Raw genomic sequence first — 57,671 nt, forward strand, 5'->3', positions numbered from 1 at the left:
GCGAATATGTTCAGTTAACGAAATTTCTTGTGCTGAAACGACCTCTACTATTTCTTGCCTCGCAACATGTGTTGTGCCTTCAGGAATTTTGCCACCAGTAAATATACGAATTGCCTGTCCTTCATTCAGAATGTCATGACTTTCGCTTCCGGCACGAATCTCGCCAGTAACCTGAAACTTTTGATTATTTAAATCTTCTGCATGGCTACAAAGTGCGTAACCATCTACAGCACTTTGAGAGAAACTTGGTAAATTAATTTCTGAATAAATTTCTTTAGCAAGATATCTACTTAGGCTATTTTGTAGAACTTGCTGAATTGAGTCTAATTTTTTAGGTCGGTTACTAATCAGCTCAATTGCTTCATCCACGCTAATCAACCCACGTTCTGCACCACAACCAGTCATTATTCATAGCCTCCCGGATGTGGTAGATCACGGCAAACATCAAAAATATGCACTAAGGCAGGTAAAATAGCAGCCATTGATTCGCTTGCTCCACCACGGCTTCCCGGTAAAGTCACCACTAAAGAGCGATCAATAAAACCAGCTACTCCACGCGACATTGCAGCATATGGCGTGCGTTTTTGTCCAAATGAACGAGCAGCTTCCATTAAGCCATCTAGCTTACGCTCAAGAAGTGGCTCTAGCGTATCAACCGTAATATCACGCTTACCAATTCCAGTACCGCCGACGGTCATAATGCAAGCATATGATTTGCTCAACTCAAGCACTAAGTTTTTTAAAGTATCCGCTTCATCTGGCAAAATTTGGTAATGGATTGGATCGAATCCTGCTTCAGTTAAAGTTTCAACCACAGATTTTCCGGCAGTATCGGGCTTTCTACCCGCTGCTACGGTGTCTGACAACACAATAACCGCAGCCGAAACAGGTTGACGAAGAACTCGCTTAAAGTGTGATTTACCACCTTTTTTCTTAAGCAATTTACATTGGTCCATCCAGAGTTCTTCTGGTTCACAATGTGGTTTTAACATGTCATAAATAGTTAAGCCTGCAAGACTTGCAGCCGTTAAGGCTTCCATTTCTACGCCAGTTGGACCAATGGTTTCAACTACGGCAATGATCTTTACAAAATCATGTTCTAATTCATATTCAACATCTGCACGATAAATCGGCAGTGGATGACATAAAGGAATCAGCTCATCAGTACGTTTTGCTGCCAAAATTCCTGCAACACGTGCGGTTTTTAATGCATCACCTTTTTCCGTATTCCCTTGTCTTAATAACTCAATACAGTGCGGTGGTGCATATAAAATAGCTTGTGCTTCAGCAACACGATAACTTTCCGGCTTCATTCCTACGTTTTTCATTATTTATCCTAGTATTACATATTTCAGTGTGAGTGCTCATGGCCGGTATGATGGTGATGTTTGTGTTCGTGCGGTGCATCCTTACGAATACAGCAGCCCTCTACATAGTGACTTGTACCATCTGTAAAGAACTCTTCTTTAAACACAGGCACTTCATGCTTTACCCGCTCAACCGCTTCTTCGCACGCTTGAAAAGCTTCACTGCGATGGGCTGCATAAGCAATTGCAATGATTGCTGTTTCACCCACATCTAGATGCCCAATCCGATGAACCACTCGCACATAAGATACCTGATACTTTTTCTCAATTTCCAGTTCAATTTCACGTATCATTTTTTCAGAAAGCGGTTTATACGAGGTATATTTCAAAGCCTTAACCGCTTTACCTTCATGGTGATTACGAACTGTACCCATAAAAATATCAATTCCACCGCATTCTGGAAAAGATTCAATAGGATCAAAAGTATCTAGGCTTAAAACCTGCTCTTGAATACGTGCAAAATCTCGCATGACTTACCCTCCTGCAACTGGTGATAATAAAACCAGAGTACACGGCTCACTTAAGGCAGATTGTCTGGTTATAACGTTATCCTCTATCGCACATGCACATTTTTCCATGGCCTGTGTACATTCCGGATGCAACGAAACAATTTCATTTAAGACATCTTTAACTAAAATATCGGTGGGGAAAACTAACGAAAGATTTTGTGGAAGCAATTTTTCAATTGCACCAAATGATTCGATTTTAATTTGGATAGATTGCTGCATTTATCCCCCAAGCATATGCATACTGATTTTACGGGTTTGTTGATGTTGTAAGGCATGAAAGCCTTTAGCTTTATGCCAAATATAAGGATGGACCAAATTCTTTAAATTTTGGATATACATATCGTATTCTGGTGTACGTTGTTTACTTACCAGCGTTTGAAGTTGTGGTTTAATATTTAAACCCTGCGGTGCAAATAAACAGTTATAGAGTTCACCTTGTGCCGTTAGTCGTATACGGTCACATTGATGGCAAAATGAATGAGTAATGGTAGAAATGATGCCTAGCGCGTAACTATTGTTAAGTAAATATTGACGTGCTGGCTCATGTTGCTGCTCAATCACTTGTACTGAATAATGTGGTTGTAATGCTTGTAAAATTTCAGCTTCGCTCACCACATCTTTATTTGACCAAAGTGCATCACCATCAAGTGGCATGAATTCAATAAAACGTAAAGCAATATGATTAGCGATTGACCATTTCACCATCGGTAGGATTTGATCGTCATTTTTATTTTTCATTAATACACAGTTAATTTTAAAAGGTAGACCTGCATCTTTTGCAGCTTGAATACCTTCAAGAACTGGTTCTAATTTTTTCTTGGTGAGTTCTTTAAATTGAATTGGATCAAGACTATCTAAACTAATATTTAAATCATCTAAACCAGCATCTTTTAATTGCTGAGCGTACTTTGCAAGGTAATGTCCATTAGTGGTCATTGAAATACGTTTTAAACCTAATGCTTTTAAGGCTTGTAAATCACGAACGAAATGGACAATTCCTTGACGCATTAATGGTTCGCCACCCGTAATACGGATGCTTTCAATACCTTGTTGCACCATAAAACTGCAAAACTGAAATAGCGCCTCAAAACTAAGCAAATCTTGTTTATTTAGCCATTCAGGATGTTCAGGCATGCAATACACACACTTAAAATTACAGCGATCAGTTACTGAAATACGTAATTTTCGCTTGATGCGCCCATATTGATCTTGCAAAAGCATTGGCGCAGTTTCAGAGTGATATTGTTTCATTATTTGCACTCATATCGAGAACAGTTCAAATATTGCAAGCACTCATTAAGAGCAATTAAACTTTTAAAATTGCGCCTTAGTAGTGCTTTGATCTTTATTGCAAAATTTGTTCCAATTCTATTTATCATCCATAACTTTTTGGGTTGTATTTGAAATTTCGGCCGTATCGTTTTAGTTTAAACTTTAAAGCTTTACAAAATCAGTGCGGCGTCAACCTTTTATATGCCCTACTTTATTTCTAGCACTTTTCTAAACGGATGGGTACATATTTATGGTACGGTGTTTTAGATAAAGGGTCACAATGCTCACCAGAAATAAGCATGTTTAATTGTGGTCCAATTGGTTCCCCACCTTGAAAGCGCATGCCATAACCATGTGGAAGCGAAACAACTCCTTTTCGCATTCCCTCATCAAAATCTACAGTAACCTGAATTTCTCCATGTTGTGAGATACATTTGATTTGATCACCCATAGCTACATTTAAGGCCTCTGCATCTTCAGGATGAATTCGTAAAGCTCCTTCAGCATCTACTTTTCGCCATGCTGGGTCACGATAAATTTGGTTGGCGTTATAACTACGTCGCTCACCCGACAAAAGTATGAAAGGAAATTCTTCAACGTTAACCTGATGATTTTTTAAATTTGCGAGCTCAATTAACATCTCGGGAATAGCTAAACGTATTTTCTTATCTTTATAAGCTACCAGTTTCCAGACTTCGTCATATTCATGTTGCGATAAAATCATACCTGAACGTTGCTTTAATATTTGCTCAAATAGTTTGACACCTTGTGTTAACGGATTACCCTTATAACCTGCACGGCGTACCGCTTTGGTGTGTAACACAGCATATTGAATCGATAATGGCAATAAAAAAGCAACTGAATCTGCAGAATTGCCAAGTCGCTTGCCAAGAGTGCGATAAATGATAGAGGCAGCAAAAGGGATATATTTTTTATGTCGTGCTAAGGTAAGTCCTAACGCCGACAAGTATGGTAAGTAGGCTGTTTTTTTCGAGTCGACTAAAGCGATTTTTTCTAAAACTGGAAAGCGTTTTGGAATCACCTGCATAGCTTCAAGTAATCGAGTATAAATTTCGCCTTCCGGTAAAGTGTTTGCTTGAGCAGCCAATACGGGATGTCTTAGGTGAAAGCCATTCTTAGGGAACTCAAGATTAAAGCCCGTAAATTCCCATTTTTCAAACTGGGTGTGTGCAGGCAAAATATAGTCCGCTAGTCTCGCGGTTTCCGTCATGGCGACATCGACCACAACCAACAAATCTAATGCTTTAAAGGCTTCCTCATAGGCTGGTGTATCAGGATAGGTTAATAGTGGATTACAACTATCTACAAACACAGCACGAATTCGCTTTTCCCCTGCTTTTAGGATTTCATCGGGTAAAATATTAGGCGGGAAAAACCCGGAAATCGGGAACATTTTATGGTAAACGCTACGTCGATATTTTGGTTTTCTTTCATCCGTATCGGTCAAAATTGGAATAAACATGGTATGCAAATTATTGGCACCTTGTTTTCCAAAGTTTCCAGTCAGTAAGTACAGTAGTTTTTCTAAATAACCATTTAAAGTCGTATTCAAAGTATGTTGAATACCTAAATCGATACGTACACAGCCTCTTTTTGCCTTGGCAAAATCTCGAACTACCTGGTAAATCAAATCGACTGGAACATCTGCTTTGGCAATATAGTCTTCAATTGGAACTCGACTAAATGCTGTTTTTACGTCTTCAAAACCGTGCGTATGCTGCCCAATAAACGCTGCATCATAAAGCTTTTCTTTAATAATAATCGCAATCATGGCTGACATTAAAAAAGCATCAGTCCCTGGTTTTAGCTGCACATGAATGTCTGCTTGTTTGGCCGTTTCGGTAACACGCGGGTCAAACACGACCATGGTTCGATTCGGATCTTTCTTAATATGTTTTAGTGTGTCTCGTGCATTAGGAATGCCATGGGCCTGAAAAGGATTTGTCCCAATGAAAAGTACATAATCTGCGTGTTCAACATCTTCTGTGATATGGCAAGCCTGACTACCGAACAAACGTCCATTGAGCCAGAAATCACCCGTTTTTTCTTGAGCAAGAGAGTTATAAGCATAATAACTTTTCATGGCCAGCAAGAGCTGTCGGCCATACGCTGCGCCGAGGTGGTTACCCTGACCGCCGCCCCCAACAGAAGCAAAAGCAGTGCCGCCAAAAGTATCTCTAATCTGTACTAAACGATCAGCAATTTCTTGTATGGCTACATCCCAACTCACTTCTTGAAATGATCCATCTGGTTGACGTTTTAAAGGTGTGGTCAAACGGTCTGCATGTTGCTGGTAATGCTGTAATCTGGCAGCTTTTTGGCAAATGTAACCTTGAGAAAAAGGATGTTCGGGATCACCTTTAATTTTGACAAACTGGTTATCTTTAATTTCGACACTTAAACCGCAGTTTCTAGAACATAAGATACATGCGGTCACATCTGTTTTACTTTGCTGAGCTGCGTCCATCATTTTTCTGGCTCCGTTTATTTTTATACATCTAGCTAGAATTAAAATAACAAGTTCCAAAATAGAACTTATATATTAGATAGTCAAGAACGCATCATTCTAAAATTTGTTTATAACATCAATTTAGTTTGTAAATTGATAAAATCTAATGTTTAACTTGCTGTAAATATCTCTTTAAAAGCATTGATTTGTTTATATTGTTGAAGCTCATCCAAAGAGTTAATGCTATGAAAAAATAAGTTTTGTTTTTGAAATACGGCGACTTGTGCATGTAAAAGCTTAAAGCACTCTTTTAAACTTAATCGTTGTTTGTCAATTTGCGCTGTTATCGTAAGCAGGCTTTCACGCTTTAATAAGCAAAATGGGTATAAAGCATCTCCATTAATTGAAACATAGGCTACCTGAGCTTGTTTATTTTTGCGTAGTGCGCTGTGTAATTTCGCAACAACTTGCGTAGGTATATACGTCACATCACAGGGAATACACAAAACATAATCTGCTTTTACATGTGACCATGCGCTTTTCATACCCATAAGTGGGCCGAAAAAACCGGAAGCATCATCTTGAAAACATTTAATATCAGGCACAATACTTTGATAAATTGAATAATCACGATGACTATTTACCCAAATTTCAGATACAGATGACTTTAGTTTTTGATGAATTTTGAGTAGTTGCGTATCGCCATCAAATTGCTGCAATAGCTTATTTAAACCATTCATACGGCGGGCTTGTCCACCCGCCAAAATGACTAAATCAGTTACGGGATATCCCTTATTCACACTTCCACCTCTTGTTGGCAAGCTTTAATCAAGCCACGAATCTCAGGTAAACATGAACCACAGTTCCCACCTGCTTTTAAACATGCAGTAACCTGTTTTTCATGGGTAATGTTTTGTGTTTTTATCACGTCGATAATTTTATTCTTACCTACTTTAAAACAACTACACACTAAAGGCCCATCATTATTAGTAGCCGACATTGGCATACCCGCTAGTAAAGCTTTTCGGTGCAAGGCGCTCAAACGTTCTCGTTTAAACAGACTCGCTACCCAATCACGGTCTGGCAATAAATCTGGCGGTGCAATATATAGACTTGCAATTACAATGCCATCTTTCAAAATAACGCTATGGCTCAGTTGTGAAGAGATATCTTCTATGCTTAACCATTCAAAGGTTTCATCGGCAAATGGTAAAAAGCTTTTCAGATTCTTTTGAGTATCGTGAAAAGTTTGACGGTCTGCAAGTTCATAACGATTGGTTTTCACCATTTTGACTTTGGTCCACCATGCACAGTGATGCAGCGATTCTTGGATATACGAATCGTATCCTTCACGAATATAGAGCACGCCTTGCCAAGTGGTATAGAACGGCTGAATGGTTACAGGCGTATGTTTGAACTCGGGCTCACCCGAAATTGCATCAACTTCTGGATTAACGACTTTACCAATGCGGGCGTCGGATGCAACCTGTTCAGTCCAGTGAATCGGTGCAAAAATTTGCCCACGACGTACCCCCGATGAGAAGGTCACACGTAGTACACAACTGCCCCATTTCGAACGAACTTCTACTAAGCCTTGATCACGTACACCAAATTTCAAGGCATCACTTGGATGAATCTCACAGAATGGTTCAGCGCGGTGACTGGTCAAATTTGGTGACAAACCAGTACGAGTCATGGTGTGCCATTGATCACGAATACGTCCCGTGTTCAAAATGAGCGGATAATCTTCTGAAACTGCATGTACGGGATCAATTGCAACCGTCGGAATCAATTTTGCCTTGGCATTTTTATGACTAAACTGGCCCTTGCCAAACAGTTGTTGAACGGCTTTAGCGTCTTGGTTTTTATCCCATACTGGCCATTGCACTGGTTGTAGAGCATCGTACTCAGCATTACTTAGGTTCATTAAACCTTTCAGATTGAAATAACGAAAATTATTACTCTCTTCTCGCAGATCCATGTCTGTATTGTCTTGTGCAGATAACGCTGCATGCTCATTAAAGATGTCATTTGCACTCGCAAAGTCAAAACCATTAAAGCCTAATTTTTTCGCGACTTGGCTAACAGACCACCAATCTGCTTTTGCTTCACCTGGCGCAGGTAAGAATGCGCGCTGACGTGAAATACGGCGCTCAGAATTAGTAACAGTTCCATCTTTTTCACCCCAACCTAAAGCTGGAAGCAAAATATCGGCGTAAGCCGTAGTATCGGTATCGGCACAGATATCTGACACAACGACCAATTCGCATTTCTCTAAAGCACGTTTAACTTGATCGGCATCGGGCAAACTCACGACTGGATTGGTTGCCATAATCCAGATGGCTTTAATTTTTCCAGCTTCAACGGCACGAAACAAATCAACCGCTTTTAAGCCAGCTTGAGTCGCAATAAATGGGCTATCCCAAAAGGTTTGCACTACTTTTTGATGTAATGGATTATCTAAGTCCATGTGCGCAGCCAACATATTGGCTAAGCCACCCACTTCTCGGCCACCCATCGCATTGGGCTGACCTGTCATAGAAAATGGTGCAGCACCAAGCTTACCAATTTTGCCTGTTAATAAATGACAGTTAATAATGCTGTTGGCCTTATTTACGCCCTGACTTGATTGATTCACACCCATTGAAAATAGGGTAATTACTTTTTCAGTCTGCGCAAATTTCTCAAAGAACTGCTGTAATTTATCGAGTGCAATTCCCGTACGCTTTGCCACATATTCAATATCGGCTTCTGGGTGGCTGCTTGCCAAAACATCTTGCAGACCTTCTGTATAAGCCTCTACAAATGCCTGATCGGCATGACCATTTTGATATAGATATTGGAATAGACCGTTAAACAATGCGACATCTTGTCCCGGTAAAATCGGTAAATGTAAATCCGCTTGTTCACAGGTACTGGTAAAACGTGGGTCAATTACCACCACAAACATATCCGGATTTTGGCTTTTAGCCTGCATAATCCGCTGATACAGCACAGGATGGCACCATGCGGTATTAGAACCGACCAATACCACCATGTCTGCATGTTCAAAATCTTCATAACTTGCAGGCACAATATCCTCACCGAAACTACGTTTGTGACCTGCCACCGCAGATGACATGCAAAGGCGTGAGTTGGTATCAATATTTGCAGTACCCAAATAGCCTTTTACAAACTTATTCACCACATAATAGTCTTCAGTCAAAAGCTGACCTGAAACATAAAATGCAATACTGTCACGACCATATTTGTCGATACAAGACTGGAATTTATCGGCAATTTTATTGATTGCTGCATCCCATGTGGTTACAGTCCGATGTGGCTTACGACCAAACATTGGTTGTAAAACACGTGTTTCTAACCCTAAAGTATCCGCAAGACGGCTTCCTTTAATACATAAGCGTCCAAAGTTGGAAGGATGCTCAGCATCCCCCTCTACTTGCACCACAGGTCCTTGAGGTTTTTGTTGGACGTTTACACTAACACCACAACCTACACCGCAATATGGACATGTTGTTTTAGTGATTTTTGCAACATGGTCGGAGCTATCGATTTCAACGCTTGGAATACTATTCATAACTGCTCCTTTCCCTATTTAGCCTGCATTTTTTAATGCAAAATCTCGACCAAATAGCAGTTTATTTCTAAATGAAGAAACAGGTGTTTGGTCTGCAATTAACTCTGCATACCACATGCCATCTTCAGTATCACCGAACAGTACTGCACCGATTACCCGATCGCTTTGAATGATAATACGCTTATAAATCTGGCGTTTTTCATCGTTCAGTATAATGTCTTCATAATCATCTTTCGGCTCAAAATTGCCCGCAGAGAATACATCGACACCACTGACTTTTAACTGAGTCGGCACAGTGGGTGCTTTAAAAGTTAAGCTGCCGTGTTCAGCCAGATGGGTCGCGCAAATAAAAGCTTGCCCCCACAGTGGTTCAACCAAACCGAAAGTTTGACCACGGTGTTCGATACATTCACCCACCGCGTAAATACTTGGGTCAAATGTTTGCATGGTGTCATTCACCAATACACCGCGATTGCAACGTAAACTAGCACTTTGTGCCAAAGCAATATTTGGACGAATGCCCACAGCAAATACCACAAGGTCAGCATCTAAGACCGTGCCATCTTTCAAACGGATTTGTTTGACATGACCATTTTCATCACCAATTAACGCCTCTGTATTGGCTTCGGTAATGATTTGAATGCCTTTTTGCTCAATACTATGACGAAGTAATTGACTCGCACGACCATCAAGTTGACGTTCCATAATACGGTCCATCAAATGCAATACTGTGACATTCATACCGCGTTGTTTTAAACCATACGCAGCTTCTAAACCGAGTAAACCACCACCAATCACGACTGCATTGGTTTTTGAACCGCAGTACTCAATCATAGTGTTAACGTCATAGATATCACGGAAAGTTAAAACGCCTTTTAGGTCGACACCTTGAACTGGTGGAATAAACGGAGCCGAACCTGTCGCCAAAATTAAACGGTCATAATCAACTGTCTGGCCTTTTTCGGTGTAAACCACTTTACGTGGGCGATCAATTTTTACGGCTTTATCACCGGCAATAAATTTAATGCCTTTATCGTCATACCACTTTGGTGGATGCAACATAATGTCTTCAATGGTTTTTTCACCCGATAAAACCGGAGATAACATAATGCGGTTATAGTTACCCCAAGGTTCTTCACCAATCACCGTGACTTCATAACGGTCTGGGGCCATATCAAGTAAATCTTCTAGACAACGCATCCCTGCCAAACCATTCCCGATCAGCACCAGTTTAAGTTTGTCTTGTGATACACCTGTATTGGTAATATAAGTTTTTTGCGGCACCGCATTGACCCAAACACGGCCATCAACAATTTTGCTCGGATAAACTGCCAATTTTTGGTCTTTATCTTCTAAACAACGGCCCGTTGCCAAACTAAAATGTTGTTTATAGATTGGCGATGCAATGACACGCTCACCTTGTAAATCTCCAATAATGCCGCGGCTCATCACATTCGCTTGGCTAAACGGATCTTTATTACTCAGCACGTAAACACGTTTTTCATGTCCTACACGAAAAATTGCTACCGCTTGTCCACCCACTAGCGCACCCGCGCCAGTGTTTGGGGTTAAATCATCGAGTGCACACACATCAATCCATTGATCATCAGGAAGCATATTTTTGTCTTGTACAATATTCATAGAAACTCTCCTTTATGCTTCAACCATTGGAATACGGTCTTCTGAACGTTCAGCTTCAGTTAATGGGCGAATTTGACCACGTTCAGTTGTAAATTGAATGTGTGGATCGGCCTGTTCATTTGCTCCTGCATTGATATACGTTTGGAAGCGTTTACGAACTTCAGGATTTTCCACCGCAGTACGCCATTCGTCTTGATATGTGCCAATGATGTGTTCCATACGGCGTTCAAGCTCGGCAGCCAAACCAAGTGAATCATCCACCACTACAGATTTAAGGTAATCTAAACCGCCTTCCATGTTGTCGCGCCATACACTGGTACGTTGTAAACGGTCTGCGGTTTGGATGTAGAACATATAGAAACGGTCGATGTAACGGATGAGCGTTGCTTTATCAAGGTCAGATGCAAGTAACTCTGCATGACGTGGTTTCATACCACCGTTACCACAGACATAAAGGTTCCAACCTTTTTCGGTAGCGATAATACCCACGTCTTTACCTTGCGCTTCTGCACACTCACGAGTACAGCCAGACACTGCCATTTTTAATTTATGTGGTGAACGTAAACCTTTGTAGCGGTTTTCAAGCTCAATCGCTAAACCAACCGAGTTGTCTACCCCGTAACGGCACCAAGTACTTCCCACACATGATTTCACGGTACGCAATGATTTACCGTAAGCATGACCAGACTCGAAACCAGCAGCATTTAACTCTTCCCAAATGAATGGAAGCTCGTGAACTTGCGCACCGAACATGTCAACACGTTGACCGCCAGTAATTTTGGTGTACAAGTTATATTTCTTCGCAATTTGACCAATCGCGATTAAACCATCTGGAGTTACTTCACCGCCAGCCATACGTGGTACAACCGAGTAAGAACCGTCTTTTTGGATATTACCCAAATAGTAGTCATTACTGTCTTGTAAGCCTGCATGGCTTGGCTCAAGTACGAAATCGTTCCAGCAAGATGCCAAAATATTTGCGGCAGCAGGTTTACAAATATCACACCCTAGACCATGACCATGTTGATGAATCAAATCATCAAAAGTTTTGATTTCATTGACACGAACCAAGTGATACAACTCTTGACGCGAGTACGGGAAGTGTTCGCAAATGTGGTTATTTACAGTCACACCTTGACGTTGCAACTCTGACTTCAACACTTGCGTCACTAATGGTGCACAGCCACCACATGCTGTTGCTGCTTTGGTGCATTTCTTTAATGCACCTAAAGAAGTCGAACCATCGCTAATTGCTTGGCAGATGTCCGCTTTTGATACGTTGTTACATGAACAAATGGTCGCGCTGTCTGGAAGTAAATCTACACCGCTACCACCAGACTTACCTGCTGATTGTTCAAAGCCGGGCATAATCAAGCTTTCAGGAACTTCAGGTAAAGCCAGACCGTTTAACATCATTTGTAAAAGGTCATTGTACTCTTTCGCATCGCCCACCAAAACCGCGCCCAGCAATTTGGTTTTATCTGCATTTACAACAATCTTTTTATAAACTAGTGCATGCTCATCTGCATAGAAATAGCTTAATGCACCTGGAGTCATGGCATGCGCATCACCTACAGAAGCAACATCAACACCCATCAACTTCAACTTGGTGCTCATGTCTGCGCCAGCGAAGCAATGACACTCTTCATCTAAAATGTGTTTTGCTGCAATACGCGCCATGTCATAGCCCGGTGCAACCAAGCCATAAATTTTATTTTGCCAAAGCGCACATTCACCAATGGCATAAATGTTTTGATCTGATGTTTGGCAATAATCATTAATTACAATACCGCCACGCTCACCAATCGCAAGTCCGCTATTACGCGCTAATTCATCCCGTGGGCGGATCCCCGCAGAGAATAAGATCACATCAGTTTCGAGTTCACTACCGTCGGCAAACTTCATCACATGAGTGGTATTTACCCCAGACTCAATAGACTGAGTCGCTTTTTGTGTATGGACTTTTACACCTAAATCTTCAATTTTACGGCGTAAAATCTTGCCCCCTAAGTCATCAATTTGAACTGCCATCAAACGTGGTGCAAACTCAACAACGTGTGTTTCTAAATCTAAATCACGTAATGCTTTGGCTGCCTCAAGTCCAAGTAAACCACCGCCAATTACTACGCCTGTTTTAGCCTTTAAACTTGCTGCACGAATGGCATCTAGGTCTTCAATGGTACGGTAAACAAAACAGTTCTCGCGGTCATTACCCGGAATTGGCGGAACAAATGCATATGAACCGGTCGCCAGCACCAACTTGTCATAGCTAATCACATCACCATGATTGGTTGTTACGGTTTGTGCAGCTGTATCAATCGCCACTGCTTTAGTATTTAAACGCAGGTCAATGCCATACGCATCAGCAAAATCAAAGCGTGCTAAAGATAAATCTTTTGCCGATTTCCCTGAGAAGTATTCAGTCAAATGTACGCGGTCATATGCGATACGAGGTTCTTCCGCGAGAATCGTGATTTCCAGTTCATCATCTGCTTTTTCTAAAATGGCTTCGATGAATTTGTGGCCCACCATACCATGACCAATCATTACCAATTTCATAGTGTTTCTCCTCAAATCACGTTGCTTTTAAGCTGCGTTATTGCGTTCTCAAATAGACGTTGTTTTTTTGCCTTGTGTTCTACCGAGAAGCGAATCAATCTCACAAAGCATGTAGCTGCTTGGAATCCATTTTTCCCACTCGTTAATGACACCCCATGCACAGCAAAGTCATAAAAAGAAATAAAAAAAGCGAGCCCCCCCATAGAGAAGGCTCGCATCGCTGGAACTGAAAAATTAGATAATTCAGATGTAACTTTTTTATGCAATAAAAATAAAGACATGGCCTTCACTCCGACTGAACGTAAATTCTTTGTGTGCACAGTTGTACTCACAAATTCGATCAGAACGGACATCGTTGGCCGTCTTTAAAACTTATGGTCGTCTTCGACCTGTAATTAAGTAAGCATTTTGCATGCCAATCCTTATATAAATTTAATTTAAAATTTTTTTATTTTTAATTTCATATAGATATAATTTCGCCAGCTATCTTATAAAAATAATGTCTTATTCTATTTGCCCCATCGCGGTACACTTAAATGGTTAAGATAAAAATATGTCTTGCCACAAAATGAATCGTATTTTTGCACCAAGACTGACCACATTCATTGTTTAGCTCGCTGAAATGCCACTTAAACTGGATTTTTTGTTTAGTTTTGGATGGCACTAATCTTGCTTAAAACCTGATAACAAAAAACGCGTCGAATTGGCGCATTTTCTTAGCCTGATTTTCTGAACTTATGCCAAAACTCAAAATAGCCCTTATTGATGATGATCATGCGCGAGCAGACTATATAAGAAAAAGTCTGCTTGAAAATGATTTTGAAGTGGTCGCTTGCCTTACTTTGGACCATTTAAATATTTTTCGTCTCGAGCATTTACAAGCCGATGTGATCTTACTCGATATGGATCATCCTCATCGTGACATTATTGAAAGTTGTGTGAGTAGCTATGATCTACCGACTGTCCTGTTCACTAAAAATTCAGATAAAGACACCATCAAACAAGCCATCGATGCGGGAGTAACGGCTTATATTGTAGATGGCATAGATCCTGCCCGCTTACATACCATTTTAGAAATCTCGATTGAGCAATATAAAAAACACAAAAAACTCGAAGGTGATTTAAAAGAGGCTCAAACAAAACTGGCTGATCGTAAAGATGTTGAAAAGGCCAAAGTGTTACTCATGCAACTCCACGGTCTGCCTGAAGATACAGCTTTCCAACTTCTCAGAAAAAATGCCATGAGTCACCGTATAACGATTGGAGAAATGGCACGGCGGTTACTTGATGCCCAAAAATTACTCAACAATCAACTAAAGGATGAATAAATGAGCACATTAGAAAAGACTCAATTACAACTCGGCTATATTCCTTTGCTTGATTGTCTTGCATTGCTTTGGGCAAAACAAAGAGGCTTCTTTGAAGAGGTGGGTTTAGATGTCACTTTAGTTAAAGAAGCATCATGGGCAAGTCTTCGAGACCGTCTTGCTTTTGGTCTATTAGATGCAGCACACTGCTTATCTGCAATGTTACCTGCGGCGGCTGTAGGCACGGATCAAATTGGCACGCCACTACAAACATCACTCGTTTTAAGTGAAAACCGTGCTTTCATTAGCTTAAGTCAAAAACTTACTCATCAACTTGCAATTCAAAAAAATGATATGGCTCAAGTAACAGCGCAAAAAGTGGCAGATTATCTCGAACAAGGTCACTCCATTTCTTTAGCGCATGTATTTAAGCATTCTATTCATCATTATTGTTTAAGAGAGTGGATCGCCTTAGCAAACCCTGAACTTGCACAATCTATCCAGCTTAAAACATTACCGCCACCTTATATGGTTGAAGCATTAGACAAACATGTGATTGATGGTTTTTGCGTCGGAGAACCATGGAATACTCAAGGCGAGCTTTTAGGCTTAAGTAAAATGATTTGCTCAAGTCAAAACATTATTCCACCTGTGGCTGATAAGGTTTTAGCAGTAACTCAAGAATGGGCTGAACAGCATCCACAAACACTGGTCGCACTCACCACGGCAATTATGAAAGCCCAGCAAGAATTGAGTGAGTTAGACGATTTTGCTCCAATTTTAAAATTATTGGTCGAGTTTGGAATTGTGCGCTTCCACTGTTCAGAAGAAGTACATGTCGACAAATACTATATGATTCAGGATATTGTCCGTCATTTAGTAAAAGAAAGTGCACTTCCAAAAGTAGAAGACTTTTATTGGCTGCTCGAGCAAATGCAAAAATGGGATGAACTTCAACTCGACCAAGCACAAATCACAAGCTTGGGTGCTCAATGCATTAATCTTGAGGCTTATGAACAAGCTAAACATCGCTATCGTTCATAACTTTTCTACTCATCAAATCGCCATAAAAAAAAGCTGTCTTTTATGACAAAGACAGCTTGAAAGACCCATAAGACAAAATGCGAAACACGCATTCCTATATTTTCTAGGCTCAACTGATCCATTGAAAATATAGCGCTTATGGAAATGATCATATCTATCTAAGCGTATCATTTTCAGACATTTTCATATCAATAACTGCCACTTGATCAATTTCAGTTCATTATTCAAAACATCTTAAGTCAGTCTTTAAATATTTATCTCTTCTTTAAGCCTTAAATCTACCCATGTCTCACTACAGAATAGCGATGCATCAATTACGCGGGTGAGGTCATAAATTTCATTTTATTTCTTCAAAATAATTTCTCGCATCTGTCTTAATTAAATTAATTTTTTTAGCTCTAAAGTAATTTATTGCCTATGTCATTATATTTAAAAAGATTTATTTATTAATCCTTTTGTAAAACTTAAATATTACGATTCAAATAATTAGATAAAAAAAATTAGTGAAAAATCCTCTAAGTCCCTCCTGTTTTGAGTTACAAACCGCAACAATCATGGCACAAATGGTAATAATAATTAAATTAATAATCATTATCATTCACACCACATAAAAACCTGAGAAGATCTACCATGATCCATGAAAATATTCTCGACTGCATAGGTAAAACGCCACTACTACAATTATCAAGGCTATTCACGCATCAATCGATCTCAGTGATTGCGAAAATGGAATTGTTAAACCCAGGAGGAAGTATTAAAGACCGTCCAGCATTATTCATGCTACAGGAAGGCCTGAAATCTGGAGTGATTAATAAAGATAGTCATATTGTTGAAAGCTCATCAGGGAACTTAGCGATTGCGCTTGCAATGGCTTGCAAAATATATGGATTAAAATTTACTGCCGTTATTGACCCGAAAATTGCCTCAGCAAACTTACAAATGTTGAAGCTCTACAAGGCCAATATCGAAATGGTCTCTGAAAAAGACCAAAACGGCGGTTATTTAAAAACCAGAATTGACACTGTAAAACGACTCTGCCAACAGCTTCCAAATGCTGTTTGGATTAATCAGTATGCAAACCCAAATAACTGGAAAAGCCATTATTTTGGAGAAGCAGAAGAAATCCTAAATCAAATTGATCGCAAGATTGATTACCTCGTGATTGGGGCAAGTACCTCTGGCACGATTATGGGCGTATCTCGTCGCCTTAAAGAAAGATTTCCAGAATTAAAAGTGATCGCAGTCGATATCGTCGGCTCTGTGTTGTTTGGTGGCACATCTGGTCCACGCGAAATTCCCGGGATTGGTGCAAGTACAGTCCCACCGCTACTCTCCCCCGATGAAATTGATGATGTCATTTATGTAGATGACTATGAGTCAGCACTCGGTTGCAGAGAGCTTCTTGAACATGAAGGAATTTTTGCAGGTGGTTCAAGTGGCTCATCAATTTCAGCCATCAAGAAACTGATTCCAACCATTCCTGATGGATCGTGCGTCTTAACACTGTTGCCCGATCGCGGCGATCGTTATCTCGATCTTGTTTATGAAGATGAATGGTTCGAAATGATCAAGAAGCGTCACTTCAATCGAAACGTACGACGCCAAGAAAACCTTACTTTACAAAATGCTGTTTAACCTTCTCCTTAGGAAATATTCATGAGCAATTTGGCTACCCTTCGCTACTTAAGTCAATCAGATTTATTAAATCTTGGCGCAAATCATAGTAATTCATTTATTGAAGCGATTACTGAAGGTTTAACTCTGCATGCAAATAAACAGTTTGTTCAACCTTTAAAACCTTATCTTCGCTGGCAAGGTGCAGACCATATTGCCGACCGTATTATCGCAATGCCTTGTTATTTAGGCGGCAACGACCCGATTGCCGGAATCAAATGGATTGGTTCAAGACAACATAACCCTAAAAAATTCAATATTCCGCGTGCCAGCGCACTGATTGTTTTAAATGACTCAGAAACAAATTATCCAGTTGCAGTGATGGAAGGCAGCTTAATCAGTGCCATGCGAACTGCGGCAATTACTGGTGTTTCAATTAAATATCTAGCAAAAAAAGACTTTTCAGACATTACTGTAATTGGCTGCGGACCAATTGCTCAAATGCAGATTAAGACTGTGCTTGAACAATATGCTCAAGTGAAAAAAATCCATTTATTTGATGTGAACCCTGAAGCAGCTGAAAAACTCAAAGCATTGTTTTTATCAGAATATCCGAATCTAGAAATTGAAATTCATGACAGTGCTAAGTCTGCAATTCAACAAGCTGATGTCCTCATTACCTGCACAGTCTCAGATAAACCTTACATTCCATTTGAGTGGCTTAAAAAAGGCTGCTTTGTTTCAAATATTTCAATTATGGATATTGAGCCTGAAGTCTTCTTAAAAGTCGACAAAGTGATTGTAGATGACTGGGACCAATCAAACCGAGAAAAGAAAGTCATCAATGTGTTGGTTGAGGATGGCTTATTCAGCCGTGAAAAACTGCATGCTGAACTTGGCGACATCATTATTGGTCATAAAAACGGCCGTGAACACGAAGATGAAATCATTTTGCTCAACCCAATGGGCATGGCAATTGATGACATTGTCTGCGCTAAATGGTTCTTCAATGCTGCACAAGAACAAAACGTTGGCACGGTTCTACCGCTTTTATAAGAATAGGAATAACTAAAATGTTAGATCGGATTTACACAGCACAACTACAAAAAACGATAGATGCACTCTACATGGAAAATTATGGAGATTTTAGAGATCATATTTCCTATAAAAAGCCTTATCTGGCAATTACTCTCAATGATGAGTTAGAACTCTATTTCGGCTGTTTAAAAGTAGATGGTGTAAATCCTTTCTATGTTACCCAACCCGAAGTTTTGCTTCATAACGTGTTGAGCAATACAACTTCTAAAATTTCTATTTCTGAAGTTTTTAACTATTTAACCAAAGCAACTTGGTGGCCATCTCCACACCATCAAAAAGCGATTGATTATTGGCTAGATAACTTAGTAACGGCTGAAAAAATTCCTCAAATTTTACAGTCAGCCCTTTCATTTTCTTCGCCTTTAATGACCAGTGAATTGCTATCACTGGTAGCTGATCGTCCATTTCATCCGTTCGCTCACTCAAAAGGTGAACTTGCCCCACTCATAACTCAAAAAGAAATTGAGGTGTACTGGTGGGCATTTAAGAAAGATGACGTGATCAATAATATGGAGTCGATTCCTCACAAAGAGCTTCTGTTATCAGAAGTTGAGGAAAGTCTTATTGCTGACAAAATGGCTCAGCTTTCAGATGCTTACTTAGCCCTGCCTTTGTTAGAGACGCAACATCGCTATTTAAAGCTTGAAGAAAATAAGTATGAAGGTATTGACCTAAACCATGTCACCACAATTGGTTTACCGACTTCTTCTTTAAGAACGCTTATTCACAACGCCAATCCTACTCTGCATTTAAAACTCTCAACCAATGCCAAAACATTAGGTGCAATCCGCTCTATGCCAGGCCGTTATTTAATGAATGGACATACCGCATATGATTTTTTAAATGAAGTCATTAATGAAACTGCTTTAATAAAAAATCGCCTCTTTTTGAGTAATGAAACACATTGGTGGGTGCTCGGTAAACAAGAGCCGATTGTAAAAAATTTAGGTGTAATCGGTTGCCAAGTCCGACATTTACCCGACTTTTGCCAAGATAAAAACGTCACGCCAATCACTATGTCAGCTTTAAGCTGTACGTATGTCGACCCTTGGGAAACTTTAGGCGTTGAAGGTGACAAATGGTCATTACTAAAAGACTTAAGTGTTCATTTTATTCAAACATTCTTAACGCTTTGGGCAAAAGGAATCATGCCTGAATGCCACGGGCAAAACACCATGGTGTGTTATGAAAATAATAAGTTTAAATTCTTTGTTTTGCGTGACCACGATACCTTAAGAATATGTACCACAGCCATTGAAAAAAATGGTTTTACACCTCCGGTTTATACCATCGATACCAGCACACCAAACAATCTTATCTTTACTAAAAATGAAGACTTATTTAATTACTTCATTACCTTAGGGATTCAAATTAATCTCTACCCGATTGCTTTAGCGACCTTGAAATATACGGATCGTACAGAAAGCGATTTTTGGGAGATGGTTCAAGACATTATTGAAGATTTTGTAGAAACCCAACCGATTTCAGAACAAACAAAATCACAAATTCAAACCTATCTTTTCGACAATAAGACTTGGCCGTTCAAACAGCTACTTACGCCTTTACTTGCGCAAGAAAGCGACTCAACAGGTATGCCAAGTAAAATCGGAACTACGCCAAACCCTTATCAGAGCTTATCTGTTTCTAGCTATGAGACCATGGATATCTAAATCATGCGCTCATCTCGCCTAGATCATTTCATTATTTTGCTCTGTCAGTTTTTTTCTACTTTCGGGCTCATGGTGCTTATTCCGATCATGCCGCTCTATATGGAAAAACTGACGGCGCATATGAGTACTCCCACTATCTGGGCAGGTTTGGCACTCGCAGCTCCAGCTATTGGCAGCTTATTTACAGCACCAATTGTTGGCCACCTATCCGACACATTCGGCCATAAAAAAGCCTTGTTACTTTCTCTGGCTGGTTTCTGTATTTCAATACTGCTCATGGCGAGTGCCCAGCATTTATACCTGTTTATTTTCGCGCGAATTTTACTCGGTTTTTGCGGTCTTTCCGTGATTTTAAATGCCTATATTTCATATCTTTCTAATGAACAACAACGTGGTGCCGCTTTTGGGCAACTACAAAGTAGTGTCGCACTCGCTTGCCTATGTGGTCCCGTGCTCGGCGGGATATTTATGGATCAATGGCGGGTTGAAGTATTACTCAACGCGACAGCATTTGTTGTGATGACACTCATTGTGATTGCGTCATTTGTATTAACCAATCCCGTTAAAACCGAAACCACAAAAACCAAAGAGAAATCTAAGCTTCCAGCTTTCTTTGATAGAACGATTTTTTCATGGTTAAGCGCCGGCATTTTAGTTCAAGCGGGCGGCTTTGGTTTGGTGTCATGCTTTGTTTTATACATTAGTGAAATAAGCCAAAGCACTCACTCATCGTTATCTGCTGCGAGTTTAACGGGAACAATTCATGCGCTTTCATGGGGAGCCGCCTTTATTGCTGCGACCTATTGGGGAAAAAGAAATGATGATAAAGGAGATTCTTTTAATAACTTTGTTTACGCATCTTTAATTTGCGGCATCACGATTTTCGCATTGATCTGGGTTTCGAATATTTGGCTGGTTCTTGTATTACGACTCATACAAGGCTTTTGCTTTGCTGCCCTTATTCCTTCGATCTTACACACCATTTCTCTAAAAGCTGGCGCTCAAAGCCAAGGAAAAGTGATTGGTATTTCTAACAGTGCCTTTGTCTTAGGACAACTTATTGGCCCAATCACCATCACGCTCACCTACTCATTTTTCAATATTACTGCTGCATTAATCTGCACTTCACTATTTTTTATCGGTGCGGGATTAGTGGTGATTTTGAACAGATTCTTAATGGATACAATTTTAAAAGAGGCACAAGAATGAACTCAATTATTACAACCGATGCATGGTCTTATAAACTTTTCGAACAGTACCTGAATACTTTCTTTCGTGAACTTAAAGTAAATCTTGAAGAGCATATTATCCCAGCTCAAGACTCTCCTTTATTCACCCTATATGCGGAGCAACCCAGTACCCTGTATGTTGCTTATACGTTTAATGCATCTAATACGGCTGTTTATGGCGCAGTTCAGCATCTTTCAACTACGGGTTATCACAGATATCAACGTGGTTTTGTCCTGCAAAACTTAAATGACAATACGTTCGACTCGCTCACCGACCCTAAAAATTTAGTGAAGCTGATTACAGATGAGTTGAATAGTTTATTTAAAGATAAAAACCAAAATAAGAACCTGTACTCTGATATTGCCAATAGTATCGAGAACACAAAATTCTTTTTAGAAAATAAGCCATCTCAAACAGCATCTAAAGTAGTTAGTGGTTTTCAGGCAACCGAACAAGGCATGTTATATGGGCACCCTTTTCATGTGACCTCTAAGGCCAACTTAGGTTTTTCTAAAGAAGACATGAAAAAGTATAGCCCTGAGTTAGGCGCAAGTTTCCAACTTCATTACTTTGCAATCCATTCTTCTTTAATCCAAAAGCTTGTAAGTGAAGAACAGCTTTCTCATCGTATTGAAGATGAAGTTTTAAAAACTGCAAAAGAACGTTTACAAGAAAACTTAGCAAATTACGAGCTAATGCCAACCCATCCGTGGCAAGCTAATTTCTTACTTCAACATCCATCTTTAAAGAAACATTTAGATAGCCAAGACGTGATCTATCTGGGAGCTTTAGGTCAAACCGTATGGCCGACCTCATCCGTTCGTACAGTATGGTTGCCTCAATCAAATCTATTCTTAAAGCTATCAATTGATGTACGAATTACCAGTTTCATTCGTAATAACCCAATGGATGAAATGGAACGCGCGATTGATGCGAGCAAAATTATTATTAATCACAAGATTAGTGAGCAATATCCAGACCTTGTGATTCTGCCGGAGTTAGAGGCAAAAACAGTCAAAATTCCAGAGCTTGAAAGTTCATTTGGCATCCTCTATAGAGCTGGGCTCACTACTGATGTATTAGAAAATACCCGAATGCTGGGCGGCTTGGTTGAAGAAAATGAAAACCATGAAATCCCACTTTTAAGCTTTATTCAGCAAGCGGCACCGAATCAAAATCTACAATCGAAAGATGCGAAAGACTTCATTACTTTCTGGTGGAAACAGTACGTTAAAGTTTCACTGATTCCATTAATTGAGTTGTTTGCAAATAAAGGCATTAGCGTAGAAGCGCACATGCAAAATAGTTTAATGGAGTTTAAAAATGGCTACCCACATCGCCTTATTCTTCGAGATATGGAAGGCATTAGCATAGTTCCAGAAATGATAGAAGACGACTCATCTATTTCTGAAGATAGTACCGTTTGGTTCTCTCAAAAAGATGCATGGACGTTTTTAAAATATTACCTCGTGATCAATCACATTGCTCATCTCATCAGTGCAATTGCACGCGTTACGGCTATTGAAGAATCTGAACTTTGGCAAGCCACCCGCCTTACGCTCATGCAAGAAAACTTTAGCGCCAAAGGCCAGCAATACCGCGACTTATTAATTAATTCACTCACATTACCAATTAAGGCAAATATGTTAAATACGCTCTACCACAGTGGTGGTAATCCAATCTGGATTGAAGTTGAAAACCCTATTTATAAATATCGCGGCGCAGAAACACTTTGCCCTCTTCAACCAACACAACAAACCAATTATAAAACCCTCGCGGAAAATCGCGTGATGGGCCAATTACTAGAAGCGCTTATTTTTGAAAATACTTTTAAATACGAGTTTTCTAAAGGTCAGATCAAGTTTTATATTTCCGATACTGTTTTTTATACCTGCGCGGCTAAGCGACACTTTAGTTTTAAACGAATTAAGCTAGATCCTTCAAGCTTAGTTCGTTCTGATATTACGTTAGACGCTGAAACTCGCCCTAACTTAAAAACACTACTTGCCGACCTCAAAAATATTATTGAAGCTGACCCAGTTAAATGGCAAAACTTTAATGATGAGCTGAATTTAACTTACGTTAAACATGCGCAGACTTTGAGCCAAGCACCTGCTCAACCTTTAAGAGCCTTGCCTTATTTAGAGCAAGAAGCGCGAATTACCAATGCGCATTTATATCACCCAAGTTTTAAATCTCGTATTGGCTTCGATTTAAAAGAAAATCAAAAATACGCACCCGAGCTTTCTGAAGGTTTTACGGTTCAATGGGTCGCGACTCATAATAGTTTATGCAAACTGGTTTTAAGTGAAACCATTAACTTAGAGCAGCTTTATAAACAGCTTTTTTCAGAAAAAGATCTAAAAGCCATTAACGATCAATTGAAAGAGCAAAATATAGATTTTAAAGATTATATCCTCACCCCAATTCATCCGTGGCAGTGGGATAAAATTATTGAATTGTATTATCAAGATGCAATCAGCAACCAACTGATCATCCCGTTAGATATTGAAGGTCCGACTTATTTACCGCAACAGTCCATTCGCACATTATCAAATATTAGTGATATCTCAGCGCTTTCTCTTAAATTGGCAATGAACTTGATCAATACTTCTACCTCTCGTGTATTAGCACCGCATACCGTTCAAAATGCGGCAAAAATGAGTGACTGGCTTTATAACATTGTTGAACAAGACCATATTTTAGAAAAACAGCGTAAGCCTGTTATTTTAAGAGAGATCGGCGGTCTTTCAGTGAACCAGCAAATTGCGCTACCTGTTCAATACGGCGCACTGGCTTGCATTTGGCGCGAAAGTATTTACAGCTACTTAAAAGAAGGCGAATCATCAACACCTGTAACGGGTCTAATGCAAGTTGATACGGACCAAAAACCGCTAATCGATGAGTGGATTCAAGAGTACGGTATCGAGTTCTGGTTAGAAAAGTTACTCACTAATGCTTATTTACCAATCATGCATATTTTATGGTGCCACGGCCTCGCTTTAGAGTCACATGCGCAAAACATGGTACTAATTCATAAAAATGGTTTACCCGTTAAAGCAGCCTTGAAAGATTTCCACGATGGAATCCGTTTTAGTCGTCATCTGTTACGTGAGCCAGAGCTTTTACCTAGCCTACAAGATGCACCAAAAGAACATGCCAAGATTAACCCGAACTCGTTCTTGGAAACCCACTCTCCAAATGAGTTAAGAGACTTTACTCAAGATGCGCTTTGGTTTGTAAATCTGGCTGAGTTAGCGATTTTCTTAAATGAACATTATGACTTCGATGAAATCAAATTCTGGACCATGTTAAGAACCATTATTAATCAGCATAAAGAAGCTCACCCAGAGTTTGCCGAGCGATATGAATTGTTTAACTTTACAGATGACACCATCGATATTGAACAACTCGCAAGCCGCCGTTTCCTTCCAGAAATTCGCTTAAGAGTACAAACCACGCCGAACCCGCTCAGCCTTATTAAGGAAATTGAATATGAATAAGCATTCGATTTCTTTTAAGAAACGAATAGCAAATGGCGAGATGCTCTACGGAATCTTTTGTTCCGTAGCTTCTCCTATTAATGTCGAGCAAATGGCACTTGTGGGCTACAACTTTATTATTATCGACTTGGAACATACTTTATTTAGTACGTCTCAAGTCGAGACCATGATTTTAGCTGCTAGAGCCATGAATCTTGATGTCTTTGTGAGGGTACCGTTAAACGCCAACCATTTAGTTCTACCTCTGCTCGATGCAGGGGTAACGGGTATTGTTTTTCCGCGTATAGAAAATGCTCAGCAAGCACAAGAAGCCGTGAACTATTGTCACTATATGCCTCTTGGGCAAAGAGGTCTCAACTCGACAAGGTTAAATCGATATGGTATGGATGATTTAGCTAGTTTTGTTCAACACGCAGCAAACGAAACGGTTGTCGTTGCCATGATTGAAAGCTTAGAAGGACTAGAACAACTAGATGAAATATTAAAAGTTGAAGGTATTGATATTATTCTGGAAGGTGCTGCCGACCTTTCCCAATCAATGGGAATGCCATGGCAATCTAGCCATCCAAAAGTGAAAGAAAAAGTTCAAGAGATGTATATAAAGACTAAAAATAGTCAAAAGCATTTCTGTGCTATTCCCCGACAACCTGAAGATATTGCGGCATGGAAACAACAATCCGTTCAGCTTTTTGTACTCGGTGATGACCGCAGCATTATTCGCCGTGCCCATCAAAATCATTTGAATTCTTATAAAGAAATCTCATAAATTTTCAGTTGTGTAGAGCGATGGATGCACCTTCCTCTACACAACAATTAATAAAAATAAATTTTATTATTTTTTTGTCCAACAACGATATTGTGAATTACAATCATTCTCACTTATAATTCGACAAATTTAAAATCACTCTCAGGGCGAGACAATGGGAAATAAGATAAAAAGTCACAAACTTTTTACGAGGAAGTCTGAAGTAAAAAATATCATTCCACTCCTTTCACTTGGTGGGGCCATCTTTCTCTCAAACTCGGCCTTTGCAGCCTCAACCTCTGAGACAACAGATGTTGAAAAAAAGCCTGAGGCACTTCCTACAATTACAATTACCGCTTCACGTGCAGATGAACTTTCTACTTCTGCCAAGCAAGTGACCAAGCTAGATGAAAAACAAATTGAACTTTTAAGAAATGGTTCATCTGGCAGTATTGCAACCGTTTTAGCAAAAGCCGTACCGGGCCTATCAGACTCAAGCCGCACCATTACCGATTATGGTCAAACTTTACGTGGTCGTAATGCTCTCATCTTGGTGGATGGCGTTCCAATGAACCTGACACGAGACACATCAAGAGGACTTTCAGCAATTGACCCTGAAAGCATTGCCAACATTGAAGTGATTCGCGGCAGTAACGCAATTTATGGTGGCGGTGCTTCTGGTGGTATTATTTCAATTACCACGAAAGCGGCTGGGGGCGAACCTACAGCTAAAACCGTAATTGGCCTACAAACACCTTTAACAAACTTCCGTTCTAATGCTTTAAGTGGCGATATTCATCAATATTTCACAGGCAGCTTTAACGCTTTTGACTATGCGCTCGACTTTGGTTATCAGCGTATTGGTAGCCCATACGATGCAAGTGGTGACCGTGTTGCACCTGAACCTAGTCAGGGCGATTTATATGATGCCGATGCTTACAGCGTAGGTGGTAAACTTGGTTATCATATTGATGACAACCAATACCTACAATTCGCTGCAAACTATTATAATGCCGAGCAAGACTCAGATTATGCATCTGACCCAAGTGTAAAAAATGCTCCTGCTGGAACTATACCAGCGAAAGCAATTAAAGGCTTAAAACTCAAAGACCAAAATAAAAACGAAAACCAGATATACAATTTAACTTATAACCATAAAGACTTGTTTGGTAATAAGGTTGATGCTCAAATTTATTACCGCGACTTCTTTACCCGTTTTTCACCATTTGATGCACGAAAAAATCCGAATCGGGGTGGAAACGTAGACCAAATCTATCAAGAAAATAACATACTCGGTAGCCGTTTAACTGTTACCACACCGCTTAAGTTTTTAGATGACACCTCACTGGTTTGGGGTGGTGACTTTAGCCGTGAAAAAAGCGAAATGCCTTTAGATACTTTCAATCCTGATATTTATGACCAATCTGGTGGCCTAGATTTTGTAAAAACTGGTAAGCTCATTTATTTACCTGAACTTACCACACAAAGTGTTGGTGGCTTTGTACAGTTAAAACATCGCTTTAATGACCAATGGTCGGCTGAAGCAGGTACACGCTATGAAGATAGCTATGCCCAAATTGATAGTTTTATTCCATTATCACAATTTGATCCTAAAACACAATCATATAAGCCGAACCCTTATGTATATCAAGGTGGGAAAGTAAAAGCTGATGCATGGTTATACAATGCCAATTTGACTTTCTCTCCAAATGACCAGCACTCGATTTATGCATCGTTTAACCAAGGTTTTCAATTACCCGATGTTGGTGTAATTATTCGTAATGCAGATAATACTAATAAGGAAAAAAATTATGAATTATCATCTTCATTTTTAGAACCTATAAAAGTTGATAACTATGAATTGGGCTGGAAAGGAAACTTCAACAATTTCTCTTCAAGTTTAGCAGTCTTCCACTCTACTTCTGATCTAGGTGCTGTGCAATCTTTCAGCAATGGTCTGGCCCTTACTAGAACCAAAGAGAAAGTCACTGGTGTTGAAGCAACTTTTGACTATCTTGACGATGCTAATGTTTGGGGAACTGGTGGTAGTGTTACGTGGATGAAAGGTCGTGAAAAGCCGCAAAACGGTGCTGAACAAGACATGACAGGTTTCCGTATTCCACCATTAAAACTCACAGGTTATATTTCTTATAGTCCAACGGAAACTTGGACGAATCGTCTACAAGCCACTTACTTTGGTTCAGAAGATTACCGCTTAAATGGCAAAAATAGTTTTGGTCGCTATGATGTAAAATCTTATACAACAGCAGATTTAATCAGTAGCTTTGCGCTTAACAAAAAAGACACTGTGACGATTGGTTTAGAGAACATGTTTAACCGCAAGTATTATCCTCTCTATAGCCAATTATTACGAACTAGCGATAACACTAGCCATTTAGTGGCAAATGGTGCAACGCTTAAAGTAACTTATAGTCATAAGTGGTAATCAAAAACTGACGTTGAATGTGTCATAAAAAAAGGAGATCGATGCGATCTCCTTTTTTATTAAAAATATTAAAACCTTATCTATTTTTTCCATGGTTAACCTAAGTTAAACCCACAGAACCACCCTAGCATTCTGCTAAAAATTTTGTTAACTTGATTTTGTTACATATTCAAAATCCAACTTTTCATTTCACACTCCACATCGCTGTGTTTATGAAAACCCATACAAATATGTAGCTTTACCAATATTTTTAATGGGGCAAATCATAATGGAAATCTCACACCGCGAAATTTACGCGCTCGTAGATATTAATAATTGTTATGTGAGTTGTGAGCGACTATTTAATCCCAAACTTATTGGCCTACCAGTCGTAGTACTTTCTAACAACGACGGCTGTGTTGTATCACGTAGTGAAGAAGCAAAAAATATGGGTATCAAAATGGGTATTCCATGGTATCAGATCGAACAAGAAGCTCTTCAAGCAGGTGTACACGTCTATTCAAGCAACTACACTTTATATGCTGAAATGTCACGTCGCTTTTTTTCAGTTCTTGGTGAGTTTTTCTCGCCCGATGATTTAGAAGCTTATTCTATAGATGAATGTTTTATTCGCCTTACCCCTTACCTTCAATCTCTAGATATTCATTCTTATTGTGTCAAAGTCGTAGAAACCTTAGAAGAATGGCTAAGCTTACCTTGTTGTATTGGCATCGGATATTCAAAAACTCAAGCAAAATTAGCCAATCACTATGCTAAAAAAATTAGAAGCTTTAATAGAATTTGTAATTTCACCACTTTAGATCCTCTGCTTCTTGAAGACCTCATGCAACACACTTCAGTCAAAGAAGTCTGGGGAATTGGCTATCAATTAGTCAAACAATTACGGAGTTATGAGATTTATTCATGCTTAGACTTAACTTTTGCCAATGAGCATCATCTAGCAAAAGCTTTTTCTGTGGTTATGGCACGTACCATTCGTGAGCTAAAAGGCCAATCCTGTATTCAACTCGACGATCCTGCAATTGTCACCAAACGAATTTTAGCATCACGCAGTTTTGCTCAAGCTTTGTCCAGCATTGAGATTATTAAACAAGCGCTTATTTTTCATCTTAACCGGGCACATCGCCGTTTAATGAAACAAGAACAGCTCTGTGCCTGCGTTCAAGTCTTGCTTTATGAAAAAATAGATAAACCACCTTATAAAAAAGCATCTTCTCAAGCGATAGGTTTAAATTATGCAACAGATGATTTATGCATATTAACAAAAGCAGCCATGCAGCAAATAGATGTTTTATATAAAGAAAATAAAAAATATATAAAGATTGGAGTTTTATTTTGTGGTTTGCATCCTCGTCAACATCATATTGATGATTTATGGCAACCTCTTGAGTTGATTCAGCAAAGACAACAATTAATGCAAACACTCAGCACAGTTCGCAACCGATTCGGTAGTCACTATTTACAAGTCGGTTATCATTCCCGTAATCCATCTTGGCACATGAAACAATGCCACCGTTCAAAAAATTATCTAACTCGATGGAATGAGCTATTAGTGATTGGAGAGAACTCTATAGCCGTTACACAAAATACATGAACTGTTTTTGTCAATTCAGTTTAAAATAAGCTCCATTAAATTACTTGAAATTTTGTCATTTTTTAACATTGCTAAATCATCGCAAAATTTACAATATATAAGCCGAATTTGGTATACCCTTTCTGCGACGATGAAAACAAATTATAAAAAAATTGTAGAAACATATGCCATAATAAGCAAACTTTGCAGACATCTTGCAAAGAATATTTGCAACTTTAGAGCTGGAGCAATCTGAATGAGTTCGACCATTTTGGTGATTCATGGACCGAATTTGAATTTGCTGGGAAAACGCGAACCAGAAGTATATGGTCATCTTACCTTAGATGATATTAACCAACAACTTATTAGCCAAGCTCAACAAGCTTCACTCACATTAGATACTTTTCAAAGCAACTGGGAAGGTGCCATTGTTGATCGTATTCATCAGGCACAAACTGAAGGCGTAAAACTTATTATTATTAACCCTGCTGCCCTCACCCACACTTCAGTTGCTCTACGTGATGCCCTACTTGGCGTTGCGATTCCATTCATTGAAGTTCATTTGTCTAATGTCCATGCAAGAGAGGCATTCAGACATCATTCTTATTTATCTGATAAAGCAATTGGCGTGATTTGTGGTCTAGGTGCAAAAGGCTATCGTTTTGCGCTCGATTACGCTATTGAAAAAATTCAACCATCTAACCCAAACTAGTTTAGGAATAGTCGCCCATGGATATCCGCAAAATTAAGAAACTCATCGATTTAATGATTGAGTCTGACTTGCAAGCGATCGAAGTTAAAGAAGGTGATCAATCAATCGCTTTAACTCGTCGCAATCCTGTCGTTGCTGCGGCTGGGGTAGCACTTCCGGCTGCTCCTGTTGCAGAAGCACCAGTTGCAAAAACACCGCGTGGAGCAGTTGAAACTTCTCCAATGGTTGGCGTGTTCTACGCTGCTCCAAGCCCAGGTGAAGCACCATTTGTTAAAGTAGGTCAAACAGTATCTGCTGGTGAAACTTTGGGTATTATTGAAGCAATGAAAATCATGAACCCAATTGAAGCAACTCAAAGTGGCGTGATTGAAGAAATTTTAGTGAAAAATGGTGAAGTTATCCAATTCGGTCAACCTTTATTCCGTTATCGCGCGTAATTACCCCGGGGACGTCTATGTTGCAAAAAGTTTTAATTGCAAACCGTGGTGAAATCGCTTTACGTATTACCCGGGCTTGTAAAACATTAGGAATCAAGACTGTTGGTATCTATTCAGATGCCGACAAGGATTTGATGCATTTACGTTTTGTTGATGAAGCAGTATGTATTGGTCCGGGCGCAAGTAGTGATAGCTATTTAAATATCCCGGCAATTATTACTGCTGCAGAAATTACCGGTGCTGATGCTATTCACCCGGGTTATGGTTTCCTTTCAGAAAATGCTGAGTTTGCTGAAATTGTAGAGAGCTCAGGCTTTACTTTTATTGGCCCACGTCCAGAACATATCCGCCTTATGGGGAATAAAGTTTCTGCGATTGTTGCCATGAAAAAAGCTGGCGTACCTACTGTACCAGGTTGCGACCATGCAGTAACCATCCACAATGCCTTGGCAGAAGCGAAAGAAATCGGCTTCCCGCTTATTGTTAAAGCGGCTTCTGGTGGTGGTGGTCGTGGTATGCGTATTGTTGAGCGTGTAGATACTCTACTAGAATCAGTTCAAGCAGCGCAGCGCGATGCAGAAATGTGGTTCGGTGATGATACCGTTTACATGGAACGCTTCTTACAAAAACCTCGCCATGTCGAAGTTCAAGTTCTTGGTGATGGTAATGGTCATGCAATCCATTTATATGACCGTGACTGTTCATTACAACGTCGCCATCAAAAAGTACTAGAAGAAGCACCTGCACCAAACCTACCAGAGCAAGCTCGAGCTGATATTTTAGAAGCTTGTGTTCATGCATGTCAGTTGATGCAGTATCGTGGTGCTGGTACGTTTGAATTCTTATTTGAAGACGGTGAATTCTTCTTTATTGAAATGAATACTCGTGTTCAGGTTGAGCACCCTGTAACTGAAATGGTTACCGGTGTCGATATTATTGAACAACAGTTACGTATTGCTGGTGGCCTAGGACTAGAGCTTCAACAAGAAGATATCAAAGTTCAAGGACATGCAATTGAATGCCGTATCAATGCAGAAGATCCAACAACCTTCTTACCTTCACCAGGTAAAATTGAAAGTTTCTACGCACCAGGCGGTGCTGGTATTCGTTTAGATTCTCATATCTACCCAGAATACAGCATTCCACCTTACTATGACTCTATGATTGCTAAACTGATTTCTCATGGTAAAGACCGTGAAACTTCAATTGCTCGTATGCGTCAAGCGCTAGATGAAATGATCCTTACGGGAATTAAAACAAATATTCCTCTACATAAAGATCTTATTTTGCAAGATAAGAGCTTCTGCTCTCAAGCAATGGATATCCATTACCTTGAAAAACACTTGTTAAAGCAAGTCGAAGAAAAGAAAGCTGAAACTGCGTAATAAAAAAAGCCTCTTATTTTTAAGAGGCTTTTTTTATATCTATAATTTTATGGTAATACCCGACGTAAAGTCGCAAAGCACTGCTCACCTTTAGCTGTTGAACAGAAATTGATTGTATGGTCGTTTTTCCATTGTACAAAATACTGTGAGACATCACCTGTTTGGTCTTGTTTCTGACCAGAACAATCTACTTTATTATTGTCAAATTTAATTTGCATTACTAAAGCGGCTAGCTGCTCTTTAGGGTCATCAGATGGTTGATATTCATAAATACCATAAGACCATTCCTGACCGCTTTTGATCACTACATCATTACTACTACGAAAGTTATAATATTCCACACATTTCTTATTATTTGGAATTTCCATTCCCCATAATCCCATAATTTCAGGGCGCGTAACAATACGTATAGCATTAGGATTACTTGCAGTCCGAACGGGTTGTTCAGCTGGCTGTTGAGTAGCCGTTTCTGCCACAGCTAAACCAGAACAAGCCCACAATAATCCAATAATATAAATATTTTTCATAGATTTATTAATCATTAAACGCATGAAGTTAAGTTAGCATATTTTTTGACAAAATCACTGCTCCATAACCATATAAAAACAATATTTTTCAACTGTAACGTGCCACAACAAGTCATCAAACAATTTTATATTTACTTGCTTTTTTCAATATAAATTCTTTGTTTTGCATGATCTCAAGCTTAGGTAGTTGAAGAATCGACTTGTTTCGGAAGCCACTTTACAAAGCACAAACCTAAGAGCACAACCACGCTGGCCCACATAAAGATGAGTTCACCAGAAAGAATTTTCCAGAAATGCCCAGCCAGAACACTACCGAAAGCTACACCTAACCCCCACATGGTACTATAAAGTGCTTGTCCACGCCCTTGCTGTCCAGCAGAAAAGTTTTGAAAAATAACTCTCATTGCGATCAAGTGAAATAAACCAAAACTAAAGGCATGTAAGCACTGCGCAAAAAGTTGACCAATAAAATAATGTGAAAATACTGCAACTAGCATCCAACGTATGCTTGTCACTAGCAGACACACTATCACTAAACTGCGCCACGAAAAACGTTGAAAAATCTTTGAGGCAATTGAAAACATAAAAATTTCAGCAAAAACGCCCATGGCCCATAAAGATCCAATTTGCGTGGTATTAAAACTTAAAGATTTCAAAAAATTACTATAGAAACTATAAAAAGGCGCATGTGAAAAAAGTAGAATAAATTCAATTGCAAAAAATGCAGCCACTGCTGGGCGTTTAAGAACAGGAAGTAAAGGTTCTAAATGTTTTTGGGAAGTAGGTGCGCTATCAGGTTCGCGGATTGTAAAAGACCAAATAAACGCTAGCGACGCGATAATTAATAGTAAAATTGGGAGCATTGAAATATGCACTATTTCTAAAATAGCCCCAATAGTGAATACCCCAACAATAAACCCAACCGATCCCCACTTACGAATTTTGCCGTAAAGTTTAGCTTTTTGATCACCCAACCAAAATAAAGTCACTCCCTCAAATTGAGCTAAAATCGCATTTTGAAAGAAACTAAAAATAAGCATAAGCAAAGCAACTGATTGAAAAGTATTTGGCACTATAAAAATAGCCAACCATATACATGACTCCATCCAAGTTGCTATCCGAACAAGCAACATCCGCCTACCAGATTTATCAGCAATCCAACCCCAAACTAAAGGCGCAAAAAAACGAGTTACAATCGCAATTGAGGATAAAACACCAATTTCTTGATAATTAAATCCCTGATCTTGAAGATATAAATTCCAATAAGGCATGAATGTACCTACAATGGAATAGTAAAAAAAGTAGAATCCACCAAGTCGAGTTTGGATAGTAAGTGGTTGAAACAATTTATAAACCTTTGTATTTTCATGAGGTTAAAATTCGGGATAGCTGTCACGCATGTAGCCATTTGTCTTTAGTACTACTAAGCATCCACAAATTTCAATTCGTAGATTCACCGAATAAAATACAATTAAACATATCAGAGCATCTCAGCCTTTCAATTTTAACACTTTGTTTTCCAATACAAATCATTAAATTATTGAGAATCGACTTATCTCTATAAGTATTTTTTATTGATAAGAAAGAATAAATAAAGAAAAGAGAACTGTAATTTAATTTGTACAATCTGTTAACTTGTGTAAAAATACATTTAATATTCATAAGGTATATATTTATCAGATGTTTTTTCTTATTTTTTTAATTTGTCTTTTTCTGTTTTTACTCATCTTGAAACAACATTACCGCTAACCACTTATCACCCCTACTTTTTAAAAACCTAGCTGCTTCTTTAAAATTAGAACAATTAAACACCAAATTTATAAACCACTTTTTAAATGCTAAGTGTTCAACTCAAATCCTAAAAATATACTCAACATAAAATTCCAATAAATTCTTAATAAGTTACTGTAATAACTATCGCATCTGAGTAATTACCTGGAGCTGTTGAAATAGTGGTACCTTGCGGAATTTTTCCATAGACATTTGTACCCTGAGAATTGCCCGAACCTGTTTTAGAAACACCTCCAGAACCTCCAACTGCGCTTACACCACCAGTAGTATCCCATACCGCACTATAATTCGAGTTCTGATATAACTGATACGGGATGTATTGACCACTACCATTTGTCATCTGCCTAAAGCCACCAGCAATACGGTTATTCCCATCCCAAATAAATACTATATGGCAGGCCATTATTACAGGTCGTATTTACCACTCCTTGAGCTGTATAATCACGAGTAGTCTTACCAATATCATTGATATTGCCAAAATCTACATTTGATGTGGAATCTAATTGGCACATACTCGGTACAACATAATTAGCAGTGATAGTGGTATTGCCTGAGTCCCATCCACCTCCGCTATCACCTTCACAGACAGTGCTAGAGCTTGCTTGCATATCCCAAAAAAGTTGAACCGTACCCGTATATGTCCCTTTAGGATAGGCAATAAGAGACCCTGTGCGGGCTGGGACTTTTACATTTACCGAGTAACTAATAATATTATTTGAAGCGACCGTTCTCACTGGACCATACCAGACATTTGAGCTTTGGTTGGTGGTAGAAGATCCAGCACCACCTACAGTTGCTGTGACGGTGTAAGGTAATGAAACACTGTTATTAGTATTTGTGGTTCCCGTAAATACGGTTTTCATGCACATATAACCTGAAATTTCAGGAGTAGTACGCCCTCCAAGACAGCTAATCGTGCCAGAGAAGTTAATGTTTGCGTCACTATTAATAGTGGCAGCCGTATAAGTATACGTACTATTAGTTGTTCCTGTTACCGTACAAGCCGCATGTGCAGAGCTAAAAAATGCATATAATATAAAAAACAGAACAGGTGCTAAAATATACTTTATGGCCAATGAAAACTTTTCACTCTTCATCCAAAAACTATGACTCGCAGTAGTTATCGACATACATAAGGCCCCAATTTTTTAGCACTGTATTGCTTATTTTCATACGCAAAATTAACTTGGCATGAGCCATGATCCAGAAGATCCACTTCAAGTTTGTTTTGTTTTAACAGGTTTGGAATAAATACTTCACCGTCGTAGCCAACTACCCCATTTTGTTGCCCATTAATGCGAACCGTATAACCTGGTAATAAAGGTGAATTGTTGGCATCAACAAGTTTCACTAATCCTGAAATGACCTGATGAGCGCCGAAGTCAATCAAAGCTCCTTGGCGATAACCTACAAATGCTGTTTGGTTAGTGGATTTAACATCCCACTCTAAAGGTAAATATGATGGATCTAGATAGATATGATGAAGCTGATAGGGTCTTAAATTTGCAATTAAGAATCGACCGGTTCCATCAGTTGCTCCTAAATTTACCCCGCCATTTAAAATTTGACTTTGTGGCCCAGCATTAGTTACAACAGCGTAACCATCTCCAATTTCATTGGCCGCAAAGACTCGCCCTGCTGCCGCAACCAATGATCCTGTCGCTGAAAGCGCAACTTGGTCGTTATCCCCAATTCGGTTGTATCGACTTGTCAGGTAAGCTGCCCGAGCACGGTAAGAAGCATAAACCGATGCATTGTTTTGATTCGCATCTTGATCGCGCTCAACATAGCCTCCCCATCCAAATGCACCGATTTGTGGATCACTAAATCCATTTATTTCTTGTCTATAGGTTGTTTTACCACTTTCATTAGAAATACTTGTAATCGCATTGACTCGGCTAGACGGTGTATAACGCAGCGCAAAGTAAATGCCATAGTCTTTTTGGTTTTCATAATCTTTATACGCTGATGCATAAAAGCCCCAGTTTTTGTTCAGGCTTCCGCTTAAATTGGCAGATACTAATTTATTAGCATTGTCGCTATATTTGATCTGGTTATAACCCAAATAAACGCCATAGCCTGCATAAAAATTATAGTTAATTCCTGCCCTAAAAATCTCATCTGCCAGCGCACTGTAGCTCAGGTAGTTCTGCGGTTCAGAAGTCATCTGGTTATCTTTTAAATATCGAACTTGAGACACACGGGCAAGGTCAAAGTAATTATCAAATACTTTACGGTAACTGGTATTAAACGAAATATTCTTGCTGATACGCCCTTCTAATCCAAGCAAAGCAGAATAACCGTTTTCATCTTTATACTGACTCGCTGCAATATCAGCATTAATCACCCCAAAGCCAAATAGGTTCTTGGCAAAACCAGTGCCCAGGTTCGATAAGCCATCTGTTGAAGCCTCTGCACCACCACTTAAGGTCAGTGAGTTGCTGTAACCGTATCGAATCGCACCCGAAGCAAAAGTGGCATCATCATAATCATTTGAATACAGTCCGTAGTTATAGCGTGGAACACCAACATCTACTGAAAATTCATTAATGCCTTTTGCCAGAATTTTAGATGAAAAATAGTAAGCCTGTTTAGTAATGCTCTGCTGGCCCGTTGCATCGGTAGTCACAAGAGTCACTTCATTGCCTGAAATAAACGGAAGTTGTTTAATGTCAAATGGACCGGATGGCACAAGCCCTGAATAAATCTTTTGTTGGTTAACGTATAAATCTAGTGTTGAAGGTAAAGCTGCCGAACCGGAAAATTGCGGCAGTGCCGAGGTAACAAGATCACCTCGTTGAGTATAAGCACTTGACCACTGGAAACCTGCCAAACGTACACTGCTACCCCAGTCAGAACTATTGGAAATAAAGTCCCCTAAGGTATATATCCTGATTTTTTCAGGGTCTACGTACTGCCACTTACTCTCTAAGCGCACCCATTTTTCATGGCTATAACTATTTTCATTACTACCGTTGTATAAAACGCCCGAAGAAAAGTTACCGATTGCGCTGTTAAAGATCCCTTCTGCCGAACCTGAGAAAACATTCTCGTCATTGGTTATGGTGTTATACAGACTATAGTTCAGAATAGCTGCGTTTAAGGGCTTCATTTTTAGCAAATGAGGACTGGTGATCTGCTGGCCATTTAAGTCAACTGAATAATCCGTCAACATGTTCGATGGAACTTGCAAATTTAGAGCCTGCTCATTCTCTAAATATTTAAACTGGATTCCTTTTAGTTCATCAATACAGACCCATTGGTTATCAGGAGTCTGTTCATCCATTTTCACCCTTAAAACCTTCAAGTCACGAGAACGGATATACAGCTTTCTATCTTGATCTTGGCGCACCGAGATCAAATCTGTTGAAATACTCGAATTAATAGAAATCTTTAAGAAAAGCTGTGTGTACGCCTTATCAGAGATGAATACCTGATGAGACGAGTTTGTAACTTCCGGAATACTTGGTAAAGCAGCATTGGTGCTATCTTGCAATGATTCAGCAAAAGCATGAATCGGCAAGTACATAACACATAAGGCACTTACGAGATATTTCATGTGTGCCTCTTTAAAGAGATGTTTGCTTACCGTTAATATTCAATGAAATATTATATTTATGATCCGTTTGAAATTTAAAATCAGGGCTAATATTAAAATTTCTTGCTTTACCAGCAAGAATATAACCATTCACTGTATTTACTTTAATGGCATAGCTTTTATTCGCTGTTGTATCAACAAGCGTTAAATTGCTTAAAAGTGCATGTCGATTTCCAACATTATTAATTATAAGAGAGGAATTATTTTGCTCTTGTTGTATTGACCAAGTAAGTTTAGTAATTGCATCTTTATTGACTACAAATAAAGGCAATGACGAACGTAGTAGTACATTAACTCCCTGATCCACTTTACGATTATCAATCGGTTTTGGTAGTTCATCAATAATTATACGATAGGTTTGCTCACCAGAAACTGGTACTGGATTAATTCTAACTACACGTAAGTTATAAGAATCATTAGGTTGTAATTTTAAAAATGGTGGACTAACCGCGATCTCATCTGTAGGTATTAATTGATCTTGCCCAGCATTTTGGCGCCATTCAAATACACGTACCTGCAAATCACTACTTTCATTTGACTGGTTATATAAACTAATTGAAGAAGCCGATTGATCATTTAATATTTCAACGCTTACAGGCGAAAGACGAATTGATGCAGCATTCAGCATACTAGGCAAAAATAATAATAAACTTGTAGTAACAAAGATATTTTTTCTCATGATTTGCCCAGAACGACTTTTCTCAAATTAGGCTAGCTCTCTAAATCAAGAGCTAGCAATGACACAATAAAAATTATTAAAAATTAATAAGTCACTGTTACTGTTACTGTGTCAACATAGCTACCAGCACTTGGTAAAGTTGAGCCAGCTGGAATACGACCATAGACGTTAACTGTTTGTGGCGCACCAGTACCTGTACCGCTATAAGCAGTAGTTGCAATACCAATTGCTGTTGCACGGTTAGTGTCAGAGAAAAGGTTGTAAGGAATATATTCGTTGCTAGTTGCCCCGCCAATCATACGACGTTGAGTCGTTTGAGCATTTTTGCCGGCATCGAAAGCCAAAGTCCATGGCACAGTGTTGTTACATAAAACTTTAATTGCAGTACCACCTGTCGTTGTGGTGTCTGCGTCTACGTTGCTCGCAAGAGAACTTAAAGTACCAAAATCTAAAACTGCGTTAGCTGTTGTACCTGTAGCTGAAGTATTCAATACACAGCTATTTGTAATTGTTGCTTTAACAGTCAAAGTACCTGTTGCAGTTGCAGCATTTGCCGCATTGATAGACATTAAACCCAAAGTAATTACTGATAAAATGAGAGACTTTTTCATGGTTAAAAACCTTTTTACATTACGCCAATAAAATTAATAGATGTAAAAACTAGCCTTCCCCATCACAATCACTAGCTTTTCTGATTGTTTTTTCAAAGCGTTATTTTTTTACTCTACTTACGGCGCATAATACAAAAAAACAACAAAAACACTAACATAACTTTCATTCTAAATATCAATTAATAATTCAACTTCTGATGAATTTCTCAATTATAAAAATTTTTATGGTTTATCATGCTTTTTATATCAATTTTCGATACTTCTATCTAGGTTTTGTTAGTTTTACTAAAAAAATTATAGATTTTCATTAGTTAAAGTTTACCATCACTTTTAGTATTTTATATTTTTTTAATTTTTGGTAAAAAAATAATGAACAAAAAGTAAGCTACTGATTGTTCTATATATTTTAAATGAATAAGAAAAGAATATTTTATGAATAAGAAATCTAAGTAACTTATCGATACTTCTAAGATTTTTTAAGAATTTTCAGCACTTACACAATTTCCCTTTAAAAGAAGAAGGTCCTGCTAGCTTAACTATTTCTAAAAATTAAATGAAAAATTAAGCCAATAAAACCACCTCCCATAGCAAAACCCAATTGTATATAGGCTTTACCATACCAAGCTAACTCTCTGAATTGATAATCTGCACTTTGCGACCCAATTACTAAAATATTTTTAATGTCCCAGCTATGGAATCCTTTAGGTCTTTCTGCAAAAAAATCTAGAATAGGTGTAAACCCAAAAACAAATAAAATACCGAGTAAGGGATAAACGATAGATCCAGGAAATATAGGATTATTCTTTCTTTCCATAGAGTCAAATATTATAGTTGCAGCAACTAATATACTTTGTACTAGAGCGACTTTTTTGAAAGTATCTAGATCAAAACCTAGATAGAACATTAAGGTTAAGAAAAAAACCTCGGTGAAAAAAACAGAGCAGATTAATAGTTTCCAATTCATTTCAGTCCTTAAATGATTTTTTAGAATCTTATATAGTTGTAGTAATTTCTATTAAAAAAATATTTTAATTTATTTATATTAGCAAAAAACAATTAAATAGCACAACATTAATTAAATCAAAAAAATATACAAATAAAAAGTTATTATTAATTAAATCTAAAGTTAAATCTAATTAATCTGCATCCCTTTTAATGAAAATACTTAATAGAAATATTCTTTATTACAGCTAAAAATTTATAAAATATATCAATTTAATAATTAAGTATTTGATAATTTATTTAATCCCCTAAATCTCCAAATTAGATATTAATAATCGCTTAAATACTTTTTTAAAAATCTATTTCTAAATTGAGTGAATCACAGCTGTACTGTTTATTTTCTCTTGAAACTAACAATTCCACACTTGTAGTTTCACTTGCTTCTTGGCAAGGTATGTACCAGTAAAACATTAGGAATTTGTTCCAATATGGCGAGTCCAGCACAAATCATTCGACATAAATTTCTCAATACATTCTTTTCGCGCCATTCTCTCTGGTTCTTATGTATTTTTACTGCACTAAGCATCACCTGGTTTCGAACCGTATACACCCCTCACAGTATCTATTATTTTATTTCTGATACTCTCCTTAACGGGTTATGGGTGCTTACAGGTGCACTAAGTTTATTAGGTCTTTACGATGTTTTGCAGAATAAACATTCTATTCTAAGAAACTACCCAATTATGGGGCATTTCCGTTTTTTGTTTGAAGATATACGTCCAGAAATTCGCCAATACTTTATTGAAGCGGATCAAGATGCTCTACCTTTTTCGCGTATGCAAAGAAGTCTAGTTTATCAGCGTGCTAAAAATGAAAATGCAGATAAACCATTTGGTTCAATCATTGACGTTTATCAAGAAAATTATCGATTCATTGTCCATTCAATAAGCCCTTGCCCACCAGCAGATCCAAAGAGCTTTCGTATTCAGGTGGGTAATGCACAATGCCTTCAACCGTATAGTGCATCAATTATGAACATCTCTGCCATGAGCTTTGGTAGTTTAAGTGCCAATGCAATTCGCGCGTTAAATAAAGGTGCGCAGTTAGGTGGGTTTTATCATGATACTGGCGAAGGTAGTTTAAGCCCTTATCATCTGGAAAATGGTGGTGATATTGTTTGGCAAATTGCCAGCGGTTATTTTGGCTGCCGTACTTTAGATGGGAAATTTGACGAGCAAAAGTTTGCCAAGCAATCTCAATTACCACAGATCAAGATGATTGAGCTGAAGCTTTCCCAAGGTGCAAAACCAGGTCATGGTGGTATTTTACCTAAACATAAAATTACCGCAGAAATTGCTCAAATCCGTGGTGTTTCTCGCGATCATGACTGTATTTCTCCTGCAAAGCATTCTAGTTTTTCTACCCCTATTGAAATGATGCATTTCTTACAGAAGCTGCGAACATTATCTGGCGGCAAGCCAGTTGGTTTTAAACTGTGTATTGGCCAACCTTGGCAATTCATGAGTATTGTTAAAGCAATGCTTGAAACAAAAATTATTCCCGACTTTATTGTTGTGGATGGTTCTGAAGGTGGTACTGGTGCAGCACCAATTGAGTTTAGTGACAATATTGGTACCCCATTACGAGAGGGCTTACGCTTTGTCCATAATACTATTGTCGGTGCAGGACTCAGAGATCAAGTTAAAATTGGCGCGAGTGGTAAAATCATTAGTGCTTTTGATATCGCTAGCACTTTTGCACTCGGTGCAGACTGGGTTAATTCAGCACGTGGTTTCATGTTTGCAGTTGGATGTATTCAGGCACAAAGCTGTCATACCAACCAATGCCCGGTAGGTGTTGCAACCCAAGATAAAGATCGTCAAAAGGCAATTGATGTACCGACTAAATCAGAACGAGTATTTAATTTCCATAAAAACACATTGCATGCATTATCAGAAATGATCGCTGCTGCGGGTTTACGCCATCCTTCTGATATTAAAGCTCATCATTTGGCTCAGCGAGTAAATGACCGTGAAATTAAGAACTATGCTCAGTTACATTTTTTCTTGAAAGAAGGTGAACTTTTACAATCTGAACTTAATAATAACGATGATAATTTCTACTATCGAATGTGGAATATGGCTGATGCCAATCATTTTTAATTTATATTAATTTTTATAAGTTGAGCATCACCTTTATAGTGTGATGCTCTTCCATATTTAAACCTAATATGTGATTTTTGCTTAAATTTCACTCCCCTTTTAATTTGTATTTAATAGATTTTTCACCTAATATAAAAGTATAAATAACGTACACATTTTAATTTTATTTAATAAAAATTTTTTAATGCTTATAACAAGAAGGTACATCATCATGTTGAAAAAAACATTCATTTCTTCTTTTGTTGCAATCGCTGTAGGCTTAAGTAGCTATGCTGTTGCTTGTACACGTGCCGTATATTTAGGTAATAACCAACATATTATTACTGCTCGCTCAATGGACTGGAAAGTTGATACAGGGACCAACTTATGGATTATGCCAAGCGGAGTTAGCCGTGACGGTAGTGCTGGTCCCAACTCAATAAAATGGACGTCGAAGTATGGAAGTGTAATTGCAACAGGTTATGAAGTTTCAACAACAGATGGGATGAATGAAGCAGGTTTAGTTGCTAATATTTTATGGTTAGTAGAGTCTGAATACCCAGATGCAAAAAAGACAGATAAGCCTTTATTAAGTATTGCAGCATGGGCTCAATATGTACTTGATAATTTTGCAACTGTAGATGAAGCCGTTAAGGCCTTAGAAAAAGAACCCTACACTATTATTACCGACAATGTTCCCGGTGAAACACGGCTCACCACCTTACATTTATCTATTTCTGATAAAACAGGTGATAGCGCAATTATTGAATATATTGGTGGAAAACAAGTGATTCACCATAGCCGAAGTTATCAGGTCATGACCAACTCACCTACTTTCGATAAACAACTTGCACTTGTTGAATATTGGAAGCAAATTGGCGGAACAATTATGCTTCCCGGTACGAACAGAGCATCTGATCGCTTTGCACGTGCATCATTTTACATTAATGCTATTCCTAAAAATGATAATACAAAACAAGCACAAGCCTCTGTATTTAGTGTGATTCGCAATGCATCTGTTCCCTATGGATTAAATACTCAAGAAGAACCTAATATCTCTTCGACTCGCTGGCGAACTGTTGCCGACCACAAACAGATGCTCTACTTTTTTGAATCCGCTCTCTCACCAAATGTATTTTGGGTTGACTTAAAAAAGATTAACTTTAAAGATGGTAAAACACGTAGACTTGATTTAGGACCTGATCAAAGCCATATCTATGCAGGTGATGCCACCTCTTCCTTTAAAATTGCAAAACCATTTGTATTTTTAGGTCCAACTACGCGTTAATTTATGTCAAAATTTATTACTCTTAACATAAATAATATTAAACATACGATCTTGGAATTTATATGATGAAGAAATCTCTACTCTTATTGGGTTCATGTCTACTTACTGCGGCTTGTAGCACCACACAGGTTAGTACACCAGCTCCTAAAGAGGTAAAGACAGCTGGTCAACTAAACTGCTCACCAACTGAACTATGCCCAAGCTTATTGGTTAAATGGAATGAAAATCAAAAAAATCAGCTTCGAGTAGATGTTCATTTAAGTAGTAGTTATAACTTTTATGATATTAACGCTTTGACCTTTGATATTGATGGCAAACGATTCAATTACGAACCAGCTCAAGCCACTGAAAAGACAAATGTGAGCCGATTAGTACCTAAACATTCAACCACTTACTTTGTTATTCCAAGTCAATTCTTGCAAGAATTTAAAAATGCTCAAAATGTGAATGTTTTAATCAAAACAGATAAAGGAACAATCGAGCGCAATATGTATAGTCCACAAAAGCAGTCTTCAGTTTATAAAAACTTTATGCAGCTTTATCAAAATTCAAAATAAAATACAGAGATTAAGTCGTGCATCTATCTAGAATTTTGGATAGATGCATTATTTTAATAATAAAAATGTTTTGGCTTTGCATGTAAAAATGCCGGAATCAAACCCGTTAAAGCCGCACGTATATCCGCACGTTCATTAATTAATTGATGAGAGCCTTCTTCAAGCATTAACAACGTTTGGAGCCTAAATTTACGACGAATAAATTCAATATTGTAACGCCAATCAACCGTCTGATCGAGAGCACCTTGTGCAAGCCACACTGGGATACGGCAAGCAGGTCGCTCTTCCATTTCCTGCATCCATTTTGACATTGCCAAAATCCAGTCCATGCCCATCATTCGAGGTTGCAAAGGATCTTTTAAACGAATAAAACGCAAAAATTCAGGATTATGATTATTACGTCTAAAATGCCTTGGTACCTGACGCTTAATACGGCGAATAATGCCTAATCCAACGGGGTTATGCCACCACGCGGTTTTTGCAGGGCGAATTAACGGAGAAAGTAAAAGTACTCGATCTACAATCGGATCTTGGCGTTTTTCAGCATATTCTAATAAGTGATGCATCCAAATTGCTCCACCCGTACTTTGACCAATACCGACCCATGGTTTAGGTAACTGATCTGCATGTTTCACATATTGATAAACAGCCATCAAAACTTGCTGGTAATGATCAAAGTTTTTAATGCTGGCTGGTGAACCATCACTTAATCCATGCCCCGGCAAATCATAAGTAATGATACTAAAGCCCTGCTCAAGAATTTCACGAATAATTGGCTGGTAAATACCGCTATGCTCAAGATAGCCATGCAATAGACAAACTGTACCTTGTATTTTTTCTACTTTAGGTTTGAAAACTTGCACATGCAAACGGAATAAAGGCATTTGAACATAGCCTTGCCAATGGTCACATTCAAGTAAATGTAAACCATACAATTTGCGATAGGCCAGCAAATCACGAGAAGGTTCTTCTAATGTATTTAAATTGAGTGGACTCAAAACCTGCGGCGTAAGATCACGATTAGGAACCGGTAAATCTAATTGTTTTAATACGGCAGGATTGAGAAATGGAATATCTGACATTAAGGAACCTCTCGACAATCACTTGAGCCAAACAACATGTCACGAATTGCCGCAAGTAATTCATAATTTGCACGGCGGCTATGATCGTAATTTTGCACACTTGGTTGCCAACGTGTCAGTGGAGTTGGCATTGGAGCCACAACAGGAATAGTTTCTATACCATTTAAAGCAAAAAGTCGGCGTGTACGTGGCATATGGTATTCATCTGTAACCAACATGACTGTCGGTGCTCCGCCTTTTTTCTGAAGCAATAAAGAGCTAAAACGGGTATTTTCACATGTATTCATACTCCGCTTTTCTAATAGCTTTGCATCAACACCGCGCTCTTTTAACCAAGCTTGCATATAAGGTGCTTCTACACCGCTAAGTACAATAGGCAGATGATTTTGTTTTTCAACTTCTAAAGTTTTTTCTAATCGCAAACGCGTATAGCCATTAACAACAATATCCTTACCATTTTTATCTAAGGTTAATCCGCCACCCAACACAACAATTGCATAAGGCTCTGATAACTTTTTAGGTTGTACGGGTAATGGATTTTTACGCACATACTCGACTTTTTGTTCAGGTTCACTGACAGCTTTTTGATGCTCTGGCACCACAGGTTTTCTTGCTAAAAACTCTGTATATTGCTCAGTAAGCGCTTTATTTTCAGAACTATTAATAAAGAGTGCTTCATCAACAGGACTACTCGCCTCATCTGCAGCATCAATTTCTGAGTTTTTAGCGACTAAAGGAACCGTTACAGATGCGGCTTGCTCTTCCGAATCCTGTTCCTTTTCTTCTAAAAGAATAATTTGCTGCAAAGCTTTATAATTCTCTTGAATATAGGTCAGATCAGATGTTCTTTTTTCACGTAACGCCTGCTCTGTCAGTTTTAAATAGGCTTGACGGGCGATCCATAAATTTGAACCTGGCTCTAAATTATCATGCTCACTTAATGCAGCCTGTCTTTGGCTCTCAGCAGCGACTTGGTTAACATCAACAGGTACAAAATAGTTAAGCCCAGCTACAATAAGTTTTGAATAAAATGGCGAATATAAAAAAACCACGAAACAGCCTAATAGTACAAATAGCACGGTGACTACTTGTACTAAACGTACCATTAAGTGTACTTTTGGCATAAAACTATTCCGTATGATTTTCAATTAAACCTAAACTGTTATAAAGCACAGGTTCTGGTTCTAACATAATATGGAAAAGCTGATCAACATCATGTTGTACAGCCTGATAAGTTTTCCTTACATCAGCTAGAGATGCATTGGCATAATTCACCAGAACTAATGCCTGTTTATGGAACATCCCTACCATATCGAGTTGCTTCCCTTTCCAACCCGCCTGATCAATCAACCATCCTGCTGCAATTTTAACGTTTCCGTTAGCTTGAGGATAATGTGGAATTGTTGAGAATTGTGTGAATAAGCGTTCAAACTCTTGAGGTTTAACAATCGGATTTTTAAAGAAACTTCCGACATTTGGATACTCTTTTGGATCAGGAAGTTTACTTTGTCGAATATGGATGACCTGATTTTGTAAATTTTTGGCAGTCTGATTGTCTCCAACTGCTTGTTTCAAGTCGCCGTAGTTAAGTTTTAAGTGCGGCTGTTTAAGCAATTTAAAAGTAACATGCGTGATAATGTAACGGTTCGGATCATCTTTAAAAATACTATGGCGGTAGGCGAAATGGCAGTCGGCCGCTAAAATTGTCTGAGTTTGCTTTAATTTACGGTCATACACTTGTACTGACTCAATAAACTCGCCTACCTCTACCCCATACGCTCCAATGTTTTGTACGGGTGAAGCACCAACTAAACCTGGAATAAGGGCTAAATTTTGCAAACCAAACCAGTTCTGTTCAGTGCTGTATAAAACAAAATCATGCCAGACTTGACCTGCGCCTACTTTAACCCGCACAAAATCATCATCGTTTGATAAAACTTCAATTCCCTGAATATCAAGATGAATCACTAAAGCATTGATCTGCTGCGGTAATAACATATTACTACCGCCCGATAATACAAGTACATTTAACTGATGCTGCTCAGCAAACTCTAAAGCTGCTTCAATATCTTGAATATTGCCAACTTTAGTATAGTGAGAAACAGTTGCATCTAAACTTAAAGTATTGAATGGCTTAAGCTGTACTTGATTCTGAATTTGCATTGTATTGAAAAACCTATTCTTAAACATTCAATTGTTTTTTTAAAATATTAACCCACGCCAAACTACTGGACTCACATTGATTGAGTACACGTTCAAAACCATCAGCACCGCCATAATAAGGATCAGGCAACGCTTGTTGTGGGTATTCAGGATCATGCTCACTCATTAAAGCTACTTTTGCACGAATTTGATGTGCGCCAAATTGGGAAACGGCTCTTTGCAACACGTCATGAATATCTTCAAAATTTTGATGATCCATTGCCAAGATCAGATCAAACTCTAAAAAGTCTTGAGTTGAAAGTTGTCTTGCACGTAAAGATGATAAGTCATAGCCTCTTTTCTTGGCATGCAACTGACTACGCTGATCAGGCGATTTATTTGGATGATAATTACTCGTTCCAGCTGAATCGACAATAACATTGAGTTGATGCGCGTCACAATAATGTCTGAAAACCACCTCAGCCGTGGGAGAACGGCAAATATTTCCTAAACAGACACATAACACCTTATATTGTGTTTCCATTAGAAATGACTTCCAAACATTTGAATTACATAAAAATAAACAGGGTCATGCACAATCTTAACAGACTATAAGTTTGTGAGAACCGAATTGACCATTGTGACTTGTTGCATTTTGTCAAAACTCACTTGGGTTGAAAAGGAAAATAATGTTTATCAATAGATTAAAAGTTGATAAATCAGACGATAAATTAGCTAATCTTGTACTTCTTGTTGTAATTAAATAAAAGTAAAGCCCTAATTTATAGGGCTTTACAAACATCACTTTGATGCAGTGATTAATTCAATCATTTCCTTTGTTGGTCTTAAGCTGCCTAACTGCCAATGTTCAGGAGGATGCTCATCAATTCTTATCCAGACATGTTCTCGAAAAGCAGGATTTCCCTTTCCTTCTATTTCTACAAATAAGTCCGTTATTCGCTTGAAAAGCTCAGCCTTACTATCTTTATCTAGTAAACCTTCTATAGTTTGTATATTTATAAATGGCATAATGCTACCTGAATCAAAGCTAGGTCTAAATTATAGACTCATACTAATTGGAGCTTCCACTGATGTCAAATCAAATTATTCCAGATCATAAATTTCCAGTAGATGTATGTGGGATCTTCAAAATTACAGAAATATTAAATGACAGATGGACGATTCTATTGTTAAGAGAAGCCTTCTATGGGGTAACAAAATTTAATGATTTTTTAGAAAATACAGGCATATCAAAGCAAATTTTATCTAATCGTCTAAAGCATCTCATCCAATTAGAAATATTTGAATTATCAATTTATAAAGAAGTTGGTGAGCGAGAACGTAAAGAATACTTACTTACTAAAAAAGGCAAAAGTCTAAATATTGTTTTACTGGCCATGCTTGAATCTGGCGGTAATTTCATTGAATCTGGTAAAGATGTGGTGAAAGTTTTTAATAAGAGTACTGATGATGAACTTAAATTAAAACTTGTTGATCCTTCTAATCAAGTTATAGATTTTAAGAATTTGGAACTTAAGCTCATTCATTGCAAAAAATAAATTTTTATAAATTAGCTACTCTGATCATAAAGTCCTCAGTATGCTTTTATAAAGAAATAAAAAAAGCCTACTCTTTCAAGTAGGCTTTCCCCTTATGACTTTTGCGCTGATCATTCAGGTTTATTGTTGTTTAAAGCAACAGAAGGATCTTACAGAAATACTTAAGAATAAAAAAGCCCTTCCAATAACAGTTATTTAATAAAGCCTTCTGTACTGCGCCCTTCTAAGGCTACACAGCCTCTTCAAAAGAAGCACTTGGCTTTACCGTTTTGTTTCTAAATTAAAACTCATCTATAAACTCTTCTGTAGTTATTACATTAGCAAAAGCATTGTTTAAAATTTGGTTATGGTGATCAATTATACGCTGAGCACTTAAATGCTTAGAATCAAATGTAGTATGTGCATCTGAGATTAAAGTTACTTTATATCCCACTTCTGAAGCGGCTCTAATAGTAGAGTCGATACAATACTCAGTTTTCATACCAGTGACTATGACTTGATCAACATCAAGTTTTTCTAACCAATCTTTTAGAACAGTGCCCTTAAAACTGCTAGGGTATATTTTCTCAATGACAGTATCTATATCCGGATTAAAAAATAATTCTGCTATCAATTGCGTATTAGCACCGTCTGGATCTAATGGAGTACCTTTTGCTCCAACGTGACGGATAAAAATAACTGGTCTCTTATTTAAGCGCTGATACTCAATAAGCTCACGAATATTTAAAAGTACACTTTGATGGTTATACGGCTTTAGCTCTCCTTTGAATAGGCCATTTTGCATATCAATAACGAGTAAAGCTGATTTTGAGTTATGACTTTTATCCATAATCTTTCTCTGTAAAAAAACCAATAATGTGCAGAGAAAAATAAACCCAGCCATTATTGGCTGGGTTTGGTTATCTTATTAAGTCGCTCTAATAAAAAATCACACGCAGCCTTTTCTGTAGGTCATGGTGGTTGTATTGATTTTCTTTAGTAAACAGTTCATGAATTAAACTTGCTCATCATTAAAGCGCAAATAAACATACCATAGTTTTTTCTCAAAAAACAAAGCTTATTTACTTAACTGAATGTAAGTACTCATAGGCTCCTTTTTCGTTACTCTCCAGTTTAATGACTGCATCTGTTTCATCATTTAGTGTCAGGTTAAATACTTTTTCACCATCATATGAAATTTGATGGCCCATACGAAATTCTGAATCAAGTGACTCAAGAATAATAAAATTTCCTTCATTGTTCGAAGCAATATAGTAAGTGTTGTTCCGATGAACATATCTAATTGTGTACATCACTATTTAAATTCCACCTAAAAATTATGTTTTTTCTTAATAATAAAAAGATCCTTTTTCCCTTCCCAATCAGAAAAGATCCTACCGAAAACTAAACCCTCCCTTATTAATTATTCCCCCTGATCATTTAGTATTTTTTCACCCTATACTATTAAATTGATATTACAGAAATACTTAATAAAAAAAACCCCCGCCATTAGTCGATAGTTAGCGGGGTCTTTTGCGATTTAATTTTACTTTGATAGACTCATCTATCAGAGATATTTACCTCATTTCTGCAATAGAAAAATCATTTATTTTTAAAAAGCTTATCTGTCATAGTTCTATCAATTTTACTGCGATGCCCATTCTCAAAGTATCGATCGACATGGCATAGTTTTGTTTTAGTATCACAGAACACACCGTTTGAGAGCGTAAACGCTGAAGTATCAAAATCACCTTGAGAGAAGGCTTTATTCGCTTTATAAGTCCCTAAATATTTAGCTGTAAGCTTTTTAGAAACACCTTTTTTGTCAGCACAAATATATTTGTCACAAATTACACCTTTTGTAGGCGAATATACACTAGAGCTGGTTTTCGCGATTGCTGCCGAGCTAAGCATCAAACACGTACATCCCATAATACTAAGAAAAGTTTTAGAAATTTTCACTTTTTAGAACCGATAAAATTATAAATTGTTAAGGCATTATATAAATTAGAAGCTTGCCAGAAAATCTACAGAACCCTATAAATAACAAAAAGCCCACTTTTCGACGAGGGTTTAAATATTTTGGTAATCCTCACTTACATATCGGACCCAACATTGCAAAAAAGTATTTATCTATGGGTGGCACAAGGCTTAAGAAAAGCATAGTCACGTCAGAACTACTTTATTTTAAAGTTTCTTATGCTAACTTATTTAGAGATTGAATCTTATAGAGCCATTCAACAATAATGTTCAAAAATAAGGAAATAATGTATATGAGCCATTTTCAATTTCAAACTGTTCCAAATATCATCTCTGGCTTAGGCTCTATACAAGAATTACAGAATGTTTTGTCGTCAAATGCTTACCGTAAGTTATTGCTAGTCACCGATGCAGGCATGGTTAAAAATCAATTACACCATCCCATCCTGCAAATTTTAGATAACCTCAACATTGAATATGTCATCTATGCCGATGTGCAAGCTGATCCCCCTGAACAAGTAGTACTAGATGCAGCCAATTACGCTAAACAGCAAAATGTTGATGCCATTATTGGTTTTGGTGGTGGTAGTTCTCTAGATGTTGCAAAAGTTATTGCTTTACTCGCCCACCCTAATCAGACCCAAAGTTTGCAAGAGATGTACGGCGTAAACCAAGTCACTACAGCTCGTCTTCCGCTTATTTTGATTCCTACTACAGCCGGTACAGGCTCAGAAGTAACGCCAATCTCAATTGTCACTACAGGTGAGACGACAAAGATGGGGATTGTCTCTCCAGTACTGTACGCAGACACTGCGATTCTTGATGCTACTTTTACTCAAAACCTTCCAGCACATATTACCGCTGCAACAGGTATTGATGCGATGGTACATGCTATTGAGGCATATACCTCTAAACATAAAAAAAATATTTATACGGATATTTTAGCCAAGCATGCTTTGAAGTTGTTAAATTATAACTTACCAAAAGTTCTTAAAGATGGTAATGATTTAGAAGCACGTCAAAACATGCTGTTCGGTTCAATGCTCGCAGGTCAAGCGTTTGCAAACTCGCCTGTTGCTGCTGTGCATGCTTTAGCTTATCCACTGGGTGGACATTTTCATTTGTCGCATGGGCATACCAATGCCTTAGTGTTGGTTGAAGTATTAAAATTTAATGCGCCCAATGCAAAAAAATACTATGCAGAGCTTATGCAATGGCTCGATCCATACAGCAATGGCAGCACTGATGGCTTGTGTGATTTATTTATTGACCATATGCAGAACCACTTAGACCGTAGTGGCTTGACCTTAAAACTTAGAGATTTGGATATTGATGAGTCCAGCTTACCTCGGCTTGCACAAGATGCCATGTTGCAAACTCGCTTGTTGCAAAATAACCCACGTGACATGACAGAAGCCGCTGCTTTGGCAATTTATCAGGCAATACATTGATGACTAAACCAGTTTTAAAAACCCGAGATCAGTTTAAGTTCTTTTTAGACATTCAAACGCGTTGGGCAGATAACGATATTTATGGTCATGTGAATAATGTGACTTACTATAGCTACTTCGATACAGCAGCCAATGCATTGCTTATTCAAAAAACAGGTTTTGATATTCATGAAGCAAAATCAATTGGCTTAGTGGTTGATTCAGCTTGTAGTTTTCTTCAGGAATTGTCATTTCCAGAAATTATTCAAGTAGGTGTTGCGATTGGTAAAATCGGTACAACTTCATTGCGTTATGAATTGGCAATCTTTAAACAAGCTCAAGATCAAGCCTCAGCTCAAGGACATTTTGTGCATGTGTTTGTAGATCGCGAAACGCGTAAGACTGTACCAATTTCTGAGTCAGTTCGTGAAACTTTAAAAAGTTATTTATTATAAAAAATGGGGCAAAAAGAAAATAATTTGTTCTTTTTGCCCACCTAAACTTACATCATTGCAGGGTCACTAAAGGAATCTTCACCCGTTTCGACTCGACCAGCAAAACGTCGGTAATAATATGGATCACTCTGAATGGTGATTTCAAAATCATACCAATGCCCTACATCATCTAAAGCCCAATGTTGCTTAACGACTTGACCTGCTTTTACAGTAAGCTGTAAAGGCGCATCTTGTCGATAGGCACAAGGTTTTACCGTCAATATCGCATCCTTAGTACCATCATTCATAAGTTCGACATAAACATCACCATTGGCAATGTCATAGCACACTCGAATTTCAGGTTTAACACCACTATCGACAATACGTTGAGTATCCCCTTTGAAATGACGATGGTAGCCATTTGGACCGAGTACCCATAAGTCGTAACGGCCCAAGTTATCTTTTAAAACATCCCATTCATCATCTAAAGTTTTATTCGGCTCGACAATATAACGCTTAGGAATTCGGTCTAAGTTGAGCTTGTCATAAACATGTAAAACCGCTGCTTGCGTACCTGTATTAGAGAAAATCAATTGCACTTTGCCATCAGTATTACAGCGTGCGCTGGTGTGTAGCTCGTAAGGTAGTGCACGTGAAAGACGTATACCACTTTGCTGAATCGGTAACTTTGTATCCGTGGGTACAGGCACAGCTGGTAAAGCTTCTTGATTTTCTCTTAACTCATCTGCTTGCACACGTGTTTGTTTACCATTCAGCTGCGGTAAAACATCTGCATTTGGTGTTTTAAAGTTAAATGCACTGGTTAAATCACCACATACTGCACGGCGATATGGACTGATATTCGGCTCTTTAACCCCAAAACGTTTTTCTAAAAACATGAGCACAGAAGTATGATCAAACACTTGTGAGTTCACCCAACCACCACGGCTCCATGGGGAAATCACATATAACGGAACACGAGGACCCGGACCATAAACGCGTCCATCAGGTGTAGGCTGTGAATGACTTCCCTCAGGTGCAGCATGATCGAAATATTCATCCTGCATATCGGCACTACTTAATGTCGATTTGCCAGCATACTGACCATTTTTAAGTCGAGATGGCGCTGATGGCGATGGCATATGGTCAAAGTAACCATCATTTTCATCAAAGTTAATAAGTAGTGCTGTTTTACTCCAAACCTCTGGTACAGCAGTTAATGCATCAATAATTTCTTGAATAAACCATGCCCCTTGAACTGGGCTTGAAGGATCTGGATGTTCGCAATAAATCGATGGCGCGTTAATCCAAGAGACTTGAGGTAATTTACCCTCACGAATGTCGCGTTTAAAAGCATCAAGATATTCTTCTGGTTTATTGCCCGGCAATGTATTTGCAATGCCCTTATAAAGTGGATTTTTAGCATTATCAGTAGCCGCATCATAGGCTTTATAAGGTAGTTTTTGACCCGTATCCGCATACGGTTTATTCGGTTCGCCGCCACTTGAAACAGGATAGCCAGATGCAATGTTGGCCTTTCTAAACGAACGAAATGCACCCAACATATTATCGCCCCATTCATCTGGCATATTTTGATAACAAATCCAACTTACCCCTGCTTCTTCCAAACGCTCAGCGTAAGTCTTCCATGTATAACCACGGTCTGCCGTCGCTGGGTTACCATCAATCCAGTCCCACTCATTATTTACAAATGAACGCTTGGTCGGTGTTGCACCATTTGTACCCGTTAAATGATAAGAACGGTTTGCATCTGTTCCAGTGTGCATCGAGCAATGGTAGGCATCACAAATCGTAAAAGCATTCGCAAGCGCAAACTGATATGGAATTTCTTTCTCTTTAAAATAACCCATTGAGATATCAGTTTTATGAGTTGGCCAGTTTGCCATGCGCCCATTGTCCCAAGCCAGCTGACTGTCGTTCCAAGTATGTGGCGTACCATCTGCACGCTGTGCATTATTGGCTGTACCATCTAAGTGAAAAGGCGTTAAAACTTGCCCATTACTTCTAAGCTGCTCCCAAACACGGCGGCCACTTGGCAAAGGAATCGTAAAACGATCGGCAAACCCTCGGACGCCTTTTAATGTTCCGAAGTAATGGTCAAAAGATCGGTTTTCCTGCATTAAAATAATAACGTGCTCGACATCCTGAATGGTTCCAGTTTTATTATTTGCAGGAATTGCTAAAGCTTTTTGAATACTCGATGGGAAAGTTGCCAATGCCGCAGCACCAAAACCCATATTTAAAGAGTAATTTAAAAATTTACGACGTGTAATCATGATCAGGTTCTTTTTATTATTTAAGTTTATGGAGCACAGCGCATTACAGGCTTTTTACCTGTATCTGGTGTATTTGAATTATCATTTGCCGAGTCGTTACAACCACTCAGCAAAATCGCGCCGATTAATAAAAAATATGAATATTTAAAACAATTTATTCCAGTGCATTGCCTTTTCATGACGATATATAGTCCATTTAAAATCTAAAATGGCTAACATAGAAAAGTACAATGACAGTGACATGACCCAAATATTTCAATCCAGTGAAAAATATGAAAAGTCTATTATTTTCATATTCTGCACCAGATCAAAAATCAGATGAATTTAAGGCTTTAATTGAATATTTTGTAGTTCGCCATCAAAAGTTTCTATGAGACTCTTAATCACTGGCTGTTGCTGTAATAGCTCAGCTGCTCTATGAAAGGCTTTTTCTTTACGTGCACTTTGAATTGTATAGGGAGTAGATGTATTCAAAGCACCATATTCAACTGTAAATTGAGTATTCGGCCATTGCTCATTTAATGCATCAATAAGGCCTTGTTGTAATTGGGTCAGCATATTTTCATATTCTTGAGGAATATGGAAAATAGTATTGCCACCAATTTCACCAGTCATCACACCATGTTGAGCAAGTTCTTGAACGGCTGGAGAAAGCTGACTATTTCTAAACCAATATTCCCACTTTTCGAGTGTCCACTCACCTTCCAAAACTTGAGGAGAAAGCTTCAAGATATCTTGAGGCATCAACTGACCGTGATCAGTTGCACTAGGCTCTTTTACAACGGCAACTGTTTCAACAACAACTTCAGCCTGCACCAATGACTGCTGCTCAATAACAGGTTCAGAGGCAAGATCAGGCGTATCTTGGGCCAGCGAAAATTCAGCGCTAGGCGTTTCAAATAAACCCATAGGTTCAGCAGTGAAAGCTGGTTCAGGTTCAATATTTTTAGTTTGTGTTTCTGCTTGCACTTGTACTAACTTTTGTTCTGGTACAGGAATGAAATCTTCCTCTAGAACACTAACAGTCTCTTGAACAACTGCTGAATCAAGCCCAATCAACTCATGATGATTTGGGTCAAATACCATTAAATCCTGATTAGACTGAGGTTCAGGTTCAGGTTCAGGTTCAGGTTCAGGTTCAGGTTCAGGTTCAGGTTCAGGTTCAGGTTCAGGTTCAACCATAGCGGGCTGGTTAATAACTTCAACAGGCTGAACCGTATTTACTGGAGTAATCTCCTGAGCTTTTTGCTGAACTTGTTGGGTCAAACTCACCACTGCTTGCTCATTTTGTTGAACAGGCTCTGATACCACAATTTCATTAGGCGCTAAAGGTCGGAATGCCAATAAGCGTAAAACACACATTTCAAAGCCTTGCTCTTGCGTCACGGCAAGTTGCAAGTCTGAACGTCCTTTACATGCGATTTGGTAATAAAGCTGTAAATCTTGAGCAGAAATCAGCATAGACAATTGCATGATTTTGCGATTGATTTCATCGCTATATTTCAAACTCAAATCAGGTAGATATTGCAAAATTGCCAATTCATGCAATGTCGAAATGAGCTGATCAAGCACAAGTGAAACATCTAGCGCTTGATGTCTAAATTGCAATAAAAGCTGACTAACTTTCTCACGTTGATTTTGATGAATCGCCAAAATCAAATCATAAATGATCGTACGATCAATCAAACCAAGCATTTCTTTAACATCTTGATGATGTACTGAACCTTGACCATAAGCAATGGCTTGGTCAGTTAAAGATAATGCATCACGCAGTGAACCTTGAGCAGATTCAGCAATTTGCCAAATTGCATCTTGATCAGCAGTAATCTGTTCTTTTTCAAGAATAGCGCCAAGGTGCTTGGTAATTTCATCGACAGCTAAAGGTCGTAGAGTAAATTGCAAACAACGTGAAATGACTGTAATAGGTAGCTTTTGTGGATCAGTCGTTGCAAACAGAAACTTAACGTGTTCCGGTGGTTCTTCTAGTGTTTTTAATAACGCATTAAAAGAATGCGTTGATAGCATATGTACTTCGTCAATCAGGTAAACTTTAAAACGACCTTGCGTTGGCGCATACGGAACGTTGTCTAAAAGTTCACGCGTATCTTCTACTTTTGTTCTTGAAGCAGCATCAATTTCGATCAGGTCAATAAAACGGCCTTCGTTTACTGCTTTACAGGTTGCACAGACTTCACATGGTGTAGAAGTTACACCCGTTTCGCAGTTCAAACACTTGGCTAAAATACGTGCAATTGTAGTTTTACCTACACCACGCGTTCCTGTAAATAAATAAGCATGGTGAAGACGACCGCGTTCCAATGCACTACTTAATGCACGAGAAACATGGTTTTGCCCCACTAACTCATTGAAATTACGTGGACGGTATTTTCTAGCAAGTACTTGATACATGTATGCTCCTTGTTACAGGCATAAGCATACTTTGTTTTTAAAAGAGTGTGAACGCATAAAGCTCAT

At 38.4% G+C, this 57,671-nt stretch carries 48 protein-coding genes and 1 pseudogene (1 of these 49 only partly in view); 19 read left to right on the plus strand and 30 right to left on the minus strand.

Translation table 11 applies throughout. From position 1 onward, the window contains the following. From J663_RS01140 to J663_RS01190, 11 genes are all read right to left on the minus strand, one after another. Positions 1-405, minus strand: the 5' portion of a protein-coding gene (locus J663_RS01140; RefSeq protein ID WP_033847335.1) for a molybdopterin molybdotransferase MoeA. Its footprint begins 831 nt before the window's first position; only the first 405 of its 1,236 coding nucleotides appear in the window; its start codon is at positions 403-405; its stop codon lies beyond the left edge, outside the window. Continuing rightward, positions 405-1,328, minus strand: a complete 924-nt coding sequence (gene moaCB / locus J663_RS01145; RefSeq protein WP_014207007.1) for a bifunctional molybdenum cofactor biosynthesis protein MoaC/MoaB — start codon at positions 1,326-1,328, stop codon at positions 405-407. The genes J663_RS01140 and moaCB overlap by 1 nt, the downstream gene beginning before the upstream one ends. A 23-nt stretch (positions 1,329-1,351) precedes the next feature. Further along, the gene (locus J663_RS01150) at positions 1,352-1,837 is read right to left on the minus strand and encodes a molybdenum cofactor biosynthesis protein MoaE (RefSeq protein ID WP_033847336.1); all 486 of its coding nucleotides are present in this window, start codon (positions 1,835-1,837) and stop codon (positions 1,352-1,354) included. A gap of 3 nt (positions 1,838-1,840) precedes the next feature. Then, positions 1,841-2,095 carry a MoaD/ThiS family protein gene (locus tag J663_RS01155; RefSeq protein WP_033847337.1) on the minus strand — a complete coding sequence of 85 codons (255 nt, stop codon included), beginning with the start codon at positions 2,093-2,095 and terminating at the stop codon, positions 1,841-1,843. After that, the gene (moaA, locus tag J663_RS01160) at positions 2,096-3,136 is read right to left on the minus strand and encodes a GTP 3',8-cyclase MoaA (RefSeq protein WP_081404553.1); all 1,041 of its coding nucleotides are present in this window, start codon (positions 3,134-3,136) and stop codon (positions 2,096-2,098) included. A gap of 229 nt (positions 3,137-3,365) precedes the next feature. Continuing rightward, positions 3,366-5,639: a molybdopterin-dependent oxidoreductase gene (locus J663_RS01165; RefSeq protein WP_033847340.1), complete on the minus strand. Its 2,274-nt coding sequence runs from the start codon at positions 5,637-5,639 to the stop codon at positions 3,366-3,368. A 149-nt stretch (positions 5,640-5,788) separates the two neighbouring features. Further along, positions 5,789-6,418, minus strand: coding sequence for a molybdenum cofactor guanylyltransferase (mobA, locus tag J663_RS01170; RefSeq protein ID WP_033847341.1), 630 nt, complete (start codon positions 6,416-6,418; stop codon positions 5,789-5,791). Beyond that, positions 6,415-9,195, minus strand: a complete 2,781-nt coding sequence (locus J663_RS01175) for a nitrate reductase (RefSeq protein WP_033847342.1) — start codon at positions 9,193-9,195, stop codon at positions 6,415-6,417. Before J663_RS01175 ends, mobA begins: the two co-directional genes overlap by 4 nt. Positions 9,196-9,213: 18 nt before the next feature. Beyond that, complete coding sequence (gene nirD / locus J663_RS01180) at positions 9,214-10,836, minus strand: nitrite reductase small subunit NirD (protein WP_033847343.1); 1,623 nt, start codon at positions 10,834-10,836, stop codon at positions 9,214-9,216. Between the two features lie 12 nt (positions 10,837-10,848). Then, positions 10,849-13,395: a nitrite reductase large subunit NirB gene (gene nirB / locus J663_RS01185; RefSeq protein WP_033847345.1), complete on the minus strand. Its 2,547-nt coding sequence runs from the start codon at positions 13,393-13,395 to the stop codon at positions 10,849-10,851. An 11-nt stretch (positions 13,396-13,406) separates the two neighbouring features. Then, on the minus strand, positions 13,407-13,676 hold the full coding sequence (locus J663_RS01190; protein ID WP_322835822.1) for a hypothetical protein: 270 nt from the start codon (positions 13,674-13,676) through the stop codon (positions 13,407-13,409). A gap of 456 nt (positions 13,677-14,132) precedes the next feature. Here J663_RS01190 and J663_RS01195 point away from each other — a divergent pair, with 456 nt between their 5' ends. Together J663_RS01195 and J663_RS01200 are read left to right on the plus strand one after the other, a co-directional pair. Then, positions 14,133-14,723 carry an ANTAR domain-containing response regulator gene (locus tag J663_RS01195; RefSeq protein WP_002115726.1) on the plus strand — a complete coding sequence of 197 codons (591 nt, stop codon included), beginning with the start codon at positions 14,133-14,135 and terminating at the stop codon, positions 14,721-14,723. Further along, the gene (locus J663_RS01200; RefSeq protein ID WP_033847348.1) at positions 14,724-15,746 is read left to right on the plus strand and encodes an ABC transporter substrate-binding protein; all 1,023 of its coding nucleotides are present in this window, start codon (positions 14,724-14,726) and stop codon (positions 15,744-15,746) included. A gap of 5 nt (positions 15,747-15,751) precedes the next feature. Here the strand turns inward: J663_RS01200 and J663_RS18660 are convergent, their stop codons facing one another. Then, positions 15,752-15,868, minus strand: coding sequence for a hypothetical protein (locus J663_RS18660; protein WP_014207016.1), 117 nt, complete (start codon positions 15,866-15,868; stop codon positions 15,752-15,754). A 508-nt stretch (positions 15,869-16,376) separates the two neighbouring features. Here J663_RS18660 and sbnA point away from each other — a divergent pair. The 11 genes from sbnA (at position 16,377) to accC (ending at position 32,159) form a co-directional block, all read left to right on the plus strand. Continuing rightward, positions 16,377-17,381: a 2,3-diaminopropionate biosynthesis protein SbnA gene (gene sbnA / locus J663_RS01205; protein ID WP_005803491.1), complete on the plus strand. Its 1,005-nt coding sequence runs from the start codon at positions 16,377-16,379 to the stop codon at positions 17,379-17,381. Positions 17,382-17,402: 21 nt separating this feature from the next. Continuing rightward, positions 17,403-18,416 (plus strand): 2,3-diaminopropionate biosynthesis protein SbnB, encoded by a 1,014-nt coding sequence (sbnB, locus tag J663_RS01210; RefSeq protein WP_002115662.1) that lies wholly within the window; start codon positions 17,403-17,405, stop codon positions 18,414-18,416. Positions 18,417-18,487: 71 nt separating this feature from the next. After that, entirely contained in the window at positions 18,488-20,128 is a 1,641-nt protein-coding gene (locus J663_RS01215; RefSeq protein ID WP_081404597.1) for an IucA/IucC family protein, read from the plus strand. Positions 20,129-20,131: 3 nt separating this feature from the next. Further along, positions 20,132-21,337 carry an MFS transporter gene (locus J663_RS01220; RefSeq protein WP_033847352.1) on the plus strand — a complete coding sequence of 402 codons (1,206 nt, stop codon included), beginning with the start codon at positions 20,132-20,134 and terminating at the stop codon, positions 21,335-21,337. Next, on the plus strand, positions 21,334-24,861 hold the full coding sequence (locus tag J663_RS01225) for an IucA/IucC family protein (protein WP_033847353.1): 3,528 nt from the start codon (positions 21,334-21,336) through the stop codon (positions 24,859-24,861). The genes J663_RS01220 and J663_RS01225 overlap by 4 nt, the downstream gene beginning before the upstream one ends. Continuing rightward, on the plus strand, positions 24,854-25,627 hold the full coding sequence (locus J663_RS01230) for an HpcH/HpaI aldolase family protein (protein ID WP_033847354.1): 774 nt from the start codon (positions 24,854-24,856) through the stop codon (positions 25,625-25,627). Before J663_RS01225 ends, J663_RS01230 begins: the two co-directional genes overlap by 8 nt. A gap of 154 nt (positions 25,628-25,781) precedes the next feature. Then, complete coding sequence (locus J663_RS01235) at positions 25,782-28,052, plus strand: TonB-dependent receptor (RefSeq protein ID WP_033847356.1); 2,271 nt, start codon at positions 25,782-25,784, stop codon at positions 28,050-28,052. 268 nt (positions 28,053-28,320) lie between these two features. Continuing rightward, positions 28,321-29,646, plus strand: coding sequence for a Y-family DNA polymerase (locus J663_RS01240; protein ID WP_033847358.1), 1,326 nt, complete (start codon positions 28,321-28,323; stop codon positions 29,644-29,646). Between the two features lie 235 nt (positions 29,647-29,881). Beyond that, entirely contained in the window at positions 29,882-30,337 is a 456-nt protein-coding gene (aroQ, locus tag J663_RS01245; RefSeq protein ID WP_017385967.1) for a type II 3-dehydroquinate dehydratase, read from the plus strand. Between the two features lie 17 nt (positions 30,338-30,354). Then, positions 30,355-30,774: an acetyl-CoA carboxylase biotin carboxyl carrier protein gene (accB, locus tag J663_RS01250; protein WP_000354611.1), complete on the plus strand. Its 420-nt coding sequence runs from the start codon at positions 30,355-30,357 to the stop codon at positions 30,772-30,774. A gap of 17 nt (positions 30,775-30,791) precedes the next feature. After that, positions 30,792-32,159: an acetyl-CoA carboxylase biotin carboxylase subunit gene (gene accC / locus J663_RS01255; RefSeq protein WP_002115704.1), complete on the plus strand. Its 1,368-nt coding sequence runs from the start codon at positions 30,792-30,794 to the stop codon at positions 32,157-32,159. Between the two features lie 47 nt (positions 32,160-32,206). Here the strand turns inward: accC and J663_RS01260 are convergent, their stop codons facing one another. The 7 genes and pseudogenes from J663_RS01260 to J663_RS01290 form a co-directional block, all read right to left on the minus strand. After that, positions 32,207-32,710, minus strand: a complete 504-nt coding sequence (locus tag J663_RS01260; RefSeq protein ID WP_002115710.1) for a hypothetical protein — start codon at positions 32,708-32,710, stop codon at positions 32,207-32,209. A gap of 155 nt (positions 32,711-32,865) precedes the next feature. Beyond that, positions 32,866-34,032, minus strand: coding sequence for an MFS transporter (locus J663_RS01265; protein ID WP_212771397.1), 1,167 nt, complete (start codon positions 34,030-34,032; stop codon positions 32,866-32,868). Positions 34,033-34,580: 548 nt separating this feature from the next. Then, positions 34,581-35,607: pseudogene (locus J663_RS01270) on the minus strand (spore coat U domain-containing protein). Further along, positions 35,598-38,006, minus strand: coding sequence for a fimbria/pilus outer membrane usher protein (locus J663_RS01275; protein ID WP_081404600.1), 2,409 nt, complete (start codon positions 38,004-38,006; stop codon positions 35,598-35,600). The pseudogene J663_RS01270 and the gene J663_RS01275 overlap by 10 nt, the downstream one beginning before the upstream one ends. A 40-nt stretch (positions 38,007-38,046) precedes the next feature. Further along, the gene (locus J663_RS01280) at positions 38,047-38,754 is read right to left on the minus strand and encodes a molecular chaperone (protein WP_033847362.1); all 708 of its coding nucleotides are present in this window, start codon (positions 38,752-38,754) and stop codon (positions 38,047-38,049) included. 83 nt (positions 38,755-38,837) lie between these two features. Further along, on the minus strand, positions 38,838-39,365 hold the full coding sequence (locus J663_RS01285; RefSeq protein ID WP_033847363.1) for a spore coat U domain-containing protein: 528 nt from the start codon (positions 39,363-39,365) through the stop codon (positions 38,838-38,840). A 532-nt stretch (positions 39,366-39,897) separates the two neighbouring features. Continuing rightward, a complete protein-coding gene (locus tag J663_RS01290) occupies positions 39,898-40,329 on the minus strand; it encodes a hypothetical protein (protein WP_033847365.1) in 432 nt (143 codons plus the stop codon). A gap of 466 nt (positions 40,330-40,795) precedes the next feature. Between J663_RS01290 and J663_RS01295 the strand changes: the two genes are divergently transcribed. The 3 genes from J663_RS01295 to J663_RS01305 all read left to right on the plus strand — a co-directional run bounded on the left by J663_RS01295 (position 40,796) and on the right by J663_RS01305 (position 44,293). Beyond that, complete coding sequence (locus J663_RS01295; RefSeq protein WP_033847366.1) at positions 40,796-42,469, plus strand: FMN-binding glutamate synthase family protein; 1,674 nt, start codon at positions 40,796-40,798, stop codon at positions 42,467-42,469. A gap of 211 nt (positions 42,470-42,680) precedes the next feature. Further along, a complete protein-coding gene (locus tag J663_RS01300) occupies positions 42,681-43,736 on the plus strand; it encodes a linear amide C-N hydrolase (protein WP_017387349.1) in 1,056 nt (351 codons plus the stop codon). 62 nt (positions 43,737-43,798) lie between these two features. Then, the gene (locus J663_RS01305) at positions 43,799-44,293 is read left to right on the plus strand and encodes a hypothetical protein (RefSeq protein ID WP_002115218.1); all 495 of its coding nucleotides are present in this window, start codon (positions 43,799-43,801) and stop codon (positions 44,291-44,293) included. A 53-nt stretch (positions 44,294-44,346) separates the two neighbouring features. Here the strand turns inward: J663_RS01305 and J663_RS01310 are convergent, their stop codons facing one another. The 5 genes from J663_RS01310 to J663_RS01330 all read right to left on the minus strand — a co-directional run bounded on the left by J663_RS01310 (position 44,347) and on the right by J663_RS01330 (position 48,546). Continuing rightward, a complete protein-coding gene (locus J663_RS01310) occupies positions 44,347-45,375 on the minus strand; it encodes an alpha/beta hydrolase (protein WP_002115207.1) in 1,029 nt (342 codons plus the stop codon). Beyond that, positions 45,375-46,499: a YdcF family protein gene (locus J663_RS01315; RefSeq protein WP_033847371.1), complete on the minus strand. Its 1,125-nt coding sequence runs from the start codon at positions 46,497-46,499 to the stop codon at positions 45,375-45,377. Before J663_RS01315 ends, J663_RS01310 begins: the two co-directional genes overlap by 1 nt. Positions 46,500-46,503: 4 nt before the next feature. Further along, positions 46,504-47,538, minus strand: a complete 1,035-nt coding sequence (gene murB, locus J663_RS01320) for a UDP-N-acetylmuramate dehydrogenase (protein ID WP_033847372.1) — start codon at positions 47,536-47,538, stop codon at positions 46,504-46,506. 19 nt (positions 47,539-47,557) lie between these two features. Beyond that, the gene (locus J663_RS01325; RefSeq protein WP_002115216.1) at positions 47,558-48,061 is read right to left on the minus strand and encodes a low molecular weight protein-tyrosine-phosphatase; all 504 of its coding nucleotides are present in this window, start codon (positions 48,059-48,061) and stop codon (positions 47,558-47,560) included. A gap of 257 nt (positions 48,062-48,318) precedes the next feature. Next, positions 48,319-48,546 carry a tautomerase family protein gene (locus J663_RS01330; RefSeq protein ID WP_002115197.1) on the minus strand — a complete coding sequence of 76 codons (228 nt, stop codon included), beginning with the start codon at positions 48,544-48,546 and terminating at the stop codon, positions 48,319-48,321. Positions 48,547-48,608: 62 nt separating this feature from the next. Between J663_RS01330 and J663_RS01335 the strand changes: the two genes are divergently transcribed. Further along, positions 48,609-49,076 (plus strand): winged helix-turn-helix transcriptional regulator, encoded by a 468-nt coding sequence (locus tag J663_RS01335; RefSeq protein WP_002115170.1) that lies wholly within the window; start codon positions 48,609-48,611, stop codon positions 49,074-49,076. A 280-nt stretch (positions 49,077-49,356) separates the two neighbouring features. Here the strand turns inward: J663_RS01335 and J663_RS01340 are convergent, their stop codons facing one another. The 3 genes from J663_RS01340 to J663_RS01350 form a co-directional block, all read right to left on the minus strand. Continuing rightward, on the minus strand, positions 49,357-49,905 hold the full coding sequence (locus J663_RS01340) for a cysteine hydrolase family protein (RefSeq protein WP_033848019.1): 549 nt from the start codon (positions 49,903-49,905) through the stop codon (positions 49,357-49,359). Between the two features lie 232 nt (positions 49,906-50,137). Beyond that, positions 50,138-50,368 carry a hypothetical protein gene (locus J663_RS19450; RefSeq protein WP_005068773.1) on the minus strand — a complete coding sequence of 77 codons (231 nt, stop codon included), beginning with the start codon at positions 50,366-50,368 and terminating at the stop codon, positions 50,138-50,140. A 289-nt stretch (positions 50,369-50,657) separates the two neighbouring features. After that, on the minus strand, positions 50,658-50,987 hold the full coding sequence (locus J663_RS01350) for a YcgJ family protein (RefSeq protein ID WP_182924259.1): 330 nt from the start codon (positions 50,985-50,987) through the stop codon (positions 50,658-50,660). Positions 50,988-51,328: 341 nt separating this feature from the next. Here J663_RS01350 and J663_RS01355 point away from each other — a divergent pair, with 341 nt between their 5' ends. Next, positions 51,329-52,486 carry an iron-containing alcohol dehydrogenase gene (locus J663_RS01355; protein ID WP_033847374.1) on the plus strand — a complete coding sequence of 386 codons (1,158 nt, stop codon included), beginning with the start codon at positions 51,329-51,331 and terminating at the stop codon, positions 52,484-52,486. Then, positions 52,486-52,920 (plus strand): acyl-CoA thioesterase, encoded by a 435-nt coding sequence (locus J663_RS01360; RefSeq protein WP_002115173.1) that lies wholly within the window; start codon positions 52,486-52,488, stop codon positions 52,918-52,920. Before J663_RS01355 ends, J663_RS01360 begins: the two co-directional genes overlap by 1 nt. Before the next feature lie 47 nt (positions 52,921-52,967). Here the strand turns inward: J663_RS01360 and J663_RS01365 are convergent, their stop codons facing one another. From J663_RS01365 to J663_RS01370, 3 genes are all read right to left on the minus strand, one after another. Then, positions 52,968-55,196: a phosphocholine-specific phospholipase C gene (locus tag J663_RS01365; RefSeq protein WP_033847375.1), complete on the minus strand. Its 2,229-nt coding sequence runs from the start codon at positions 55,194-55,196 to the stop codon at positions 52,968-52,970. A 26-nt stretch (positions 55,197-55,222) separates the two neighbouring features. Next, the gene (locus J663_RS19280; protein WP_155393323.1) at positions 55,223-55,375 is read right to left on the minus strand and encodes a hypothetical protein; all 153 of its coding nucleotides are present in this window, start codon (positions 55,373-55,375) and stop codon (positions 55,223-55,225) included. Between the two features lie 145 nt (positions 55,376-55,520). After that, entirely contained in the window at positions 55,521-57,605 is a 2,085-nt protein-coding gene (locus tag J663_RS01370) for a DNA polymerase III subunit gamma/tau (protein WP_033847376.1), read from the minus strand. Between the last annotated feature and the right edge of the window lie 66 nt (positions 57,606-57,671).

It is taken from the genome of Acinetobacter sp. 826659 (assembly GCF_000588515.1).
In the GTDB taxonomy this organism is placed as follows: domain Bacteria; phylum Pseudomonadota; class Gammaproteobacteria; order Pseudomonadales; family Moraxellaceae; genus Acinetobacter; species Acinetobacter pittii.

Bases quoted from the DNA above. Each gene is read 5' to 3' on its own strand.
- moaCB (WP_014207007.1), bottom strand. From the start codon at position 1,328: ATGAAAAACGTAGGAATGAAGCCGGAAAGTTATCGTGTTGCTGAAGCA.
- J663_RS01150 (WP_033847336.1), bottom strand. From the start codon at position 1,837: ATGCGAGATTTTGCACGTATTCAAGAGCAGGTTTTAAGCCTAGATACT.
- J663_RS01155 (WP_033847337.1), bottom strand. From the start codon at position 2,095: ATGCAGCAATCTATCCAAATTAAAATCGAATCATTTGGTGCAATTGAA.
- J663_RS01165 (WP_033847340.1), bottom strand. From the start codon at position 5,639: ATGATGGACGCAGCTCAGCAAAGTAAAACAGATGTGACCGCATGTATC.
- J663_RS01175 (WP_033847342.1), bottom strand. From the start codon at position 9,195: ATGAATAGTATTCCAAGCGTTGAAATCGATAGCTCCGACCATGTTGCA.
- nirD (WP_033847343.1), bottom strand. From the start codon at position 10,836: ATGAATATTGTACAAGACAAAAATATGCTTCCTGATGATCAATGGATT.
- nirB (WP_033847345.1), bottom strand. From the start codon at position 13,395: ATGAAATTGGTAATGATTGGTCATGGTATGGTGGGCCACAAATTCATC.
- J663_RS01190 (WP_322835822.1), bottom strand. From the start codon at position 13,676: ATGTCTTTATTTTTATTGCATAAAAAAGTTACATCTGAATTATCTAAT.
- J663_RS01195 (WP_002115726.1), top strand. From the start codon at position 14,133: ATGCCAAAACTCAAAATAGCCCTTATTGATGATGATCATGCGCGAGCA.
- J663_RS01200 (WP_033847348.1), top strand. From the start codon at position 14,724: ATGAGCACATTAGAAAAGACTCAATTACAACTCGGCTATATTCCTTTG.
- J663_RS18660 (WP_014207016.1), bottom strand. From the start codon at position 15,868: ATGGATCAGTTGAGCCTAGAAAATATAGGAATGCGTGTTTCGCATTTT.
- sbnA (WP_005803491.1), top strand. From the start codon at position 16,377: ATGATCCATGAAAATATTCTCGACTGCATAGGTAAAACGCCACTACTA.
- sbnB (WP_002115662.1), top strand. From the start codon at position 17,403: ATGAGCAATTTGGCTACCCTTCGCTACTTAAGTCAATCAGATTTATTA.
- J663_RS01215 (WP_081404597.1), top strand. From the start codon at position 18,488: ATGGAAAATTATGGAGATTTTAGAGATCATATTTCCTATAAAAAGCCT.
- J663_RS01220 (WP_033847352.1), top strand. From the start codon at position 20,132: ATGCGCTCATCTCGCCTAGATCATTTCATTATTTTGCTCTGTCAGTTT.
- J663_RS01225 (WP_033847353.1), top strand. From the start codon at position 21,334: ATGAACTCAATTATTACAACCGATGCATGGTCTTATAAACTTTTCGAA.
- J663_RS01230 (WP_033847354.1), top strand. From the start codon at position 24,854: ATGAATAAGCATTCGATTTCTTTTAAGAAACGAATAGCAAATGGCGAG.
- J663_RS01235 (WP_033847356.1), top strand. From the start codon at position 25,782: ATGGGAAATAAGATAAAAAGTCACAAACTTTTTACGAGGAAGTCTGAA.
- J663_RS01240 (WP_033847358.1), top strand. From the start codon at position 28,321: ATGGAAATCTCACACCGCGAAATTTACGCGCTCGTAGATATTAATAAT.
- aroQ (WP_017385967.1), top strand. From the start codon at position 29,882: ATGAGTTCGACCATTTTGGTGATTCATGGACCGAATTTGAATTTGCTG.
- accB (WP_000354611.1), top strand. From the start codon at position 30,355: ATGGATATCCGCAAAATTAAGAAACTCATCGATTTAATGATTGAGTCT.
- accC (WP_002115704.1), top strand. From the start codon at position 30,792: ATGTTGCAAAAAGTTTTAATTGCAAACCGTGGTGAAATCGCTTTACGT.
- J663_RS01260 (WP_002115710.1), bottom strand. From the start codon at position 32,710: ATGCGTTTAATGATTAATAAATCTATGAAAAATATTTATATTATTGGA.
- J663_RS01275 (WP_081404600.1), bottom strand. From the start codon at position 38,006: ATGTACTTGCCGATTCATGCTTTTGCTGAATCATTGCAAGATAGCACC.
- J663_RS01280 (WP_033847362.1), bottom strand. From the start codon at position 38,754: ATGAGAAAAAATATCTTTGTTACTACAAGTTTATTATTATTTTTGCCT.
- J663_RS01285 (WP_033847363.1), bottom strand. From the start codon at position 39,365: ATGAAAAAGTCTCTCATTTTATCAGTAATTACTTTGGGTTTAATGTCT.
- J663_RS01290 (WP_033847365.1), bottom strand. From the start codon at position 40,329: ATGAATTGGAAACTATTAATCTGCTCTGTTTTTTTCACCGAGGTTTTT.
- J663_RS01295 (WP_033847366.1), top strand. From the start codon at position 40,796: ATGGCGAGTCCAGCACAAATCATTCGACATAAATTTCTCAATACATTC.
- J663_RS01300 (WP_017387349.1), top strand. From the start codon at position 42,681: ATGTTGAAAAAAACATTCATTTCTTCTTTTGTTGCAATCGCTGTAGGC.
- J663_RS01305 (WP_002115218.1), top strand. From the start codon at position 43,799: ATGATGAAGAAATCTCTACTCTTATTGGGTTCATGTCTACTTACTGCG.
- J663_RS01310 (WP_002115207.1), bottom strand. From the start codon at position 45,375: ATGTCAGATATTCCATTTCTCAATCCTGCCGTATTAAAACAATTAGAT.
- J663_RS01315 (WP_033847371.1), bottom strand. From the start codon at position 46,499: ATGCCAAAAGTACACTTAATGGTACGTTTAGTACAAGTAGTCACCGTG.
- murB (WP_033847372.1), bottom strand. From the start codon at position 47,538: ATGCAAATTCAGAATCAAGTACAGCTTAAGCCATTCAATACTTTAAGT.
- J663_RS01325 (WP_002115216.1), bottom strand. From the start codon at position 48,061: ATGGAAACACAATATAAGGTGTTATGTGTCTGTTTAGGAAATATTTGC.
- J663_RS01330 (WP_002115197.1), bottom strand. From the start codon at position 48,546: ATGCCATTTATAAATATACAAACTATAGAAGGTTTACTAGATAAAGAT.
- J663_RS01335 (WP_002115170.1), top strand. From the start codon at position 48,609: ATGTCAAATCAAATTATTCCAGATCATAAATTTCCAGTAGATGTATGT.
- J663_RS01340 (WP_033848019.1), bottom strand. From the start codon at position 49,905: ATGGATAAAAGTCATAACTCAAAATCAGCTTTACTCGTTATTGATATG.
- J663_RS19450 (WP_005068773.1), bottom strand. From the start codon at position 50,368: ATGTACACAATTAGATATGTTCATCGGAACAACACTTACTATATTGCT.
- J663_RS01350 (WP_182924259.1), bottom strand. From the start codon at position 50,987: ATGGGATGTACGTGTTTGATGCTTAGCTCGGCAGCAATCGCGAAAACC.
- J663_RS01355 (WP_033847374.1), top strand. From the start codon at position 51,329: ATGAGCCATTTTCAATTTCAAACTGTTCCAAATATCATCTCTGGCTTA.
- J663_RS01360 (WP_002115173.1), top strand. From the start codon at position 52,486: ATGACTAAACCAGTTTTAAAAACCCGAGATCAGTTTAAGTTCTTTTTA.
- J663_RS01365 (WP_033847375.1), bottom strand. From the start codon at position 55,196: ATGATTACACGTCGTAAATTTTTAAATTACTCTTTAAATATGGGTTTT.
- J663_RS19280 (WP_155393323.1), bottom strand. From the start codon at position 55,375: ATGAAAAGGCAATGCACTGGAATAAATTGTTTTAAATATTCATATTTT.
- J663_RS01370 (WP_033847376.1), bottom strand. From the start codon at position 57,605: ATGTATCAAGTACTTGCTAGAAAATACCGTCCACGTAATTTCAATGAG.